Origin of the sequence: Aliivibrio sp. A6 (assembly GCF_028765505.1) — a bacterium.
GTDB classification, from domain to species: domain Bacteria; phylum Pseudomonadota; class Gammaproteobacteria; order Enterobacterales; family Vibrionaceae; genus Aliivibrio; species Aliivibrio finisterrensis_A.
In genome coordinates this window covers 1-57,671 of record NZ_JARACR010000012.1, presented here as the reverse complement: position 1 = coordinate 57,671, position 57,671 = coordinate 1, and the positions used below count along the sequence as shown (strand labels likewise).

General features: G+C 39.7%; 51 protein-coding genes (1 of these 51 running past the window's edge). 37 read left to right on the top strand and 14 right to left on the bottom strand.

What is annotated here, in order from left to right; all coding sequences use genetic code 11:
• The 5 genes from sucA to PVK70_RS09090 form a co-directional block, all read left to right on the top strand.
• Positions 1 to 1,499: the 3' portion of a 2-oxoglutarate dehydrogenase E1 component gene (sucA, locus tag PVK70_RS09110; protein ID WP_130048067.1), read on the top strand. 1,318 nt of this gene lie to the left of the window's left edge; only the last 1,499 of its 2,817 coding nucleotides appear in the window; its start codon lies beyond the left edge, outside the window; its stop codon occupies positions 1,497 to 1,499.
• 19 nt (positions 1,500 to 1,518) lie between these two features.
• Positions 1,519 to 2,730, top strand: a complete 1,212-nt coding sequence (odhB, locus tag PVK70_RS09105; protein WP_130048066.1) for a 2-oxoglutarate dehydrogenase complex dihydrolipoyllysine-residue succinyltransferase — start codon at positions 1,519 to 1,521, stop codon at positions 2,728 to 2,730.
• Positions 2,731 to 2,882: 152 nt separating this feature from the next.
• Complete coding sequence (gene sucC / locus PVK70_RS09100; protein ID WP_130048065.1) at positions 2,883 to 4,049, top strand: ADP-forming succinate--CoA ligase subunit beta; 1,167 nt, start codon at positions 2,883 to 2,885, stop codon at positions 4,047 to 4,049.
• A complete protein-coding gene (gene sucD, locus PVK70_RS09095; RefSeq protein WP_130043128.1) occupies positions 4,049 to 4,921 on the top strand; it encodes a succinate--CoA ligase subunit alpha in 873 nt (290 codons plus the stop codon). Before sucC ends, sucD begins: the two co-directional genes overlap by 1 nt.
• Before the next feature lie 320 nt (positions 4,922 to 5,241).
• On the top strand, positions 5,242 to 6,852 hold the full coding sequence (locus PVK70_RS09090; RefSeq protein ID WP_130048064.1) for a methyl-accepting chemotaxis protein: 1,611 nt from the start codon (positions 5,242 to 5,244) through the stop codon (positions 6,850 to 6,852).
• Between the two features lie 52 nt (positions 6,853 to 6,904).
• On the opposite strand, the gene znuB is transcribed toward PVK70_RS09090, so the two are convergent.
• Positions 6,905 to 7,690, bottom strand: a complete 786-nt coding sequence (znuB, locus tag PVK70_RS09085) for a zinc ABC transporter permease subunit ZnuB (protein WP_130048063.1) — start codon at positions 7,688 to 7,690, stop codon at positions 6,905 to 6,907.
• Entirely contained in the window at positions 7,687 to 8,457 is a 771-nt protein-coding gene (gene znuC, locus PVK70_RS09080; protein WP_130048062.1) for a zinc ABC transporter ATP-binding protein ZnuC, read from the bottom strand. Before znuC ends, znuB begins: the two co-directional genes overlap by 4 nt.
• Positions 8,458 to 8,545: 88 nt before the next feature.
• Here znuC and znuA point away from each other — a divergent pair, with 88 nt between their 5' ends.
• The 6 genes from znuA to PVK70_RS09050 all read left to right on the top strand — a co-directional run bounded on the left by znuA (position 8,546) and on the right by PVK70_RS09050 (position 17,703).
• Positions 8,546 to 9,439: a zinc ABC transporter substrate-binding protein ZnuA gene (gene znuA, locus PVK70_RS09075; RefSeq protein WP_130048061.1), complete on the top strand. Its 894-nt coding sequence runs from the start codon at positions 8,546 to 8,548 to the stop codon at positions 9,437 to 9,439.
• Positions 9,436 to 10,776 carry a murein DD-endopeptidase MepM gene (gene mepM / locus PVK70_RS09070; RefSeq protein ID WP_130048098.1) on the top strand — a complete coding sequence of 447 codons (1,341 nt, stop codon included), beginning with the start codon at positions 9,436 to 9,438 and terminating at the stop codon, positions 10,774 to 10,776. Before znuA ends, mepM begins: the two co-directional genes overlap by 4 nt.
• A 170-nt stretch (positions 10,777 to 10,946) precedes the next feature.
• Positions 10,947 to 14,351, top strand: coding sequence for a helix-turn-helix domain-containing protein (locus PVK70_RS09065; RefSeq protein ID WP_130048060.1), 3,405 nt, complete (start codon positions 10,947 to 10,949; stop codon positions 14,349 to 14,351).
• Between the two features lie 607 nt (positions 14,352 to 14,958).
• Positions 14,959 to 15,186 (top strand): FeoA family protein, encoded by a 228-nt coding sequence (locus tag PVK70_RS09060; protein ID WP_045101569.1) that lies wholly within the window; start codon positions 14,959 to 14,961, stop codon positions 15,184 to 15,186.
• Position 15,187: 1 nt separating this feature from the next.
• Positions 15,188 to 17,464, top strand: coding sequence for a Fe(2+) transporter permease subunit FeoB (gene feoB / locus PVK70_RS09055; RefSeq protein WP_130048059.1), 2,277 nt, complete (start codon positions 15,188 to 15,190; stop codon positions 17,462 to 17,464).
• Entirely contained in the window at positions 17,461 to 17,703 is a 243-nt protein-coding gene (locus PVK70_RS09050) for a FeoC-like transcriptional regulator (RefSeq protein ID WP_130048058.1), read from the top strand. The genes feoB and PVK70_RS09050 overlap by 4 nt, the downstream gene beginning before the upstream one ends.
• Positions 17,704 to 17,868: 165 nt before the next feature.
• Here PVK70_RS09050 and pta read toward each other — a convergent pair whose 3' ends face one another.
• Complete coding sequence (gene pta, locus PVK70_RS09045) at positions 17,869 to 20,034, bottom strand: phosphate acetyltransferase (protein WP_130048057.1); 2,166 nt, start codon at positions 20,032 to 20,034, stop codon at positions 17,869 to 17,871.
• A 101-nt stretch (positions 20,035 to 20,135) separates the two neighbouring features.
• On the bottom strand, positions 20,136 to 21,332 hold the full coding sequence (locus tag PVK70_RS09040) for an acetate kinase (RefSeq protein WP_130048056.1): 1,197 nt from the start codon (positions 21,330 to 21,332) through the stop codon (positions 20,136 to 20,138).
• Between the two features lie 320 nt (positions 21,333 to 21,652).
• Here PVK70_RS09040 and yfbV point away from each other — a divergent pair, with 320 nt between their 5' ends.
• Positions 21,653 to 22,102 carry a terminus macrodomain insulation protein YfbV gene (gene yfbV, locus PVK70_RS09035; RefSeq protein WP_130048055.1) on the top strand — a complete coding sequence of 150 codons (450 nt, stop codon included), beginning with the start codon at positions 21,653 to 21,655 and terminating at the stop codon, positions 22,100 to 22,102.
• Positions 22,103 to 22,355: 253 nt separating this feature from the next.
• Positions 22,356 to 24,224 (top strand): methyl-accepting chemotaxis protein, encoded by a 1,869-nt coding sequence (locus PVK70_RS09030; RefSeq protein ID WP_130048054.1) that lies wholly within the window; start codon positions 22,356 to 22,358, stop codon positions 24,222 to 24,224.
• Between the two features lie 104 nt (positions 24,225 to 24,328).
• Here PVK70_RS09030 and argS read toward each other — a convergent pair whose 3' ends face one another.
• Positions 24,329 to 26,062, bottom strand: a complete 1,734-nt coding sequence (gene argS, locus PVK70_RS09025; protein WP_130043140.1) for an arginine--tRNA ligase — start codon at positions 26,060 to 26,062, stop codon at positions 24,329 to 24,331.
• A 207-nt stretch (positions 26,063 to 26,269) separates the two neighbouring features.
• Here argS and PVK70_RS09020 point away from each other — a divergent pair, with 207 nt between their 5' ends.
• A complete protein-coding gene (locus PVK70_RS09020; RefSeq protein ID WP_130043141.1) occupies positions 26,270 to 26,866 on the top strand; it encodes a VOC family protein in 597 nt (198 codons plus the stop codon).
• A gap of 90 nt (positions 26,867 to 26,956) precedes the next feature.
• On the opposite strand, the gene PVK70_RS09015 is transcribed toward PVK70_RS09020, so the two are convergent.
• From PVK70_RS09015 to PVK70_RS09005, 3 genes are all read right to left on the bottom strand, one after another.
• Entirely contained in the window at positions 26,957 to 28,189 is a 1,233-nt protein-coding gene (locus PVK70_RS09015) for an NAD(P)/FAD-dependent oxidoreductase (RefSeq protein ID WP_130048053.1), read from the bottom strand.
• A 108-nt stretch (positions 28,190 to 28,297) separates the two neighbouring features.
• Positions 28,298 to 29,365, bottom strand: a complete 1,068-nt coding sequence (locus PVK70_RS09010) for a methyltransferase (protein WP_130043143.1) — start codon at positions 29,363 to 29,365, stop codon at positions 28,298 to 28,300.
• 105 nt (positions 29,366 to 29,470) lie between these two features.
• Positions 29,471 to 30,046, bottom strand: a complete 576-nt coding sequence (locus tag PVK70_RS09005) for a hypothetical protein (RefSeq protein ID WP_130048052.1) — start codon at positions 30,044 to 30,046, stop codon at positions 29,471 to 29,473.
• A 138-nt stretch (positions 30,047 to 30,184) separates the two neighbouring features.
• Here PVK70_RS09005 and PVK70_RS09000 point away from each other — a divergent pair, with 138 nt between their 5' ends.
• The 17 genes from PVK70_RS09000 to PVK70_RS08920 are packed head-to-tail and all read left to right on the top strand — an operon-like array spanning position 30,185 to position 45,435.
• Positions 30,185 to 30,904: a beta-ketoacyl synthase chain length factor gene (locus PVK70_RS09000; protein WP_165367158.1), complete on the top strand. Its 720-nt coding sequence runs from the start codon at positions 30,185 to 30,187 to the stop codon at positions 30,902 to 30,904.
• A gap of 3 nt (positions 30,905 to 30,907) precedes the next feature.
• A complete protein-coding gene (locus tag PVK70_RS08995) occupies positions 30,908 to 31,678 on the top strand; it encodes a lysophospholipid acyltransferase family protein (protein ID WP_130043146.1) in 771 nt (256 codons plus the stop codon).
• A gap of 35 nt (positions 31,679 to 31,713) precedes the next feature.
• Positions 31,714 to 31,971 (top strand): phosphopantetheine-binding protein, encoded by a 258-nt coding sequence (locus PVK70_RS08990; RefSeq protein ID WP_242504782.1) that lies wholly within the window; start codon positions 31,714 to 31,716, stop codon positions 31,969 to 31,971.
• An 11-nt stretch (positions 31,972 to 31,982) separates the two neighbouring features.
• Positions 31,983 to 32,234, top strand: a complete 252-nt coding sequence (locus PVK70_RS08985) for an acyl carrier protein (RefSeq protein ID WP_130043148.1) — start codon at positions 31,983 to 31,985, stop codon at positions 32,232 to 32,234.
• Positions 32,234 to 32,794, top strand: a complete 561-nt coding sequence (locus tag PVK70_RS08980; protein WP_130048050.1) for a hypothetical protein — start codon at positions 32,234 to 32,236, stop codon at positions 32,792 to 32,794. The genes PVK70_RS08985 and PVK70_RS08980 overlap by 1 nt, the downstream gene beginning before the upstream one ends.
• A complete protein-coding gene (locus PVK70_RS08975; protein ID WP_165367157.1) occupies positions 32,770 to 34,158 on the top strand; it encodes an AMP-binding protein in 1,389 nt (462 codons plus the stop codon). Before PVK70_RS08980 ends, PVK70_RS08975 begins: the two co-directional genes overlap by 25 nt.
• 11 nt (positions 34,159 to 34,169) lie before the next feature.
• Positions 34,170 to 34,544: a 3-hydroxyacyl-ACP dehydratase FabZ family protein gene (locus PVK70_RS08970; protein ID WP_130048048.1), complete on the top strand. Its 375-nt coding sequence runs from the start codon at positions 34,170 to 34,172 to the stop codon at positions 34,542 to 34,544.
• Position 34,545: 1 nt separating this feature from the next.
• The gene (locus PVK70_RS08965; protein ID WP_130048047.1) at positions 34,546 to 36,237 is read left to right on the top strand and encodes a glycosyltransferase family 2 protein; all 1,692 of its coding nucleotides are present in this window, start codon (positions 34,546 to 34,548) and stop codon (positions 36,235 to 36,237) included.
• A complete protein-coding gene (locus tag PVK70_RS08960) occupies positions 36,227 to 37,762 on the top strand; it encodes an HAL/PAL/TAL family ammonia-lyase (protein ID WP_130048046.1) in 1,536 nt (511 codons plus the stop codon). The genes PVK70_RS08965 and PVK70_RS08960 overlap by 11 nt, the downstream gene beginning before the upstream one ends.
• Positions 37,762 to 38,214 (top strand): acyl-CoA thioesterase, encoded by a 453-nt coding sequence (locus PVK70_RS08955; RefSeq protein WP_130048045.1) that lies wholly within the window; start codon positions 37,762 to 37,764, stop codon positions 38,212 to 38,214. The genes PVK70_RS08960 and PVK70_RS08955 overlap by 1 nt, the downstream gene beginning before the upstream one ends.
• Positions 38,207 to 38,827 (top strand): LolA family protein, encoded by a 621-nt coding sequence (locus PVK70_RS08950; protein ID WP_130048044.1) that lies wholly within the window; start codon positions 38,207 to 38,209, stop codon positions 38,825 to 38,827. Before PVK70_RS08955 ends, PVK70_RS08950 begins: the two co-directional genes overlap by 8 nt.
• A gap of 13 nt (positions 38,828 to 38,840) precedes the next feature.
• Positions 38,841 to 41,177 carry an MMPL family transporter gene (locus PVK70_RS08945; protein WP_130048043.1) on the top strand — a complete coding sequence of 779 codons (2,337 nt, stop codon included), beginning with the start codon at positions 38,841 to 38,843 and terminating at the stop codon, positions 41,175 to 41,177.
• On the top strand, positions 41,177 to 41,806 hold the full coding sequence (locus PVK70_RS08940; RefSeq protein ID WP_242504781.1) for a DUF3261 domain-containing protein: 630 nt from the start codon (positions 41,177 to 41,179) through the stop codon (positions 41,804 to 41,806). Before PVK70_RS08945 ends, PVK70_RS08940 begins: the two co-directional genes overlap by 1 nt.
• Before the next feature lie 5 nt (positions 41,807 to 41,811).
• Complete coding sequence (locus PVK70_RS08935; protein ID WP_130048042.1) at positions 41,812 to 43,002, top strand: beta-ketoacyl-[acyl-carrier-protein] synthase family protein; 1,191 nt, start codon at positions 41,812 to 41,814, stop codon at positions 43,000 to 43,002.
• Positions 42,999 to 43,469 (top strand): hotdog family protein, encoded by a 471-nt coding sequence (locus tag PVK70_RS08930; protein WP_130048041.1) that lies wholly within the window; start codon positions 42,999 to 43,001, stop codon positions 43,467 to 43,469. The genes PVK70_RS08935 and PVK70_RS08930 overlap by 4 nt, the downstream gene beginning before the upstream one ends.
• An 8-nt stretch (positions 43,470 to 43,477) precedes the next feature.
• A complete protein-coding gene (fabG, locus tag PVK70_RS08925; RefSeq protein ID WP_130048040.1) occupies positions 43,478 to 44,203 on the top strand; it encodes a 3-oxoacyl-ACP reductase FabG in 726 nt (241 codons plus the stop codon).
• The gene (locus tag PVK70_RS08920) at positions 44,200 to 45,435 is read left to right on the top strand and encodes a beta-ketoacyl-ACP synthase (protein WP_130048039.1); all 1,236 of its coding nucleotides are present in this window, start codon (positions 44,200 to 44,202) and stop codon (positions 45,433 to 45,435) included. Before fabG ends, PVK70_RS08920 begins: the two co-directional genes overlap by 4 nt.
• A gap of 95 nt (positions 45,436 to 45,530) precedes the next feature.
• Here PVK70_RS08920 and PVK70_RS08915 read toward each other — a convergent pair whose 3' ends face one another.
• Together PVK70_RS08915 and rplY are read right to left on the bottom strand one after the other, a co-directional pair.
• A complete protein-coding gene (locus PVK70_RS08915) occupies positions 45,531 to 45,977 on the bottom strand; it encodes an META domain-containing protein (protein ID WP_130048038.1) in 447 nt (148 codons plus the stop codon).
• A 302-nt stretch (positions 45,978 to 46,279) separates the two neighbouring features.
• Entirely contained in the window at positions 46,280 to 46,558 is a 279-nt protein-coding gene (rplY, locus tag PVK70_RS08910; protein ID WP_130048037.1) for a 50S ribosomal protein L25, read from the bottom strand.
• A gap of 222 nt (positions 46,559 to 46,780) precedes the next feature.
• Between rplY and PVK70_RS08905 the strand changes: the two genes are divergently transcribed.
• Positions 46,781 to 47,206, top strand: coding sequence for a cytochrome c (locus PVK70_RS08905; protein WP_242504780.1), 426 nt, complete (start codon positions 46,781 to 46,783; stop codon positions 47,204 to 47,206).
• A 33-nt stretch (positions 47,207 to 47,239) separates the two neighbouring features.
• Here the strand turns inward: PVK70_RS08905 and PVK70_RS08900 are convergent, their stop codons facing one another.
• Entirely contained in the window at positions 47,240 to 48,964 is a 1,725-nt protein-coding gene (locus tag PVK70_RS08900) for a DEAD/DEAH box helicase (protein ID WP_130048036.1), read from the bottom strand.
• Between the two features lie 109 nt (positions 48,965 to 49,073).
• Here PVK70_RS08900 and PVK70_RS08895 point away from each other — a divergent pair, with 109 nt between their 5' ends.
• Together PVK70_RS08895 and PVK70_RS08890 are read left to right on the top strand one after the other, a co-directional pair.
• Positions 49,074 to 50,300, top strand: a complete 1,227-nt coding sequence (locus PVK70_RS08895) for an alpha/beta hydrolase (protein WP_130048096.1) — start codon at positions 49,074 to 49,076, stop codon at positions 50,298 to 50,300.
• Between the two features lie 42 nt (positions 50,301 to 50,342).
• Positions 50,343 to 51,887, top strand: a complete 1,545-nt coding sequence (locus tag PVK70_RS08890; protein WP_130048035.1) for a phospholipase D family protein — start codon at positions 50,343 to 50,345, stop codon at positions 51,885 to 51,887.
• 86 nt (positions 51,888 to 51,973) lie between these two features.
• Here PVK70_RS08890 and PVK70_RS08885 read toward each other — a convergent pair whose 3' ends face one another.
• The 3 genes from PVK70_RS08885 to PVK70_RS08875 all read right to left on the bottom strand — a co-directional run bounded on the left by PVK70_RS08885 (position 51,974) and on the right by PVK70_RS08875 (position 54,402).
• Complete coding sequence (locus PVK70_RS08885; RefSeq protein WP_130048034.1) at positions 51,974 to 52,648, bottom strand: hypothetical protein; 675 nt, start codon at positions 52,646 to 52,648, stop codon at positions 51,974 to 51,976.
• Between the two features lie 50 nt (positions 52,649 to 52,698).
• On the bottom strand, positions 52,699 to 53,325 hold the full coding sequence (locus tag PVK70_RS08880; protein ID WP_130048033.1) for a hypothetical protein: 627 nt from the start codon (positions 53,323 to 53,325) through the stop codon (positions 52,699 to 52,701).
• Positions 53,326 to 53,739: 414 nt separating this feature from the next.
• Positions 53,740 to 54,402, bottom strand: a complete 663-nt coding sequence (locus PVK70_RS08875) for a CatA-like O-acetyltransferase (RefSeq protein WP_130048032.1) — start codon at positions 54,400 to 54,402, stop codon at positions 53,740 to 53,742.
• Between the two features lie 167 nt (positions 54,403 to 54,569).
• Here PVK70_RS08875 and PVK70_RS08870 point away from each other — a divergent pair, with 167 nt between their 5' ends.
• The 3 genes from PVK70_RS08870 (at position 54,570) to PVK70_RS08860 (ending at position 57,270) form a co-directional block, all read left to right on the top strand.
• Positions 54,570 to 55,073 (top strand): YcxB family protein, encoded by a 504-nt coding sequence (locus PVK70_RS08870; protein ID WP_130048031.1) that lies wholly within the window; start codon positions 54,570 to 54,572, stop codon positions 55,071 to 55,073.
• A 315-nt stretch (positions 55,074 to 55,388) separates the two neighbouring features.
• Positions 55,389 to 56,483: a Fic family protein gene (locus PVK70_RS08865; RefSeq protein WP_130048030.1), complete on the top strand. Its 1,095-nt coding sequence runs from the start codon at positions 55,389 to 55,391 to the stop codon at positions 56,481 to 56,483.
• Between the two features lie 91 nt (positions 56,484 to 56,574).
• Complete coding sequence (locus PVK70_RS08860) at positions 56,575 to 57,270, top strand: hypothetical protein (RefSeq protein WP_130048029.1); 696 nt, start codon at positions 56,575 to 56,577, stop codon at positions 57,268 to 57,270.
• Positions 57,271 to 57,671 lie beyond the last annotated feature (401 nt).

Sequence of the window (57,671 nt, the reverse complement as noted above, 5' to 3'; positions counted from 1 at the left end):
CTCTTGATTATCGTAATGAGTTTAAACGTGATGTGGTAATTGATTTAGTGTGTTATCGCCGTCACGGTCACAACGAAGCTGATGAGCCAAATGCTACACAGCCTTTGATGTACCAAAAAATCAAAAAGCATCCAACACCTCGTAAGATTTACGCAGATATGTTGGTTGCACGCCAAGAACTTGAGTTAGAAACGACCACACAATTGATCAATGAGTATCGCGATGCGCTTGATCATGGTGAAGTGGTAGTGAAAGAGTGGCGACCAATGCAGCTACATAATGTGGATTGGACACCTTTCATCGGTCATGACTGGAATATGGAATGGGCGAGTGAATTCGATAAAACGCGTCTAGTTGAGCTTGGTCAACGTGTTTGCCAATACCCAGAAAGTCACAAATTACACAGCCGTGTCAATAAAATGTGTAATGACCGTATTTCGATGGTTTCTGGTGAGAAATCTATAGATTGGGGCATGGCTGAAACATTAGCTTATGCAACTCTGGTCGATGAAGGTAAACGCATTCGTATTACTGGTCAAGATTCTGGTCGTGGTACATTCTTCCATCGTCATGCTGTTCTTCATAATCAATCAGATGCGAGTACTTACGTACCGTTAGCTAATATTCATGATAAGCAAGGCCCATTTGAAGTACATGATTCAGTACTTTCAGAAGCCGCAGTACTTGCTTTTGAATATGGTTATGCAACCGCTGAACCAGGTGGCTTAACTATTTGGGAAGCCCAGTTTGGTGACTTTGCTAACTGTGCACAAGTGGTTATTGACCAATTTATCTCATCAGGAGAGCAAAAGTGGGGCAGAATGTGTGGCCTTACTATGTTGTTACCTCATGGTTACGAAGGTCAAGGGCCTGAGCACTCATCAGCTCGACTTGAGCGTTTCTTACAAATGTGTGCTGAGCAAAATATGCAAGTAGTGGTTCCATCAACACCAGCTCAGGTATACCACATGTTACGACGTCAAGTTGTTCGTCCAATGCGTCGTCCACTGATTGTAATGTCGCCAAAATCACTATTGCGCCATCCTTTATGTACATCATCACTTGAAGAGCTTGCAGAGGGTAACTTCCAGTCAGCAATTCCAGAGGTTGATGCTTTGGACCCTGCGCAAGTGAAACGCGTCGTATTCTGTTCAGGTAAGGTGTATTTTGACTTGTTAGAGCAACGTCGCCTAAATGAACAAACGGATGTCGCTATTGTACGTATTGAACAGCTTTACCCATTCCCTAAAGAAGACGTAGAAGCTGCAATTGCACAATATACCAATGTAGAAGATTATGTTTGGTGTCAAGAAGAACCGCAAAACCAAGGCGCTTGGTACTCAAGTCAACATAACTTCCGCTCGGCGTTACCTGATAGTGCCATTTTACATTATGCAGGACGTCCAGCGTCTGCCTCTCCGGCAGTAGGCTATATGTCGGTGCACGTGAAACAACAAAAAGCGTTAGTTGAAGACGCTCTGACCCTAGATAAGAACTAGAAAGTATAGGAAAACGGATATGACAATCGAAATTCTGGTTCCAGATTTACCTGAATCTGTAGCAGACGCTACTGTAGCAACATGGCATAAACAACCTGGTGATGCAGTTGAGCGTGACGAAATACTTGTAGACATTGAAACAGATAAAGTGGTTCTTGAAGTACCAGCGCCTGAAGCTGGTGTGTTAGAAGCGATTTTAGAAGATGATGGTGCTACGGTTCTTTCTAAGCAATTAATTGCACGCCTTAAGCCAGGTGCTGTGGTTGGGGAGCCAACAAAGGACGTAGCAACGGATACTGAATCATCACCAGATAAGCGCCATACGGCTTCTTTATCAGAAGAAAGTAATGATGCGCTAAGTCCAGCGGTTCGCCGTCTACTTGGTGAGCATGATATTGCGCCATCTGATGTGAAGGGTACGGGTGTTGGTGGTCGCATTACACGTGAAGACGTTGATGCACATATTGCCGCATTGAAAGCAACACCAAAAGCCGAAAAAGCAGCGGAAGCGCCTGCAGAAGCATTAGCACACCGTAGCCAAAAACGCGTACCTATGACACGTCTTCGTAAGACAGTAGCAAGACGTCTACTTGAAGCGAAGAACAACACAGCAATGCTAACAACGTTTAATGAAGTAAACATGAAGCCAATCATGGAACTTCGTAAGCAGTATCAAGAGCAGTTTGAAAAGCGTCACGGTACACGTTTAGGCTTCATGTCTTTCTATGTGAAAGCCGTAACTGAAGCGCTTAAGCGTTACCCGGAAGTAAATGCGTCAATTGATGGTGATGATATTGTTTATCATAACTACTTTGATATTAGCATGGCGGTTTCGACACCACGTGGCCTAGTAACTCCAGTACTAAAAGACTGTGATGCACTTGGTTTTGCTGATATTGAAAAAGGCATTAAAGAGCTTGCAATCAAAGGCCGTGATGGAAAATTAGCGGTTGAAGATTTAATGGGGGGTAACTTTACTATCACTAATGGTGGTGTGTTCGGTTCATTAATGTCTACTCCAATTATTAACCCGCCACAAGCTGCAATTTTAGGTATGCATAAAATCCAAGACCGCCCAATGGCTGTTGATGGAAAGGTAGAAATTCTACCAATGATGTACTTAGCATTGTCTTACGATCACCGTTTAATTGATGGTCGTGAATCAGTAGGTTTCTTGGTAACAATCAAAGAATTACTGGAAGACCCTGCTCGTTTATTACTGGATGTTTAGTCATAACATTTAGTTATAAACAAAGGCTGCCATGCTCACGGTAGCCTCTTATTCAACTTCATTATTGGATAAAAAATAGAAAGATGCCTTAGAGCGTCTTAGGACATTAAAAATTCCCAGCAAAGGGAATAACATAAAATGGATAGAACATAATGAACTTACATGAATATCAAGCAAAGCAACTCTTTGCAGAATATGGCCTTCCTGTACCTGAGGGTTATGCTTGCGATACACCTCAAGAGGCTTTTGAAGCTGCAGGCCGTATTAGTACCACTAAAAAAGTAGTTAAGTGTCAAGTACACGCTGGTGGCCGTGGTAAAGCGGGCGGTGTTGAACTGCACGATACCAAAGAGGGCGTAAAAGAGTTCGCTCAAAAGTGGCTAGGTAAAAATCTAGTAACTTTCCAAACGGATGCTAACGGACAACCAGTAACGAAAGTTTTGGTTGAAGAAGCATCAAACATTGCAAACGAATTATATTTAGGTGCGGTTGTTGACCGTGCTACGCGTCGTATCGTTTTCATGGCATCTACTGAAGGTGGTGTGGATATCGAGAAGATTGCTGAAGAAACGCCAGAGTTAATTCACCAAGCAGCGATTGATCCATTAGTAGGTCCTCAAGCTTTCCAAGGTCGTGAATTAGCATTTAAGCTTGGTCTTGAAGGCGATCAAATTAAGCAATTTGTTAAGATCTTTTTAGGTCTAGGCAATATGTTCGCTGAGTACGACTTAGCGCTACTGGAAATTAACCCTCTTGTTGTGACAGCAGAAGGCAATCTTTTGTGCCTAGATGGTAAAATTAACATTGATTCAAATGCTATGTACCGTCAACCAAAGCTGCGTGAAATGCACGATCCATCTCAAGAAGATGAGCGCGAAGCACATGCTGCACAGTGGGAGCTAAACTACGTTGCTCTAGATGGCAGCATTGGCTGTATGGTTAACGGTGCTGGTCTTGCTATGGGCACAATGGACATCGTAAACCTACACGGTGGTCAACCTGCTAACTTCCTTGATGTTGGCGGCGGTGCAACAAAAGAACGTGTAACAGAAGCGTTCAAAATTATTCTATCAGACAGCAATGTTAAAGCGGTTCTAGTAAATATCTTTGGTGGTATTGTACGTTGTGACCTAATTGCAGATGGCATCATTGGTGCTGTTGAAGAAGTGGGTGTAGAAGTTCCTGTTGTTGTTCGCCTTGAAGGTAACAATGCACCACTAGGTTCACAAAAACTGGCTGAAAGTGGCCTTAATATCATTGCAGCGACGTCATTAACTGAAGCCGCTGAAAAAGTTGTTGCTGCTGCGGAGGGCAAATAATGTCTGTACTAATTAATAAAGATACAAAAGTTATCTGCCAAGGATTCACAGGTGGTCAAGGTACGTTCCATTCAGAGCAAGCACTTGAGTACGGAACAAAAATGGTTGGTGGTGTATCACCAGGTAAAGGCGGTCAAGTTCACCTTGGTCTTCCTGTATTTAACACCGTTCGTGATGCTGTAGAAGCAACTGGCGCAACGGCTTCTGTTATTTATGTACCGGCTCCTTTCTGTAAAGACGCAATTCTTGAAGCAATCGATGCGGGCATTAAGCTTATCGTAACGATTACAGAAGGCATTCCAACCCTTGATCTTCTTGACGTTAAAGTTCGTCTAGATGCTGAAGGTGTAGTAATGATTGGTCCTAACTGTCCGGGTGTTATCACTCCTGACGAATGTAAGATTGGTATCATGCCTGGACACATTCATAAGAAAGGTAAAGTTGGTATTGTATCTCGTTCAGGTACGCTGACTTATGAAGCAGTTAAGCAAACAACAGATGAAGGCTTTGGCCAATCAACGTGTGTTGGTATCGGTGGTGACCCAATCCCTGGTTCAAACTTCATTGATATCTTAAAACTGTTCCAAGAAGATCCAGAAACTGAAGCAATTGTAATGATTGGTGAGATCGGTGGAACAGCGGAAGAAGAAGCAGCTGAGTTTATTAAGCACAATGTTACAAAACCAGTTGTATCTTACATTGCGGGTGTTACTGCTCCTCCTGGTAAGCGTATGGGTCATGCCGGTGCAATTATTTCTGGAGGTAAAGGTACAGCTGAAGATAAGTTTGCAGCGTTAGAAGAAGCGGGTGTTAAAACAGTAAAAAGTCTTGCTGATATCGGTAAAGCACTGCGCGAAGTGACTGGTTGGTAATAAGTTAAACCAATACATGAATAACTCAAAAGCCATTTATATAAATATGAATGGTTTTTTTGTATTTGTTACTTGCCGAAACATTTACTTACAAATATAGTAAGTGAAACAAGTATAAACAATAATCAATCCTCTGATAAGATTCGGCGCTTTTCTTTCTCAGGACACACCCCGTACCTATCTAAATAAGTATATGATTTGTTAAATAATCAAGCCACTTATTCAGAGCCGTATAACAAAACTCAAAGAATGAATAGCATTTAATATCAAGTTCACTATTGGTATAAATTATTATTAGTTATTTAAATTTGAGAACACATATGCACCTTAATTCTACAACTAAGTATGTCATTATTTATCTGATTTTTTCTGCTGCAATGTTTGGGTCTATTATTATGGGCGCATACAACGTTAGGTATACGTTAGAAACAAATAACGTAATACGATTAGAAAACTTACTCACAAATGCTAAAAATACAATTGCAACTTTAGAGCAAAAAGTGATATCAGGTGAGTTGGATGAAAGTAAAGCAAAGAGACTAGCCAGTGAATTAATGCAAAGTTATGCGTACTCAGATAATGAATATATTTGGATGACGGATGAAAACCTAGTCTTTTTAGCTGCGCCTTTAGATCCTCAAATTATCGGTCAGTCGTTTGAAAGCATTGTCAGTCATGAGGCAAAAAGTCATATTCTTAGCAACCTTACTGTCGCAGGGCAGGTTATTACCTACTCTTGGTTTACCACACGAGAGAGTATAACTACAGAAGTAAAATCTATAGCAGTTAAAACCAAGCATTGGAATTGGTATTTAGGCAGTGGTGTTCAAGAGAAAAAAGTAAATGATACTTTCAAAGCTTTTCTTCTTGAAGGCTTAGTCATAGGCTTCATTGTTAATTTATTTATTGGTTTTGTTATGTTTTTTTCAGTACGAAAATATAATAAAACATTGGGTAATGATCCTGAGGTTATTTTAAATGTTATTGATCGTATTTCTCGTGGTGATTTAACACACATCAATGCAACAAGTGATCGTCATATTGGGATTTATGGGCGTATTCTTGAAATGGCGCAAAACATCAAAGAACTTGTGACAGATATAAATAAGCTAACCCTTGAGTTAAGTGAATCATCTCATCATTTATCTTCGTCTGCTCATACAATGAACATCAGTATGAAAGCTCAAATGGATCAATTAGGGCAAGCGGCTGTAGCGACAGACCAAATTGTAGTTAGTGTTGATGAAGTAACTAAAAGTGCGATTCAGGCTTCTGATTCAGCATTAGAAGTTAATCAGACTTCAAGCCATTGCATTAATACTATTGGGGATATGAATAGTGATATGCAAACATTAGCGGTTAATATTCAAGATGTTTCACTAGTAATTGCGAATCTACAAGTTAAAACCGAGAACATAGGTAGTATATTAGATGTGATCCGTAGTATTGCAGATCAAACTAATTTGCTAGCCTTAAACGCGGCGATTGAAGCAGCAAGAGCTGGGGAAAGTGGAAGAGGTTTTGCCGTTGTTGCAGATGAAGTGAGATTGCTTGCGAGCCGAACTCAAGACAGTACTTCGCAAATATCGACGATGATTGCAGAATTGCAAGATGAAGCGGTAAAATCAGTAACCTTGATGCAAAGTAACTCAGATGATGCACATCAAATTGCAGAGAAAACGGTGGATACCCAACACACAGTCAGTTCTATTTTTGAGTCTGTTGCGATTATTCAAACAATGAACAGCCAAATTTCAGCATCGGCAGAAGAGCAACTAACGGCAACATCGAGTGTAAACCAATTAATTTCAGACATTAATATTGTTGCAAAAGGAAACGCATCAGATGTTGATGCGACAGAAAAAGAGTCGGAGCGCTTAGGTGAAATGGCTGATAATTTAACGACAATAGTGAATCGATTTAAACTCTAAGAAAATTAAAAAAAAGCAATACGAACCATATCGTATTGCTTTTTTTATGATGTTAGCTATGCGCTTTCTTTAATTGACTTAGCATAAATATAGCGGCCCCAGAAACGACAATAGAAGGACCTGCAGGGGTATCATAATGCCAAGATAATGCTAAACCTACCATTACTGCGATACAACCAAAAATAGAAGCAAGTACTACCATTTGCTCTGGAGAGCGTGAAAATCGGCGAGCAGTTGCAGCTGGAATGATAAGTAAAGACGTAATAATTAACGCGCCGACAAACTTCATCGAAATCGCAATTACTAAACCAACCATTAACATTAAAACTAAACGCATTAATTCCACATTAACGCCTTCGACCTGAGCTAATTCTTCGCTGATTGTTGATGAAAGTAATGGACGCCATACTAAAAGTATTAAGCCAAGAACAATAAACACACCAGTATAAATATAGATTAAATCATCGTAAGTGACCGCCAGCAGATCCCCGAACAAATAAGACATTAAGTCGACTCGAACATTATCTAAAAAACTAACAGCGACTAGTCCTAATGAAAGCGAGCTATGAGCCAATATTCCAAGTAATGTATCGGTTGCCACTAAACGTTGTTTTTGTAAGGTAACCAATAACAAAGCAATAGCAACACAACAAACGACTAAAGCTAGGTTTAAATTAATATCAAATAAAAAACCAAGAGATAAACCAAGTAGAGAGGCGTGAGCTAACGTATCACCAAAATAAGCCATTTTTCGCCATACAACGAAAGAGCCTAAAGGGCCAGCAAGTAATGCAATACCTAAGCCTGCTAACAGTGCAGGAAGTAAAAATTCAATCATGAAGAGGCCTTTTTATTCTTACTGCAGCACGAGCCATCAGCAGGTTCACCGGATAGATTATGATCATGGTGGTGGTTATGATGATAAAACGCCAATTGTTGATCTCGTTGTTGACCAAATAATGCAATGTATTTGGGGTGCTTAGAGATGGATTCTGGAGCACCAGAGCAGCAGATGTGATGCTGAAGACAAATAACTTCATCTGTTTTTGCCATAACCAGATGCAAATCGTGTGACACCATAAATACAGCACAATTAAAGCGGTGACGAATAGATTCAATTAAAGCGTACAGGCTAATTTGCCCTTGAACATCAACACCTTGAGCTGGTTCATCAAGAACAAGAAGATCAGGGCGTTGTAATAATGCTCTTGCTAATAATACCCGTTGAGATTCACCACCTGACAGCTTATGCATGTTTGAATTGAGTAGATGTTCAGCCTCGACTAATTTTAAGGCATCAAGATGCTCTTGTTGGCTGTATTTTCCTGCTAATTTTAAGAAACCATTAACCGTTAAAGGTAAGGAATCATTTAAATGCAGTTTTTGAGGAACGTAACCAATACGAAGTTTTTTATTTCGATTTATTGTTCCACTGGTTGGTTTCTGCAAGCCAAGAATGGTTTTTACTAACGTAGACTTTCCTGCACCATTAGGGCCTATAAGAGTGATGATCTTGTTTGGCTCGATAGTTAAAGAAACGTTATCGATCACATGGCGCCCATCGAAGACCACACAAACATCTTGTAAATTGAGTAAAGAAGTCATTTTTAAATAAGAGTCGTTTGCAATTAGTAAGTGTTATAATGTAACATTTTAGAAATCCAATCGCTATCACATTTTTTAAGAGAAGCAAATGAGAAGAAATATTCAATTAACCTTGCTGTGTATGTTTACCTTTTTGAGCGGAACAGCACAAGCCATGACAGTATTATCGTCAGTAAAGCCAATTAATCTCATTGTTCAGGAATTAACAAATGGCATTTCTGACACTTCTTATCTTGTACCAAGTGGGGCATCTCCACACGATTATGCTTTGCGTCCATCGGATATTAGAAAGGTAAAGCAAGCTGATGTTGTTATTTGGTATGGAAATGACTTAGAACCTTTTTTAAGTAAAATCATTGCAGATAAAAAAAATGTCATCACGATCAGTGAATTTCCTTCAGTTGATTTTTATCATTTTGATGAGCATGGGGAAGAGGGACACTCTCATGAAGATGGTCACCATCATAGTACCGATCCACATTTTTGGTTAGGTCCAAAGGAATCGTTAGGTGTAGCAAAAGAGATAACTCAACAACTGATCAAAATTGATCCATTGAATAAAGATCAATATGAGTCTAACCTTACAGCCTTTGAAAATAAGTTAACACAGGCTGTGGAGACTATTTCAAATCAATTAAAACCAGTGCAAGACAAAGGTTACTTTGTTTTTCATGATGCATATGGTTATTTTGAACGTTATTTTGGAATGAATAACTTGGGGCACTTTACGGTGAGTCCGGATAGAAAACCGGGTGCAAAATCTTTGATTAAAATAAAAAAATCGCTTTTAAATCAACAAGCAGTATGTGTATTTTCTGAACCTCAGTTTGAGCCAGCAATAGTGACAACTATTACCAGAGGAACAGAAGTTAATAAGGGAGAACTTGATCCTCTAGCCATACAGCAATCAGATGAAGTAGGAGCATATTTTATATTTCTATCAACTATCAGTAATGAGTTATCACGTTGTTTAAGTCAATAAAATATAAAGAAGCAGTTACAGCAAGATTAGGCACGCTATCCAAAAGGCATAAATTCGCGTTATTGTCGTTATCATTGTTTACTTGTGCCATTTTGATCTGGGAGCCTACACATAATAGACACAGCACCTCTTCAGAACCCATTAGAGGTCAGGTTAAGTTATCTAGTGAAAATTTACAGACATTAGCTGATCAAAACAGTGAGCCCGTAGGGACTATTTTTGAGCCTGATGATCCTGATTTCAATGCACCAAAAGATGAACTAGATCAGCAAATAGATGCTCAAGATATTGTTCATTCACACACTGTTGCGTCTGGGGAAACTCTAGGAGAGATCTTTAATCAATATGCACTGCCTATATCTGATATGTATGCATTACTTGCTGTAAATAAATCGGCAGCAAACATGCGTGTTGGTGTTGATTTAGAGTGGCAGCAAGATGAAAATGGCAAACTTATAGAGTTGCAGATCCATCGAAATATTAAAGACACCGATGTGTATTCTTGGAACGATGGTAAATACAGCTTTACTCAAAAGGAAGAGAAAGGAGAGATCAAACCTGTTTTTCTTTCTGGTCGAGTAACCAGTAACTTTTATAACTCTGCGCGTTCAGCAGGGCTTACTCCTGGGCAAATTCAAACATTAGCAAAACAGCTACAATGGAAGTTTGATTTTGGTAAAGAAGCTCGAAAAGGGGATAAATTTGCGGTTGAAATTAATAAAGAGTTTATTGATGGTAAAGCCGTGTCCTCTGGTGATGTAGAAGCTGTCTTGTATCAAAATGGTTCTCGAGAAATTACACTGATTAAACACACCGATGGGAATTATTATGATGTGCAAGGGCGCAGCTTAAACCGTGCTTTAGAACGCTATCCCACACATCAGCGTTTTAGAATTAGTTCATCATTTAATCCGTATCGTAAACACCCAGTGACAGGGCGAATTTCTCCACATAATGGTACTGACTTTGCCGCCCCTGTAGGTACATCAGTGTATGCCAGCGGAGACGGTGTTGTAGTAAGAGCGCTACATCATCCATTGGCTGGTAATTATGTTGTTATTAAACATGGGCGCGAATACATGACGCGTTATCTTCACCTAAGTAAAATATTAGTGAAGAAAGGGCAAAAAGTATCCATGGGTGACAAAATTGCATTGAGTGGTAATACTGGTCGCTCGACTGGGCCACATTTGCATTATGAACTGATTAAAAATGGTCGTGCAGTGAACTCCATGAAAGTCCCGCTGCCTCAAGCATCACCAGTAAAAGAGTCTGAGAGAGCGAAATTTAAGCAACAGGCTAGATTGACGATTGATGCTTTGCGAGATCAAGTTTAAGTAATCATATTAACCTGTATAGCCCTTTCTATTTAAAAGAATAGAAAGGGCTTTTTTTACTCTGTAGTAATAAACTCTACGAATTAATGAATCATCTTAGTATTCATTGCTATATAGAAAGAGTTTTCCTATCATGTTGATACTTTTTCTTTATACCTCAAGGCGAGTAGATGCTTTTATTCAGAATACTTATTTTAAGTATTTTCCTTTATTTCTCTACTTACTCTTTATCTCGTTCAGATAATACTATTTTTTACCCAATGCCAATTCATAGTGATGGCCAGTATATTACAGCTCAGCAACTGTTCCTTCGTGATGATGGAGCATTATGGATGTACGATGTATATGGTCAGCTTCATCTATTTGATGGACAAAATATGTTTACGTTAGGGGAAAAATCAGACAAGACATTACCTCGGCGCATTTCATTTTTTGAGCAAAAATTTTGGTTCATTAAAGAGAATAAAATACAGTCATGGTCTGAAAATAGTGGTTTTACAAGCGAAGCTGTTTTATCTCAAGACTTTAATTTTCGAACCTTAAACCAAGAAGATGGAGCCTTTTGGGGGAGCGACGCAGATCGTTTCTTTATCTATGAACCAGAGACTCAGAAAGTTTATACATCAGAGATTAACAATTCAAACAGCAGTGTAATTTTTGATGCAATAGAAATTACAGGAGCCATTCAAATTGATAAAAGATGGTTAGTTTCTACTTCTGCAGGAATATTTGAGTTTAGCCTGCTTACAGAGAGCTTTACTCCGTTGCTTTTAGGGCAATATATTGATGCTATATTTTATTCTCAAGAGAAAAAACAGATAATTTTAGGTGCTCATAACAGCGTTTGGATAACAGAATTAAAAGACGAGTCATTAGAGGTCATTAAAAAAGTACCTACAGAGTTATCACTATTGTCTTTTGCAGAAACAACTAATAATTGGTGGTTTGGAACTGAGCAAGGCTTGTATAAGTGGAATATTAACAATGAGCATTTAAAGTACTTTAAAGCGGTAGTCCGTGATGATTATTCACTAGAGGGAAATAAAATATATGCGCTTGTTGCAGATAAAAATAATGGGCTTTGGATAGCCACAGATAATGGTGTGAGCTATTACTCTGAGAGTACACAGTTGTTCCCGCGAGTTCGATATAAAGAAGCAAATAGCCAATTAGAGATTAATGAGATCACATCTATATTGCAGAGTGACAATAATGAGGCTTGGATTGGCTCATTCTCGGGTCTATATTTATTAAATAGTCAAAGTCCTCAATTACCTATTGATCAAATTATGTCTAAGCCTATCAATGCCATTTCTTCAGATGACATGAATATTTGGGTTGCGACAAAATCTGGTGTTTATCAGGTAGATCGTAAAACCAAAGCGATAACAAGACCTTCCTCACTTAAAAGTGTTAACCATCGGAACATTAGTCACATACTTAAAGATTCCACAGGCATGCTATGGTTTTCTAGTGAAAACGGTTTATATAAGTTTAATACAAAAACCAAGCAGTTAATTAACTTGGGTTTTTCTTGGGTTGTTGAACAAAAATACTTAACTCATATAACTCACCTTTATGAGAATAAAAGCGGTGTAATATCTGTGGGTACAAATGTAGGGCTTTATCATTATGATAATGGGGCACTTATCTTTGATTACGCCTATATAAGAGCCGGTAGTATTATTGATATGTCGGATACTGAGTATGATAACACTTGGATTGTCAGTAACTATGGCTTGCAAATAAGAGATAAAAAAGGACTACGAGAAGATGTGACACTTTCGGCCGAATATACGACGCCACATTGCGTAATGCCAACAAGTAATGGGGTTTGGTTGTCCTCAAGTAAAGGGCTGACTTTATACACACATCAAGGGCGAATAATTAAACATTTCGGGAGTCAGATAGGGTTAATTGATAATGAATTGCTTCCCGATTTATGCTCTATATCTACAGATGGAAGCATGATGTTTGCTAGTAAAGATGGCGTAATATTTACGAACGAACTAGCTTTACTTGAGTATCAGATTGCGAAACCAAAGGTAGTACTTGGGAAGATTAACGTTGATCATAGAACGGTCAGCTACGGGGCTGATAAAGAGCTAACATCACCTCTTCCTTATGGTTCTAATATTTCATTTCTTTTTGGGATACTTCCTGAATTTCAAAATACGTCGCTTTCTTATCAATTAGTCGGAGGGACTGATGAGGAGTGGCAAGATTTCGATGGTAATTCACTTATTTTTGATTCATTAAACTCAGGTAAATATACATTACGTATCAAGCCTCGTAATAATGGGCAGAGAAGCAGTAATGTTACTGAGTTTCAATTCTATGTTGAAGTCCCTTGGTTTTTTGCTCCTTGGTTTGTCGTATTAGTGTTTTCTTTATTAGTATTCACTGTTATTGGTATTTATTCTTGGCGTTCTAAAGAGATAAAGAAGAGTAATGAGAGATTGAAGAAAAGCGTAGAAATTAAAACTCAGCAGTTGAGTAATCAAGGCAAAGTTCTGGTTTCTAGTAACCGCCAACTACAGAAGTTACTTACTGTAAGGCAGCATGTTATTTCTGAAATTTCAGAGCAAGCTCAGCTACCAATTAAAGACATTCAAGCCGATCTCCAGAAAAAGGGCTCATTAATAAATCTTGCTTTAGCTAATCAGTGTGAATACAGCTTAACCCTATTAAAGCAGCTTTCTCATATAGAACCGCTAGATTTACGGCAGAAAAATACGCGAACTAATCAAGTGCTGTCTTTATTACTAAGAGCAGTATCTAAAGGATGGAAAGAGGAGTTCCAAACTAAAGATGTCGATCTTGAGCTAGAGGATAATTCAAAATCTTGTTCAATATACGTTCAGCCGCTATTGATCGATGCCATTTTTAATAATGTACTTTTAAGCTTATTAAAGAGAAGCGAATGTGGGGAGAAAGTTAATATTCGTATTGAATCTGATGATGTACGAGTAACGATTTACTTTATTAGTGTCGGACAATGTATCCCAGAACATGAACTTGATGAATTAAAGAGGGTTGATTTAACTCAAGCAATTGAAATGTTTAATCAAGCAGTAGGTTTAGTATCGGTTAAACAACTTACTGTACAGAATGGCGGTCATTTTGAAATTGTAAAAAACACCGACAAAGATAATGAAATATTATTATCGTGGCCAATAGCGCTAGATATATTAGCTGATAAAAAACTTAATGAAAGTGTCGATACAAAGAGTAATGAGTTAAAGAGTGTTAACCAAGAATGGTTAATTAGTGTCTATACAGTTGTGGAAGAGAATTACTCTAACCCTGCATTTGGAACCAGGTTAGTTGCAAAAGCATTATTTATCTCAGAGCGAAACTTTCAACGTAAATTTAAACAGCTCACTCAGCGCTCGTTTATGGAATATCTGATTGAAGTTAAGTTAGAAAAAGCCTGTGAGTTATTAATTGCAGGGAATAAAGTTGCGGATGCAGCATTTGATTCTGGTTTTAATGACCCTTCGTATTTTAGTAAGCGATTTAAGCGACATTATGGTTTATCCCCTACACAATTCGTTAGTGAGAATGAGGAGTGATGTAAACTCATATTAGATAGCCTATTAATGCTATAGATTAGATTTTTCGACTTATAGCTTAAAAATATGAATTGAAAGTAAGGTGCTGATAATTTATAGGTTATGAATTTAAAGAAGAGAAAAAAAAGATCGCGACGTAGCCGGGGGGACTACGTCGCGGGCACCAATGGTGCCTTCGCTTGCTGCCGAGGTAATAAGATAAATCTCATTACCTCTATTAGAATAAAAGTTTGAGAAGTTTCCCTCTCGATGTAGAAACTATACGTTGGCTTTCTTTTTTTACATATCAAAATAACGACAATCTACAGGTACAAATCCGCCATCAATTTAAATTAATTGTAAGTTATTGAATTTTAATAATTTTTATTTGGTGGCGTTTTTGTTGCTATCCTTGCATTATTTTGACGTTGTTTTTTACTTGAGGATTTTGACATAATTGACGTTGCCTTGGAAGCGGTATCACAAAAGATATTTTCCGCATAAAAGTTTAAATTTATAGGATTTTTGTCAATTTACTGACAAAAATTGATTTAGCGCAAGAAAAATGTAAGCGTAAGTTATAGAATGAAACGAAATAATAATGATTCTCACTATCGTGGAGCTTGAGATGAAACTAACGCAATTAGATAGCGGAAAAAAAGCCGTAGTAACAGATATGTCTTTATTACCAACAGATACAAGAAAGAAGTTAATGGTAATGGGAATGCTACCGCATACGGAAATCTCTATTTTGCGTAAAGCTCCAATGGGTGACCCATTACAAATTAGCGTAAGAGGCACTTCTCTCGCTATTCGTAAAAATTTAGCAGAACAGATCACAGTTAAGGAATTATAAGATGCAGTATCAAGTACTAACTGTAGGTAACCCAAACAGTGGTAAAACAACCTTATTTAATGGCCTAACTGGTGCTAAGCAACAAGTTGGTAACTGGGCTGGTGTAACTGTCGAAAAGAAAACCGGTAAATATACGTGTTCTGGTGATGAGTTTTTATTAACGGATTTACCTGGTATCTACGCACTAGACAGTGGTAATGATGTAAATAGCCTTGATGAAACCATCGCCTCAAGAGCGGTTTTAACACATGATGCTGACGTGATTATTAATGTGGTGGATGCCTCTTGTTTAGAACGTAGTTTATACATGACATTACAGTTGCGTGAATTGGGTCGCCCAATGATCGTTGTACTGAATAAAATGGATGTATTAAAGCGTCAACGACAAGTTCTTGATATTAAAGGTTTAGAGAAAAAACTAGGCTGCCCAGTACTTGCACTTTCTGCAAACAACAATGGCCAAGTTCATAAGTTTAAAGAAAAACTTCATAAATCTATTGCCCAAGGCATCAAAATGGCTCCGCTTGAGCTGACATACGGCGAGCAAGTTGAGGCGGCAATAGAAGAAGCTTCATCATTATTTACAAGCGATTACGCATCAAGTCGTTCACTGGCTATTCGTGCACTAGAAAATGACGCGTTAGTATTGAATGCATTAGAAGCAGAAAAAAGAAATGCAGTGGCTAATATCGTTAATGTATTAACGACGAAAGTCGAAGCTGATTTTCATATTGCGGATTGTCGATACACATTTTTACATCAATTATGTCAGCAATTACGTCGTCAAGAAGGTGGTTTAAGCCACAGTGTTAGTGAGAAAATTGACCGTGTAATTTTGAATAAATGGATCGGTATTCCTTTCTTTTTCTTGGTCATGTACCTGATGTTTATGTTCTCTATTAACATTGGTAGTGCATTTATTGATTTCTTTGATATTGGTGTTGGTGCATTACTCGTTGATGGTAGCCATTATTTATTAGATGGCCATTTGCCTGTTTGGTTAGTTACACTTATCGCTGATGGTGTTGGTGGTGGTATTCAAACCGTCGCGACATTTATTCCTGTGATCGGTTGTTTATACTTATTCCTATCTCTACTTGAAAGCTCGGGTTATATGGCTCGCGCTGCTTTTGTACTTGATAAAGTAATGCAGAAGATTGGTTTACCAGGTAAAGCGTTTGTTCCTTTGGTTCTAGGTTTTGGTTGTAACGTTCCTGCTATTATGGCGACTCGTACGTTAGAGCAAGAGCGTGAACGTAAACTGGCGGCATCAATGGCTCCATTTATGTCATGTGGCGCACGTCTTCCTGTTTATGCTTTGTTTGCTGCAGCTTTCTTCCCAGAAAATGGTCAGAACGTAGTATTTGGTTTGTATTTCTTAGGTATTTTAGCGGCTGTTTTCACAGGCTTACTATTGAAGCACACAATCTATCCAGGCCGTAGTGATACGTTCATCATGGAAATTCCAGATTATGAATTTCCAACAATACGTAACATCATGATTAAAACATGGCAGAAACTGAAGCGCTTTGTTCTTGGTGCAGGTAAAACGATTGTTGTTGTTGTAACTATTTTAAGCTTCTTTAACTCATTGGGTATGGACGGTTCATTTGGTAACGAAGACAGTGAAAACTCTGTATTATCAAAAGCCGCTCAAATCGTAACTCCAGTATTAGCGCCAATTGGTATTCAAGAAGATAACTGGCCAGCAACCGTGGGTATTATTACCGGTATTTTTGCAAAAGAAGCCGTAGTCGGTACATTAAACAGCTTATATTCAGATCCAGCTGATGAAGGTGCTGAGTTTGATTTAATGGCAAGTCTTGAAGAGGCGGTGATGTCTATTCCTGACAACCTATCAGGTTTAAGCTATTCAGATCCATTAGGTGTTGAAGTGGGTGACTTAACAGACTCTAGTGCTGTTGCAGAAGCCCAAGGTGTTGCTGATTCAATCTTTGGTAATTTACAAGCTCACTTTGTGACAAGTGCAAGTGCGATGGCTTACTTAATCTTTATTCTTCTTTACACTCCATGCGTGGCTGCAATGGGTGCGTATATGCGTGAGTTTGGTCGTCAGTACTCTTACTTTATTGCGGGCTGGACAATGCTATTAGCTTACGTATCAGCAACGCTGTATTACCAAATTGCGAATTTCTCTAATGCACCAATGACAAGCAGCATGTGGATTGCAATTTCGCTAATCGCAATGGCAGTGACTTATCTTGCCTTGAAACACAAGAGTAAAGAAGTAGAGCAACAAGAGGCAGCCTTAGTATGATATTAACAGAGCTTAAACAGTACATTGATGAACAAGGTCGAGTTGAACGCATTACTTTAGCTAAGAAGTTCAGTATGAGTGAAGATGGTGTCGATGCAATGCTTGAGCTCTGGGTGAAGAAAGGGAAGTTAACTCGTGAGCTTATTGGGTGTGACAAGACTCAGTGTTGCCAAGAGGCAGAGCGTGTCTGGTATCGCCCAGTGTATCAAAACGAGTTAATGACTACTTACATACGATAGTCGCCTAGCTTTATTAGCGTAACAAATAAAAGCGAGAGCCAATTGGTTCTCGTTTTTTTGTTTTTAAAACCTAGTCCCTGCTTTATAAGCACAAAAAAAGACACGCAACTTTCATCGCGTGCCTTTCTATTTTCGTTAACTAAACTCTATTGCTAGAGCATAAAATTAGTTAATTACTTTTTCTTCAGCTTGCTCTGCTTGAGAAGCTTGGATAGCCGTTAGAGCTACTGTGTAAACGATATCGTCTACTAGAGCGCCACGAGACAAGTCATTTACTGGCTTGCGCATACCTTGAAGCATTGGACCGATAGATACTAGGTCAGCAGAACGTTGAACGGCTTTGTATGTTGTGTTACCAGTGTTTAGGTCTGGGAATACAAATACAGTCGCTTTACCCGCAACAGGAGAGTTAGGTGCTTTAGAAGCAGCTACGTTTTCCATGATTGCAGCATCGTACTGAAGAGGACCGTCGATCATTAGATCAGGACGTTTTGCTTGAGCTAGTTTTGTTGCTTCACGTACTTTATCAACGTCTGCGCCTTTACCAGATTCACCAGTAGAGTAAGAGATCATTGCAACGCGAGGGTCGATACCAAATGCCGCTGCAGAGTCAGCAGATTGGATAGCGATTTCAGCAAGTTGCTCAGCTGTTGGATCAGGGTTGATCGCACAGTCACCGTATACAAGAACTTGATCAGGCAGAAGCATGAAGAAGATTGAAGATACGATAGAAGCATCTGGTGCTGTTTTGATGATTTGGAACGGAGGAACGATAGTGTTTGCTGTGGTATGAACCGCACCAGACACAAGACCGTCAACTTCACCCGCTTCAAGCATCATAGTACCAAGGAATACTGAATCTTGTAGTTTCTCACGAGCCACAACTTCAGTCATGCCTTTCGCGCCACGTAGCTCAACTAAACGAGCAACGTAGTTTTCACGTACAGCTTCAGAATCGATGATCTCAACGCCAGCACCAAGTTCAACACCTTGTTGCGCTGCAACACGACGGATTTCTTCTGGGTTACCAAGAAGAACACAAGTCGCGATACCACGCTCAGCACAGATAGCCGCAGCTTTAACTGTACGAGGCTCATCACCTTCAGGAAGAACGATACGCTTAGCCGCTTTACGAGCAAATTCAGTTAACTGGTAACGGAATGCTGGTGGGCTTAGACGACGGATGCCTTCAGTACCTTCAGATAGTGAATCAATCCAAGGGCCATCAATGTGGCTAGCAACGTGTTCGTTAACAAACTCAATACGCTCTTTATCATCTGCAGGAACTTCAAGGCTGAAGCTTTGTAGATTTAGAGAAGTCTGCCAAGTGTTACCTTGCGCTGTGAAGATTGGAAGACCAGACTCTAGAGCAGGCTTACAAAGTTCAGCAATTGATTGAGGGATCTCGTAACCACCAGTCAGTAAGATCGCACCGATTTCTACGCCGTTCATTGCAGCAAGACATGCAGCAACGATAACGTCAGGACGGTCAGCAGAAGTTACTAATAGAGAACCGGGTTTGAAGTGCTCAATCATGTGCGGTAGAGAACGTGCACAGAAAGTGATGCTCTTAATACGACGAGTCGCGATGTCACCTTCGTTGATGATTTCAGCATTAAGGTGTTTAGCCATATCGATAGCACGCGTAGCGATTAGATCGATTTTCCAAGGCACACAACCAAGAACACGAATAGGACTAGAATTGAAGATTTGCATTACTTCAAGGTTAGTCTTAGTCGTAGCATCTGCATCATCAAAGATTTCAGATAGGTCAGGGCGAGTACGGCCCGCTTCATCAACAGGTGCATTTAGCTTGTTGATGATAACGCCAGCAATTTGTTTGTTCTTAGTGCCGCCGAAGTTAGAACATGCTACTTCGATACGCTCTTTAAGTTGAGAAGGATTATCTGTACCAGGAGTAGCTACAAACACAATCTCAGCGCCCAGAGTTTTTGCGATTTCACCATTTAATTGGTTAGCAAATGGGTGTTTACGAGTAGGAACAAGACCTTCGATAAGTGTCACATCAGTATCTTCACTGATAGACTTATAACGAGCAACGATCTCTTCTAGAAGAACGTCAGATTGTTCGTTACGTAGTAGTTCTTCTGCGCGAGAAACGGTAGTTGGTTCTGCTGCTTTAATATCGCTGCTGCTAGTCACGATTGAAGTAGTTAGATCAGGTTGATCACCACCGTGACGAGGTTGAGAGATAGGTTTGTAAAAAGAAACGCTTACGCCTTTACGTTCCATAGAACGTAAAACACCCAAACTTGCGCTAGTTAGACCAACACCAGCACTGATTGGAACAAGCATAATAGTACGAGACATGGAAGATTCCTCTACACTATTGGGGCAAGAGACCTTATTGAAAAAATAAAGCCATAGAAAGAAAAAAGGCTAACCTAATGGCTAGCCTTTTAGGAGATATATTATAGACCAGTTAATTTAGCTGTGTCTTCTGCGATTACTAGCTCTTCGTTAGTAGAGATAACCATTGCAGGAATGCGGCTGTTTGCTGTAGTGATAGTACCTTCACCACCGAAACGCGCTTTAAGGTTTGCTTCACCATCAACTTCGATACCGAAGATACCTAGACGGTTAAGAACCATTTCACGGATTGGAGCAGAGTTTTCACCGATGCCGCCAGTGAAAGTGATTGCGTCTAGACGACCTTCTAGAGTTGCTGTGTAACCTGCAACGTATTTAGCTAGACGGTGACAGAATACGTCCATCGCACGAGTTGCTTCTTCTTTCTCGCCGTAGTTGTCTTCAACGAAACGACAGTCAGAAGTCACTTGAGTTAGACCTTGTAGGCCAGACTCTTTAGTTAGCATGTTGTTGATTTGCTCAACAGAGTAACCTAGTGCGTCATGTAGGTGGAAAACGATCGCAGGATCGATATCACCACAACGAGTACCCATTACTAGACCTTCAAGAGGAGTAAGACCCATAGAAGTATCTACAGATTGACCGTTCTTGATTGCACATACAGATGCGCCGTTACCTAGGTGACAGTTGATGATGTTAACTTCTTCAACTGGCTTGTTTAATAGACCAGCAACTTCACGAGTGATGAATAGGTGAGAAGTACCGTGCATGCCGTAACGACGGATGCCGTGGTCTGTGTATAGGTTGTATGGAAGAGCGTATAGGAAAGACTCTTCAGGCATAGTTTGGTGGAAAGCTGTATCAAATACAGCAACGTTTTGAAGGCCTGGGAAGTTAGCTTTAGCTGCTTCGATACCGATGATGTGAGCTGGGTTATGAAGAGGTGCAAAAGTTGCAGCGTCTTGAATACCTTTAAGTACTTCGTCAGTGATAAGTGCTGACTTAGTGAATTGCTCACCACCGTGTACGATACGGTGACCGATAGCGCCAAGGTTAGCTTTAAGCTCTGGCTTAGATGCAAGGATAGTTTCTACCATAAATGATAGAGCTTCTACGTGTGCAGCGCCTGCACCTAGTTGAGCTTCGTGCTTGCCATCAAGTTTCCACTTCATACGAGCTTCAGGAAGACCAAGACATTCAGCAAGACCAGTTAAGTGCTCTGCACCAGATTCTGCGTCAACAACCGCAAATTTAAGAGAAGAACTACCGCAGTTTAAAACTAAAACCAGCTTAGACATGTATAAATACCTATTTATTCATCAGTAATTAAAGTTATGTCGTAAATGACATAACAATGACAAATACAGTTAATTCAGAAGATTATTACCGCATTTGCATAAAAAAGTTGGCTATCCTTAGAAAGAGCATTACAGCAGTCCTTGCCGATTTATCCTATTTTAGCTTATAGTAGAACTACAGCAAAAAAATAAATCAGCGCATAGGATAACGATTGTGCGCTAAGATAACAAAAATATTTTAAGATAATATTAATTCTAATCAAGTTTATTCTGTATATTTTTGAATAATTAAACTTTTGTTTAGAATATAAGGGGGCAATATGAGTGAAAACGGTTTTCTATTCCGATTTCGAGACGGCCAGACCTATATGGACGCTTGGCCTGAGCGAAAAGAGTTAGCTCCAATGTTCCCAGAACATCGTGTAATTAAAGCAACTAAGTTTGCCGTAAAGGTAATGCCAGCAGTTGCTGTAATTAGCGTACTAACCCAGATGGCTTTCAATAATACAGCTGGGTTGGCACAAGCGATTATCATTGCGTTATTTGCATTGAGTATGCCATTACAAGGCTTTTGGTGGTTAGGTAATCGAGCGAATACAAAATTACCACCAGCGCTCGCGAGTTGGTACCGAGAGTTATATCAAAAGATTATAGAATCAGGGGCTGCATTAGAGCCAATGAAGAGCCAACCACGTTATAAAGAATTAGCTAATATTTTAAATAAAGCGTTTAAACAGTTAGATCGAAGTGAATTTGAACGTTGGTTTTAATGTAATATTAGTATAAATTGCTCGCCGCAATCCCTTTAAAAGATAAAAATGAGAGCCGAACGTTTAAGAGTAGCCTTAGACGTTCGGCTTTCTTGTCCGTGATGATTGACAAGTTGTCAGTCATTTTTAACGCTTAAATGATACTCAATAATGAAGTTTATTAAGGATAAGTTTGATTTCATCGATGGTGTTTTCACAATAAGCATAAAGTGTATTTTGTTTTTTTTAACAAAACATATTTATAGTTGTATATATGAAAAATTATTCATTAAAGAAAAAAATTCTTTTTATTACCCTTTTGTCGCTAGTTTCTGTTGTTTTCCTTCTTTCTTGGCAGAGTTACTCCGAGCAAAAAAAACATGTGTATGAAACAGCATTACAGCAACTAAATCGCCTTTCTGATTTGCACTCAACAAAAATTGACGAGTGGATGAACTTTAGAATAAGCATTGTAAATGGTTTAGCTAATCACAAAAATGATAGCGAAGATTTGCTGTATTTGGCACAAAGTTCAGGTGGATTTTTAATCAGTTATTATACTTATTATGATGGCCGCTTACTTACGTCAGATCCAACTCTTGACGTAACAGGTTTAGATCTACGTGATGCCGATTGGTATATGGATGCTCAAAAGCAAAGCTCAATTTTAGTCACTTCGCCTTATCTAGAGCCAATCTTAAAAGATACAGTAGTGACAATAGCAAAAGCTACTGATGATGCAGTAGTGGCATCGGATTTATCAATTGCTACTCTCATTAAGCAAGTATCAGAAATGGCTTTGCCTGATAATGGGGAAGCGTTACTTATTGATAAAGACGGTAAGATCATTGCTTACAAAGATAAAGAGTTAGTTCAACAGTCAATATCAAAAGTGAGTGCTCAACTAAATATCCAGCAGGTAGAGCAAGCATCTAAAAATAAACAACTTACTCAAGTGATCTTCGATTCACAAAACAAAGAAAAACTGGTCTGGGCAATGACGATCCCAGATCTTAATTGGACGTTATTACTTGCGATTGATAAAGAAACATTAGACGCGCCATTAAAAGCACAATTAACCAGTCAGTTATTGAGTGCAGGTATTGTTTTATTACTTAGTATTCTTATCATGGTTTATGTGATGAATTTGATGTTTGCTCCATTATTACGAATTACGCATGCATTAGGTGCTATTGCTAATGGTAATGGTGATTTAACACAGCGCTTAAAAATCGAATCTCATGATGAAATTGGTGAATTGGCAAACAGCTTTAATGTATTTACAGATAGTCAACACGCTCTGATCCGTCATATCAATCAACAAAGTGTGGATTTAGAAAAAGACGCATCACAGGGTGTGGAAAACAGCCAATTAACAATGAAGAGTTTAGAAAGTCAGCAAGAAAATCTGATTTCTGTAGCAACAGCGATGAATCAAATGTCCGGAGCAGCGAGTGATATCGCGATGAATGCTGCTCAAACGGCAACTGCCGCTCAGCAATCAACGAAAAATTCTGAAGATGGATTAACGTTAGCTAGTTCGACCCGTCACTCTGTTCAACAATTGGCGCTTGAAGTATCAAATACGACAGACGTTATTAGTGAGTTAAATAGCCATGTAAATTCTATTTCTGGGATTTTGGTAACGATTCAAGCTATTGCAGAACAAACGAATCTATTGGCATTGAATGCGGCGATTGAAGCGGCTCGTGCTGGTGAGCAAGGTCGAGGTTTTGCCGTTGTTGCTGATGAGGTTCGTGTATTATCGAAACGAACACAAGATTCAACGCAAGAGATTTATTCAATGATTGAAACATTGCAAAAATCGACAAGTAAAGTAGTTGAGGCAATGGAGTCAAATAAACAAACGGTGGAAGGAACAGTGAGTGATATTGATCATCTCGCTGACAGTTTGAATGAAAGTAACCAAGCTATTGCATTAATTTCAGATATGGCTACTCAAATTGCGACAGCTGCAGAAGAGCAAAGCCAAGTGATTCTTGAAATGAATGATAATACGATGACGATAAAAGAGACCAGTGAAGATATCATGTTATCGGCTCAGAGCAGCCTAGGCCAAGCTCAAGAGCTAAAAATGCATGCTGATTCATTGAATGAGCAAGTATCTCAATTTAAGATTTAACGATAAGACCCAGCAAGAGTTTACGTACTCTTGCTGTTTATATTAATAAAAAAATGCCGCTAACTCACGTTAGCGGCATTTTTTATTCGGCTATATTATTGATATTACATACGCTCTAGCGTTTCAATACCCAATAAGTCTAGGCCTTGTTTGATCGTTTTAGCTGTTAATGCAGCTAGTTTCAGGCGGCTTTGTTTAACAGCTTCATCTTCGTTGTTAAGAATAGGGCACGCTTCGTAGAAACTAGAGAATTGACCAGCAAGTTCAAATAGGTAAGCACACATTAAGTGAGGTTGGCCTTCACTTGCTACTGCTTGAACCGCTTCTTCAAATTGCATTAACTTAGCAACTAATGCTTTTTCTTTCTCGTCAGTGATCTTAACTTCACCCGTTAACTCATCCATAGACAAGCCAGCTTTGCTGAAGATAGAAGCAACACGAGTGTATGCATATTGCATGTAAGGCGCTGTGTTGCCCTCAAATGCAAGCATGTTGTCCCAATCGAAGATGTAGTCCGTAGTACGGTGCTTAGAAAGATCAGAGTACTTAACTGCAGCCATTGCAACGGTTGTAGCAATTTTAGCTTTTTCTTCAGCTGATAGATCTTTGTTTTTCTCTTCGATTAGTTTTGTTGCACGCTCTTCTGCTTCATCAAGAAGATCAGCCAGACGAACCGTACCGCCTGCACGAGTTTTAAATGGACGACCATCTTTACCTAGCATCATACCAAACGCGTGGTGCTCTAGAGACACGCTCTCAGGAACATAACCCGCTTTACGAACGATAGTCCACGCTTGCATTAGGTGTTGGTGTTGACGTGAATCGATGAAGTAAAGAACACGATCAGCATTCAGCTCTTCGAAACGGTATTTAGCACAAGCGATGTCAGTAGTTGTGTACAGGAAGCCGCCGTCACGTTTTTGAACGATAACGCCCATAGGCTCGCCATCTTTGTTCTTGTATTCATCAAGGTAAACGACTTGAGCACCATCACTCTCAACAGCTAAACCTTGCTTTTGAAGATCAGCAACGATTGGAGCAAGCATGCTGTTATACATACTTTCACCCATTACGTTATCACGAGTCAGTGACACGTTTAGACGATCATAGTTGCGTTGGTTTTGAACCATAGTTACGTCAACAAGCTTCTTCCACATTTCTGCACAGAACTCGTCACCACCTTGAAGTTTAACAACGTAACCACGTGCAGTTACTGCAAACTCTTCATCTTCGTCGTATAGTTTTTTAGATTCACGGTAGAAACCTTCAAGATCAGACAGTTCCATAGAAACTTCGCCTTTCTCTTTTTGGATGCGCTCAAGGTTTGCGATAAGCATACCAAATTGAGTACCCCAGTCACCGATGTGGTTAGCACGAGTAACATTGTGACCTAAAAACTCAAGAGTACGAACAACAGCATCACCGATGATAGTTGAACGTAAGTGACCCACGTGCATTTCTTTTGCAACGTTTGGTGCAGAGTAATCTGCAACGATGTTTTGTTGTTCTTCTTTAGCAACACCTAGGCGTTCATCAGCCAATGCCGCTTCTGCTTGTTGTGCTAGAAATTCTTCTGATAAGAAAATATTGATAAAGCCAGGGCCTGCAATTTCAGTTTTGCTAGCGATGCCATCAAGATCCAAAACATCCAGTACTTTCTGAGCAAATTCTCGTGGGTTTGTACCTAGTCGCTTAGCTACGCCCATTACGCCGTTAGCTTGGTAGTCACCAAATTGTGCTTTTGCAGATTGACGAACTGCTGCAGGGCTGCCTGCTGGCGCGCCGGCTGCTTCTAAGGCTTGAGAAACTTTGTCGTTAATAAGTGATTGAATATTCAAAGAGGTTATCCTTCATATCGCTGTTAAACAGGAATGCTGTTGCATGGAAAGCAAAATAGTGGGTAATAATAGCAATAAAACACGGGATATTTAATAGTTTCTGTTATTTTTTATTGCAACTTAGGGGCTATTTTTCGAAAGGTTCTAAACATCAAGTAAAGAGGTTGATACAATTCAGTTTCTCTTTTTTACCGTTAGGTTGCCTTCATGTCATCACTATTATTAAAACAACAACAATTAGAGCCTCAGCAATTGATTAATTCCTTGCCTTCTTTCATGGAGAGGATTCAAGAATTATTGGATGTATTAGAGATCGATTTAACTCAATATCAAGCGGATCATATTGCGTTACGAATTAATGATCGCGAGGTTGCAGAAGCCGCTCATCAAGCGTGGTTACATCAAGCTGAAGAATGGTCAAATAACGAGATCAATGGTCGCCCAATTATTGCTCTAGGCTTTAATCAACCTTTAGAGGTTAGTGGTTGGTCTATTGAATGTTTAGAGTTGCCATATCCGGGCGAAAAAAGTTACCCACAACAAGGTTGGGAGCATGTGGAATGGGTTATTCCATGCAATGTTAATTCTCAAGAGGCGTTTTTGGAATATGTATTTAAGACATTTCCACTGCTAGAAGAGAAATGGGATAACTTGGCGTCTTTAGGCGTAAAAGTAAAACAGAGCTGCCCATCAGGGGATGCAGAGCGAATTGCAAATTATACCGTTGCTTTTAAATATCAAGGTGTGTGTATAAAGCTTCATCCACATAGCCTCAAAGCGGTTATCGAGAGTGAACAGGCATAAATAGGCTTGATACCTAAAAAACATAAAAGGCACCCAATCTAGAATTTGGATGCCTTTTTTGATGGTGGAGTGAGTATTGAATTATTTAATTCATGGCTTACATAACTCAGCGATCACTTTCAAACGTCGTTCAGGCTCAGCCACAAAAGGATTCTCTTCATCCCATGCATAACCTGCCAAAATAGCACTGATCATTTGTTTGATTTTAGGGTTTGAATCTTCATGGAAGATAACGTTTTGGAATGTCCCTTCGTACCAACCTTCCACATAACAACGGAAGGTGTTTACGCCCTTCATTAGCTTATCTGAGTAATCAATGTGCCAATTAACCTCTTCTTGATTGAATTGTTTAATCAATAACTCGGCAGCTAACTCAGCCGATTTCATCGCAATAGTGACGCCAGAAGAAAACACAGGATCAAGAAACTCACCAGCATTACCTAAAAGAGCAAAGTTGCGCCCACAAAGTGTCGTCACATTGGCAGAATATCCCATGATCTCGCCACTTGGGTTTGGGTATTTGGCATGAGCAAGCAACTGTTGCAGATTACGGTCTTCTATTGCAAGCTGCTTTAATGCTTCGATGTTATCTTGAGAATAGTGTTCAAAAAACTCAGGCTCACCGACAACACCAAAAGAACAGGTACCATTGCTGAATGGAATTAACCAATACCACACTTGAGTGTTGGTTGGATGAACCGAGATAAGGATCTTATTTCGGTCATAGTTAATGTCAGTAATATTGTCAGTGATATGAGTAAAAATTGCTTTTCGTGGTGGAAGGCAAGAAGGTTCTTCTAATTCTAAAATTTTTGGAAGCACACGACCAAACCCACTCGCATCTAAGATAAAATCAGCTTCAATTTGATAAGGGTTACCATCAGTATCTAAAACAGAAAGCAGGGCTTTAGCTTGAGATACGTTAACATCAGTAATTTCGTGTTGGTAACGGATTTCAACCCCTTGTTCTTGGGCACTGTCTGCCAATACTTTATCAAAGTTTCCACGTTGAACTTGATAAGTTGTTCCTGCGCCAGAAGAGAATTTTTCGGTAAAATCAAATGAAGTAAACGTACCATCAAAATGGAAAGCGGCCCCATCTTTATACTGGAAATTTGCTTTTTCCACGGCTTCAAGCATACCTGCTTTTTTGATTGATTCCATGCAAGCAGGTAAAAGACTTTCACCAATAGAAAAACGAGGGAATGTTGATTTTTCTAAAACAATGCAATCAATATTGTGTTGTTTTAATAACGCAGCAGCAATAGACCCTGATGGCCCAGCACCAATGATGGCAACTTGGGTTGATTGTGGTGATAGCACAAGCGCTCCTAATGAAGATACAAAATCGTCACTTTAGTTAATAAGATAAGCTAAAGCGACGACAAAACATTTCTAATAATTATAGATATATCAGGTTAAGAAGTGTAATTATTTAGCACGAAGTTCAAGTAACGTATGGCCTAAACCAATGTTATCTGTTTGCTCAGCAACAGCGAATCCAGCCTCTTCAATAATTTCTAAGAAATCACTGCAACGATAAAAACGACTGTTACCATTTGCTAAACACGTAAAGTACAGTGAGGTTGCATTTAGGCTATACGATGCCGCATCGTATTTTTGAGCATCCCAAAATAGCTCAAGAATATACACTTTGGCGTCTGTAGACATTGCAGCACGAACGCGTTTTAAAATGCTTAAAATCTCCATAGGAGAGAAGCAGTCTAAGAATTGGCTCATCCACCACACATCAGCACCTTGGGGTAATGGTAGGCTCTTATCGAGCATATTCGTCGGGTGACCATTTATGCGATCAGCAAAGCCTCGTTGTTCTGCATTTTTTAATGCCATTTCGATTTGTTGTGGAAGGTCGATAATCGTGACTTCAACATCATTGTCGTAATTACAGCACTGCAGTGCCCACTTACCCGTGTTACCACCAATATCAAAAAGACGTTTTGGTTTTTGACTTAATACTTTTTCTAATAAAATAGGGAATGAACGGTCTGAATAGAAATGATCAAATTTGAACCAGCTCTCTTTTGCTTTCTCAGGCAAGCGAGATAAGCCTTCATAAATAGTTGGCCAGTCACCAAGTTCTTTTAGGCCAGCAGGCGTACCTTCTTGAATCGCTTCAGTAAGGTGCATCATTGCGGCGTAACATACATCAGCAGTAAAATCTAAGTTCGCATTGGTCATACCGTCGTGTAATAAAAAGTGACCTAAGTTGGCAAGGACATAATTAGGCTCATTCCATGTAACGATATGTGCACTCAGCGCCATATCTAGAAGTACTTTAACGCCATATTCTGAAACGCCAGTCTCTTGAGATAACTGCACAGCGTTTAAGCCTTGATCGTTTGCTTTATCTAGCGCGGCAAGAATACCAAGATCTCTGAGGGTACGAGCGGTATGAAAAACGATAGGGGCAAAAGAGAGTTTCTGTGCTTCTGTTTTTGCTTCTAGTGCATTAAAAGGGTCATTTTTATATTGAGTCACGAAATTAGCCATAGTATTAGAAGATGAAAATGATCATATCAGTGGTGCTGAGTGAAACTTTGTTCAAAAGCAAGAAACCACTGATATTTATTAAAGTTCAATAGATTAGTCGATAATATTGGAGACTTTATTGTTCTTAAATTCAACTTTAAAAGTGTTGAACCTATTTTTCCAATATAGCCATTCATTGCCATTTAAGTCAGGAGTTTTATGCTCAGGTGGGAAGCCAATCGCATATTTAACCCCCTCCTTGGTCATGCCTTTTGTGACAATTCCTTTTTTAATGCCTTGTTGATCTACTGTGCTGAGTTTTTTAATTTTTGAGCTATTACATTCAGTACCAAAATAGTTGCTGAGATATTTAGCAAAGTCGGGTGAAGAGCGGTGTTTATCAAAAGCATACTGTTTATCTGTACCATCAATTGCAAACGTTAATCGTTTATTTTGAACGTTAACGATATTAACTTTTGTACAAACAGGGATCAAACCATCTTGCTGATAGTTAACAGAATATAGTTTCATTCTTTTTTCATCAGGATGTAAATTTACCAAGGTATAAACGGGTTTATTGGTTTGAAATAAGTCTTCACCTGTTATCTTATCAGTAAGAGGCATAACACTTGCACAGCCTGATAAAATAAGAGCCCCAGCGGAGAGTATAAATGGTTTGTAAAATGGCATCGTCAATCCCTTTTGTATATTTTTATATTAATTTACCGTATGACTCGTCATTTTTGTATTTGCGCCAAGTCACTGAATTCATATATCCTATACGAGTAGGGTAATAAATTGTAATATTTTTACGACTAGATGGACATCATGGCATACGCAAATTTTAATATTATTGATTGGCACGCAATTTCTGCTGGAATAGACACAAAAACAGCGTGGCAGGAATGGCAGGAAACTAATTTCATCTGGCCTGAGGGAGAGAAAGCCCCTGTCGATAAAATCCCCGCGATGGCTCGAAGAAGAATGAGCTCATTAAGTAAGTTGGCGGTTCAAACTGCACTTACTTTAGTTCAAGAACAAGAGGTTGATTATTTAATCTTTGCTAGCCGTCACGGAGAATTAACAAGAACCTGCGCTTTACTAGAAGACATTTTAAAAGGTGAAGATGCCTCTCCAATGGCGTTTTCTCAATCAGTTCATAATACGGCTGCTGGTTTGTTCACTATTACAGCCAAAAAGGCCATCCCAGTAACTTCGATTGCAGCAGGCGAAAATACATTTCATTCAGCATTAATAGAAGCCGCTGCGTATTTGAGTGATAACTCGAATCACCGTGTTTTAGTGATTGACTTTGATGAGCCACTTCCTTCACATTATCAAGAATTTGAACAACAAGAATATCAGGGTTACGCTTTTGGTCTTATATTGAGCGGTGGCGATGATTTTACTCTTCAATGGAACAAGAAACCTTCAATTAAGCCAGATGTAATGCCTCATGGCTTGCAATGTATTTCTAAGTTAGTAGGATCACACTCTCAATGGATGATAGAGAGTTCTTCAACACAATGGACATGGACGCATAAATAACAAATGACTTTGATTTTACGTATTGATAAATGTTGGCGAATTGTCGCGACTGGATTCTGTTTTTCCTTATTCGGAATTGGTGCACTTTGCTTAACGTTTATTGTTTTTCCGTTATTAACGTTTACGGCGAAAAATACCAAACAACGTGAAATCAGAGTGCAAGCTATCATACAAAGAAGTTTTCTTCTCTTTTGTAAAACAATGCATTATAGCCGTGCGATTAAATATCAATTCGATGGTGCTGAACTCTTACAGGGCGATAAAAATTGTCTGATTGTCGCAAATCATCCCAGTTTGATCGATTATGTTTTAATTGCTTCACAATTGAAGCAGTGTGATTGTATTGTTAAAGCAGCATTATGGCATAATCCCTTTATCCGCGGGATTGTCAGAGCCGCGGGTTATATTCCAAACAGAGAACCTGAGGCTTTTTTAGAAGAGTGCTCAGAGAAATTAAATTCTGGAAATGTATTATTGGTTTTTCCAGAAGGCACTCGAACAACACCAGGTATCACCTCTAAGCTTCAGCGTGGGGCTGCCCAAATAGCGGTGCGTAGTGAAAGTGATTTACGCATTGTTCATGTGACAGTTACGCCAAGTTTTTTAACCAAAGAAGCAAAGTGGTATCAAGTACCCGATGTTCGTCCTTTTTTTCATGTTGAAGTGAAAGAAAAGGTTGCTATAGCCCCTTTTATCGATGGCGCTGATTCACCTTCTTCAGCGGCTCGAAACGTAAATCGATTTTTAGATACAGCTTTGTATCCTCAAAAATAAATTTAATACATCAAAAGAAAATAAGTAGGTCATTGATGGAAGCATTACACAACGAAATTAAATTATTAATTATTGAAGCACTGAATTTAGAAGATATCTCAGTAGATGATATTGAAACTGATGCACCATTGTTCGGTGATGGTTTAGGGTTAGATTCAATTGATGCTCTAGAATTAGGTTTAGCTATTAAGAAAAAATACAGCTTAGTATTGGATGCTGACGATACTCAAACTCGTGAACATTTTGCGTCAGTAGCAAACTTAGCTGCATACATTACTGCAAATAAAGCGTAAGAGAGTAAGTCATGACAGAGGTAAATAGAGAGCAAGTATTAGAGCAAGTGACTGCGGCATTGGTTGAATTATTTGAAATCGATGAAGCGGATATCACGCCTGAAGCTCAGCTATACACAGATCTAGATTTAGACAGTATTGATGCCGTTGATTTAGTTGTCCATTTACAAAAAGTAACAGGCAAAAAAATCAAGCCAGAAGAGTTTAAAGAAGTTCGCACCGTTGATGACGTGGTTAACTCTGTAGCAGCGCTTCTAAAATAATGCGTTGGCTGACGGTACTGTCAGCCATTGCACTGCTTGCTTATCCGCTAGCGGTTTACTACGGTCTTCACTTTGGTGGAATTACGACAGTAGCAGGCGTGCTAGCGGTGTTGTTTCTGGTGCGAATGGTTGGTGGAAAACAAGTTCCAATAAAAGAGCTAAAATACATTGCCATGACAAGTGGTGGAGCTGGAATCATTCTTGCTGGATTAGGCTGGTTATTTCGATCGGAAGGATGGTTTACGTTTTACCCTGTGATCGTTAATGTCGTCATGTTTACCGTCTTTTTTTGGACGTTATTTCAGCCTCAAAGTATGATTGAACGCTTTGCTCGCCTTCAAGAACCTGAACTTCCACCAAGTGGCGTGGCCTACACGAGAACCGTAACTAAAGTGTGGTGTGTTTTTTTTGTAATTAACGGTTCGATTTCACTCTCTACTTGTTTTTTAGAGATGAAAGTATGGATGTTGTATAACGGTTTTGTTAGCTATTTATTGATAGGGACTTTATTTGTCACTGAATGGCTAGTGCGTCAATGGATAAAGAGAAAAGAAGCATGAGCTACACAGCACTTTCCGATCTTACCAACCAAGAAAATCTAACCCATCATGTGTGTTTCGATGAGCAGCACACATACGTGAGTTATCAGCAGTTTCAACATGATGTGCAACGAGTGTGTGGCTATTTATCTCATCAGTCAGAAGTAAAATGGGCATTGTGCTTTGACGACAGTTATCAGTTTGCTGTCTCTTTTCTTGCTTTGGCTCATGCAGGCAAACACATTATTTTACCCGGTAATCATCAACCAGCGGCATTAACTGAATTATCTGAACATTTTGATGCGCTGTTGCATGATGACATTATTCAAGTCATGCCATGCAAACATCATCGTCATTATCAAACTATTTCCGATAATGTCATGAGTGTATTATCTCCGTTAGAACTCGGCAATATTCGTCTAACTTTGTTTACTTCTGGCTCGACAGATACTCCAAAACCAATCGAAAAAACATTGCAGTTATTGAGTAATGAAATTGAGCAATTGGAACAATTATGGGGTGATAAACTAGACGCGACTGAGATTTACAGCACCGTTTCTCATCAACATATTTATGGTTTGTTATTTCGGGTATTATGGCCATTGTGCGCAGGTCGTGCGTTCAGTCGAACAAATTTCATTTATCCAGAGCAAATTTTATCTCATCAACCTGAGCATAAAAAAACACTCATTTGCAGTCCTGCGCTATTAAAACGTCTTGCTGATCATGAAGGTTACAATCACTACCAAATGGTTTTTTCTTCAGGTGGTCCTTTAGCTATTGAGGGAGCAGATCAGAGCGAAGCAAAACTCTCTTTGCGTCCATTTGAAGTGTACGGCAGCACAGAAACGGGTGGGGTCGGTTATCGTCAACAAATAGAACCAACATCCCTCTGGACATTCTTTCCTTCTCATAAAGCTCGTTTGAATATTGAGCATTGCCTAGAACTATTATCACCTTTCATTGATGAGTCACAGTGGTATCCGACCAGTGATTACTGTGATTTGTTGGATAATGGGCAATTCATGCTAAAAGGGCGAGTGGATAGAGTCATCAAAATTGAAGAAAAACGATTATCACTTACTGAAGTTGAAAAGCGTTTAATGCAATTAGAATGGATTGATGAAGCGGCCGTGATCCCAATGGAAGAAGCCAAACGCACCGTATTAGGGGCTGTTATTGTTCTTTCAGACACTGGGAATAAATTAATACAACAAGGCTCTAAAGGTAAGTTTTGGTTAAAATTACGCTCTGAATTAAGAGAGTGGCTAGAGCCAGTAGGCATTCCACGTCGCTTTAGAGCAGTAGAAGAGATCCCATTAAATAGTCAAGGTAAGCGTCAAATGCACGACTTACAGCAACTATTTAATGATGTTAATGATTAAAAGAAGTACTCATGACAAAACGTAAACCGACCATTATATCTACGAAAATAGACACAGAAGATCAAAATCAACCAAGCGTTGTTATTACAATGCATGTCGATGACGATATTTTGGATTTTACAGGGCACTTTCCTGGTCATCCATTATTACCTGGAGTTACTCAGGTCGATTGGGCAATTTATTATGGTCAGATGTACCTACAAGCAACTTCTGTTTTTCAAGGCATGGAAGTTTTAAAATTTCAAGAACCGATTTTGCCAAATACCGAAGTTGAATTAGAACTTCGTTGGGTAAAAGACAAAGAGAAGCTCTATTTTGCTTTTAGTTCTAAACAAGGTGAGAGTATGAGTAAACACTCTTCTGGCCGAATTTTATTAGGACAATAATATGACAACATTCCGTCCTTGTTTCCTTATTCCTTGCTATAACCATGGTAAAACAGTCCCTGCAGTGGTGGAATCACTAATGAGCTTTGGTTATCCAATGCTGATTGTTGATGATGGCAGTAATAGAGAAACAAAACAGATATTAGCGGATGTCACTGCCAATAATAATCAAATAACGTTAATAACGTTAGCTGACAACCAAGGCAAAGGTGGCGCCGTCATTGCAGGGATTGAAGCCGCATATCAGCGAAGCTTTAGCCATGCGATTCAAATTGATGCTGACGGTCAGCATGATTTAGAGGCTTTACCTAAACTGATTAAAGAGTCACAAACCCACCCAACCGCTTTGATTTCAGGTCAGCCAATCTATGACGAGAGTGTGCCTAAATCACGTTTATACGGCCGCTATGTTACGCATGTTTGGGTTTGGATAGAGACACTATCATTTGCCATTAAAGACAGCATGTGTGGCTTTCGCTCTTACCCAATAGGCCCAACTATAGGTGTGTTAGAGCGAGTGGTTATTGGTCGTCGAATGGATTTCGATACCGAAATCATGGTTCGCATGTACTGGAATGAAACTGACGTTCGTTTTGTTAATACCCGTGTTATTTACCCAGAAGATGGCATCTCTCATTTTGATGCATTATGGGATAACGTAAAAATCAGCTGGATGCATACAAAACTTGTTTTTGGTATGTTGCCACGTATTCCATCGCTGCTTCGTCGTCAACCAATTCAAGACGATCACTGGTCCTCACACGCCGAGCGCGGTACGATTTTGGGCATTCAATTTTTGCTTTGGATTTACTCAACGTTTGGTCGTGGCGTATTTTCGGTATTGCTAAAACCTGTGATGGCGTATTACTACTTACGTGGAGGTTCAGTAAAACAAGCGTCTGATGATTTTATTCAACAAGTAAATGCGTACGCTCGAATTAAAGGCATCACACAGCCTGAAAAACTCAGCCCTTATCGTCACCTAGTGTCATTTGGTGAAACTATGCTCGATAAGCTAGCTGCATGGCGTGGTGATTTTTCTGAACGAAACTTAACCGTGCATGGTATTGAGCATTATGAAGCGTTATTTAAACGTGAAAAAGGCATTGTTATGCTCGGCTCACATTTGGGTAATCTAGAGTTATGCCGAGCATTAAGTCGTCGTCATAAAGAATTAAAAATTAATGCGTTAGTATTTACCGATCATGCTGAGCGTTTTAATACCGTGATGAGAACCGTGAATCCTCAATCAGATATCAATTTAATTCAGGTTAGTAAAATGGGGCCAGATACTGCCATTTTATTGCAGCAGAAAATTGATGCTGGTGAGTGGATTGTGATTGTGGGAGACAGAACCTCAGTCACTAAAGAAGATCGCGTTATCTGGGCGGATTTCTTAGGTAAACCAGCGCCGTTCCCGCAGGGGCCATTTATGCTGGCGTCTATTTTAAAACAACCGGTTTATTTAATGTTTGGGCTACGTGACGATACACAAAAAGAACCACGTTTTGATGTGTATTTTGAACCGTTCTCAGAACAAATTATTTTACCTCGTGGACAGCGAGAAGAGGCTTTGCAAGAAGTCGTACAAAATTATGCCCAGCGTTTGGAGCATTTCACATTAAAGGCACCATCACAGTGGTATAACTTTTTTAATTTTTGGCAGTTAACTGGAAAGAAAGATGACAACTAATTCAATTACATTTGGTAAGGGACGTCTGACGATTGAAGACGTTGTTGAGATTGCAAATGGTGCAAACGCACAATTAAATAACGCCGACGAATTCACTGCTAAAATTGATCGTGGTGTGGAGTTCCTTGAGCGACTTCTAAAAGAAGAAGGCGTTATCTATGGTGTAACAACGGGGTATGGTGATTCTTGTACGGTTGCGATCCCTATGGATTTAGTGGATGAGTTGCCATTACATTTAACACGTTTTCACGGCTGTGGTTTAGGTGAAAACTTAGATGAGCAACAATCTCGTGCGGTATTAGCCACGCGTTTGTGTTCTTTATCTCAAGGCGTTTCAGGCGTCACTCACGATTTGTTAAACCAAATTGTCACCTTAATTAACCACGGAATTTCACCGCGCATTCCTCAAGAAGGTTCAGTGGGCGCAAGTGGTGACTTAACACCGCTATCTTACCTTGCTGCAGCATTAATTGGTGAGCGTGAAGTTATCTATAAAGGTGAGATTCGCGCAACAGCTGATGTGTTTAAAGAGCTAAACATCACACCGATTAAACTGAAACCAAAAGAAGGTTTAGCGTTAATGAACGGTACGTCAGTAATGACGGCATTGGCGTGTTTAGCGTATAAACGTGCAGAATACTTAGCGCAAATGGCAACGAAGATCACCGCAATGGTATCTGTTGGCATGCAGGGCAATGACTTCCATTTTGATGAAGCCTTATTTGCTGTAAAACCGCATCCAGGCCAGCAACAAATAGCATCATGGTTACGTTCTGATTTACACAATGAAACGCCACCAAGAAACAGTGATCGTCTACAAGACCGTTACTCTCTACGTTGTGCGCCACACGTTATTGGTGTTCTGCAAGATAGCCTACCGTTCTTACGTCAAATGATTGAGAACGAACTGAACAGCGCTAACGATAACCCAATTATTGATGGTGATAATGAGCGTGTTCTTCATGGCGGTCACTTCTACGGTGGTCACATTGCCATGGCGATGGATATGCTAAAAACAGCGGTTGCTAACATCGCTGATTTGTTAGATCGCCAAATGGCACAGTTAATGGATTATAAGTTTAATAACGGTTTACCATTCAACCTAACCGGCGCAACGGGCGCTCGTAAACCAATTAACCATGGCTTTAAAGCGGTACAAATTGGTATCTCAGCATGGACAGCAGAAGCACTTAAAGGCACGATGCCAGCAAGTGTATTCTCACGTTCAACAGAGTGCCATAACCAAGATAAAGTGAGCATGGGTACTATTGCTTCACGTGATTGTTTACGTGTACTTCAATTGACAGAGCAAGTTACGTCAGCTTCTCTATTAGCGGCGACTCAAGCGTTAGTATTACGCGAGAGACAAGGCGAGTTAAGTGATGATGAGCTAAGTGTTGAGCTAAAAACTATGCGTGATGCTGTGTTGTCAGAGTTTACCTTTGTAGATGAAGATCGTCCGTTAGAGCAAGACTTACGCAACTTCATTAATAAAATTCAACAACAACATTGGACACTATACTAATGTCAAACTCTGTAGTTAATGCTGAAGAGAATACTCACGTATTAAGTGCAGAAGTGTTGATCACCACCGCCTTTCAGGATGCCGATCCTATGGGCGTGGTGTATCACGGTAATTATTTTCGTTTCTTCGAAAAAGCACGCCATGAAATGCTTGAGAAGATAGGGTATAGCTACCGAGATATGATGGCGTCAGGCTATGTTTGGCCCATCATTGACACTCGTGTGAAATATGTAAAATCCATTCCTTATGATCACACCATTCGCGTGGTGGCAACATTAACCGAATGGGAAAATCGCATGCGTGTAGATTACGTCATTTATGATGCCGACTCAGGCGTTAGAATGACAAAAGCACACACCATGCAAGTTGCGGTTTCAATTGAAACTGAAGAGATGTGTTTTGTCTCACCTCGTATATTTACGGATAAAGTAGAGGCTTACCAACATGGTTAATCATAAACAGCGTTTTACATTATGGATTGCTTCGTTCTTTTTATTGTTTAGCCTGAATAGCTTTGCTTTTGATATTGATGATCTGCAGCAACAACTTGCGCAATCGACATTGGTTCGCGGTGAGTTTAAGCAGGTTCGTACCATGCAGATGTTTAGTCAGCCTTTATCAACATCAGGCACATTTTTGCTGGACCATGAAAAGGGACTACTGTGGCAGCAAACCAAGCCATTCCCAATTAATCTAACATTAACTCAAAATAAACTTCGCCAATCAATCAATGGTGAAGTACAAGTAATGAATGATTCTGAGAACCCGATGGCGTTCTATTTTACGCGTCTATTTTTGTCTCTGTTTAAAGGCGATACTGACGCGATAGAAGAGAATTTCACATTACAGCTTTCAGGAGAGAAAGACGTTTGGACGCTATTGCTTATACCAACAACTTCGCCAATTGATAGTATATTTAAGTCAATTAAGATTGAAGGTGGGCAATACCTGAACCGAGTTGTATTAACTGAAGTTCGTGGTGACGTCACTGAAATGGTGTTTACTCAGCAATCCACTCAACCAAGCTCTTTAACAGAAAAAGAGTTAGCTGCATTTACCTTTTAACGGTATTTAATTAATGATAATGAAACCGCGCTTACTGGCATTAATTTGGTCATTGGTATTATTGATAATCTTGGGTGTGTTTGGTTATCAAACCAGCACCAAAGGCGCATTACCGATTGAAACGAACATCTTAGCGTTACTGCCTGATAATCAACAAGATCCCGTTGCTCAGCAAGCCTTTGATAATATTGCGAATACCATGAGTGATAAAGTGGTGTTTGTCGTGCATCAAAAGCAGAGTAATGATAAAGAGTTGATTACAGCGGTGGATTATCTCAGCCAAGCATTAACTGAATTACCAATGTTTGATTCAGTGACGGCAACCGTGAGCAAAGATCAGCAACAGGCGTGGGGTCAATACTACTTTCCCGCACGAGCGCAATTGCTAAGCGAGAAACAGAAACAGCAATTAACGGATAAACCAGAGCAGCAAGTCCAACATGTGTTGCATGCGTTATATAACCCTTTTTCTGGTGTTACAGGCGCTGAGTTAGAAAGCGACCCCTTTTTACTGTTTCGAGATTATTTATCAGGCTTGGTTCAAAGCTCAGGTAATATCCAAATTGAGAATGGTTACTTAACAGCCACGGTGGATCAACAGAAATACATCGTGATCACCGCCGATCTTGCCGGATCATCCTATCAGCTCTCTTTACAGCAGCAATTGCCTGATTTACTGACAGTAGAGCACAAGATAGAAACCCAGTTTGACGTTGATATTCAACATACTGGCGTTATCTTTTATGCCGCTCATGGCACAGAGAGTGCAAAAGGGGAGATCAGTACTATAGGTTTGGGGTCATTAATTGGTATTTTTGTACTGGTTTTGGTGGTCTATCGCAGTACGCTGCCATTAGCGTTAGCATTATTATCCATAACTACAGGCTTATTCTGCGCCTATGTATTAACCATTAGCTTATTTGGATCTATTCATCTATTCAGTTTAGTCTTTGGTGCCAGCTTAATTGGTGTCTCGATAGATTATGCGTTTCATTTTTTAACTGATCGCTTAAATGCAGGGGCAAAGTGGAATTCTGTCGAAGGTATAAAACAACTTTTCCCAGCAATCACGCTTGGTTTAATTACCAGTTTAATTGGCTACCTTGGAATGTTGATTGCGCCGTTCCCTGGCTTACAGCAATTATCGTTCTTTTCTGCGATTGGTTTAACTGCCGCTTATTTTACCGTTGTCTGTTGGTATCCTGTATTAGCCAGTAAGCCGAGCAAGTACCATGTTATTCCAGCTCAACGAGCGCTAAGTCAATGGCTATTGGTATGGCAACAACCGTTGATCCGCTTAGTACTGCCATTCAGCCTTTTAATCGCGTCAGTATTTGGAGTAACACAGGCGAAATACGATGATGATATTCGCCAACTTCAAGCTCTACCTCAAGCATTACAGCAGCAAGAAAGAGAGATAAAAGCCATTACCGGTGTTGGTGGATCTCAACAATTGTTGTTGGTCAGAGCACAGACAGAAGATGCGTTATTACAAAAGTTAGAGCGAGTATCAGATAAGCTTGAGCAAAGTGGTGATTTTGGTGGGTTCCAATCCATTAGCCGTTATGTGCCATCACAAAAAACACAACAAGAGAATTATCAGCTCGTTAGTGATCTATATGAACAGCAAACAGATGCTTATCAAAAAGTGATACAGCAAAAGCAAGCACTGTCAGCATTACAGCCATATCAAGCGCTAACGATTGAAGGGTTTTTAGCATCACCCATCTCAGAAACCGTAGGCTTTTTGTGGCTTGGTCATATTGACGATGTGTTCGCTTCGGTGATCACCTTTAATCAAGAAGTAGACAGTGCCACATTGAGTGAGTTTGCTAAAAATAACGACGCGACCTATCTCAATAAAGCCGAAGAAATTTCCACTTTATTTGCTCAATACCGACAGCGAATTACCGAGCTGTTATTAATGGCATATGCGGCGATATTTTTATTGCTGTTACCTCGTTATAAAGTCAAACAAGCCTTCTTAATTGTACTACCGCCATTTATTGCTGGGTGTGCAGGTCTTGCCGTAACTGTATTAACAGGGGTGCCATTAAATTTGTTTAATCTACTGGCCTTGATGTTGATTTTAGGAATAGGGATTGATTACACCCTGTTTTTTGCCGAGCAGAACAAACAAGTAGATAATTCCCATAGAGAAAGTACCTTATTAGCGATTTCATTATCGGCATTAACTACGATTCTTTCTTTTGGGTTATTGGCATTAAGTGAAACCCAAGCCATTCACAGTTTTGGTATTACTGTATTAACGGGTATCATTGTCGCGTGGTTGCTAGCGCCATTAAGTCAACTTACACAGCCTTATACTCATAATAAAGGAGATAAATAATGAAGAATTCACCGTTTGTACTCCGCTATTTTAGTGCCTTTATTCTGTCACTTACATTAATGGGGTGTGCATCAAAACCGATTAAACAGCCTAATCAAGTTGAGGTCGCTCAAGGCGCTTTTGTTACCTTACCTCAACCTGATGAGTATGGCAGTGACTTATCCTTGAGTCAGTTGATTTCGGTTGAGTTCCAAGGAAACAAGCAACAGCTTCCAGTCCAATTGCAGCTAATGGGGAATGATTTGGTTCTTGCCGGTTTTGCTTCATGGGGCTCTCGTCTATTGAGTTTAGATTATGATGGTTTAACCTTAGATACCTATGTGATGGCAGGGCTTGCGGATACACTGCCACCTCCAGAGCAAGTATTGTTTAATGTGATGATTACCTTGTGGCCATTAGAAGCGTGGCAGTCACCACTTAATAGTATTGATTGGACATTAACTGAAAGCGGCAATCATCGAGTATTACGTGATGATGTAGGTAACGTTGTACTTGATGCGACTTATGACTCTATCAGCAACAAATTTAGTGGAGATATTATTTTAAACAGTCCGAACTTGGGCTATGTGATCACCATTAAAACTTTTTCACATTCACAAGAAACACAAACTCAAAAAAATAATGGATAAATAAAATGAGTGACTTTCCTGTCTATATTCATGCCTGTGGTTCGCATTCTGCATTAGGCAAAGAGATAGCTGATATCCATCAGACTCTTCAAGGAACTAAAGCGCCATCAATGAGAGTTGAAGATGGTTGGCTAAATGATGGAAAATCGACCGTTGTTGGAAAAGCGGAAGGTGAGCTGCCTACCGTTCCATCACGTTTAGCCGCATTTGATACTCGGAATAATCAATTAGTGCTCTCAGCATTACAGCAAATTGAAGATCAAATTCAGCAAGCAAAAGAAAAGTACGGTGCTGATCGTATTGCTGTGGTGGTGGGGACAAGTACTTCTGGGATCTCCGATGGTGAAGTGGCGCTAAGTGCTAAGCTAAACACGAGCGAGTTTTCTGATGGCTATCATTACCACAAGCAAGAATTAGGTAATCCTGCGGAATTTATCGCAGAGTATTTAGAACTTACAGGCCCAACGTATGCAATCTCAACTGCGTGTTCTTCTAGCGGTCGTGTGTTTTTATCAGCAAAACGATTATTAAAATCAGGCTTTGTTGATGCGGTTATTGTTGGCGGCACAGATACTTTGTGTAAATTAACACTGAACGGTTTTAATAGCCTTGAAGCCTTATCAAATGAGCACTGTTTGCCATTTAGTCCTAATCGCAAAGGAATTAATATCGGTGAAGCAAGTGCATATATGTTATTGAGTGCAGAGCAAAAAGACTCCGATGATCCCATTGCTTTATTAGGCGCTGGGGATAGCTCTGATGCACATCATATATCAGCACCTCATCCAGAAGGAAAAGGCGCAATAGAAGCGATGGAAAAGGCATTAAAAGATGCAGGACTTAATGCGTCGGAGATTGGTTATATTAATGCTCACGGTACCGCGACACCGTTGAACGATGCAATGGAATCAAAAGCCGCCTATGCAGTCTTTGGTTCGCAAACACCAATCAGTTCAACTAAGCCATTAACCGGGCACACGCTTGGTGCGGCAGGTATCATTGAGGCTTCAATTTGCTGGCATATATTAAAATTTAATTTACCGTTACCAACGCAAATTAATGACGGTGAAAAAGATGCCGAGCTAGCTGAGATTAATTTGGTTCAAAACGACACGTTAGAAAAGAAAGCGATCATCAGCAACTCTTTTGCTTTTGGTGGCAACAATATTAGTTTAATTTTTGGGTATCATTCATGAGCCGTATTCCAGATTTAATCGACCTTTTGCCTCATGATATGCCATTAGCTTTAGTTGATGAGTTGATTGATGTTCAGGAGTTGTCTATTCATTGTCGAGTAACTATCAGTGATAAGAATATTTTCTTTAATCATGAAACAAAAACACTTCCGGCATGGGTAGGCATTGAGTTCATGGCACAAAGTGTTGCTGGTTGGTCAGGCTATCACGCATGGAAAAGTGGCAATAAGTCACCTATAGGCTTTTTGCTTGGCAGCCGTAAATACCAGGCGGAGTGCAGTGAATTTCAACAAGGCGACACACTCGACATTTTTGCAGAGCAAGTACTTGAGAATAATGGCATGGCGGTATTCAGTTGTTATATTGAATCAAATGGTCAGCAAGTGGCTTCGAGCCAGCTTAATATATTTGTACCAACAGAAGAAAAATTAGAAGAGCTTCTCGCTCCTAAGCAAGACAAGCAGTAGAGGGAATCATGACAAGACAAGTATTAGTGACCGGAGCCAGTAAAGGTATTGGTCGCGCAATTTCAGAGCAGTTAGCCAAAGATGGTTTCTTTGTTGTTGTGCATTACATGAGTGATAAAGCTGGCGCAGAACAAACACTAGCAACGATTGAAGAAAACGGTGGCTCAGGGCGCCTAATTCAATTTGATATTAGTGACCGCGCACAATGTAAAGCAACGCTTGAAAACGATATTGAGGCCCATGGCGCTTATTATGGCGTAGTGAGTAACGCAGGAATCACTCGTGATACGGCATTCCCAGCAATGACAGAAGAAGAGTGGGATGGGGTAATCCATACCAATCTTGATAGCTTCTACAACGTATTACATCCATGCGTTATGCCAATGGTCCAAAAGCGTAAAGGCGGTCGCATTGTTACGCTTGCCTCCGTATCAGGTATTGTTGGTAACCGTGGTCAAACTAACTACAGTGCCGCAAAAGCAGGCGTGATTGGTGCCACTAAATCTCTTGCGTTAGAGTTAGCAAAACGAAAAATTACCGTTAACTGTGTCGCACCCGGTTTGATTGATACCGGCATGGTTGATGAACATGTAAAAGAACATGCATTACCACAAGTACCATTGCGCCGTATGGGTGATCCAGAAGAAGTTGCAGGGCTTGTTAGTTACCTAATGTCAGATGTTGCGGGTTATGTGACTCGCCAAGTTATTTCTATTAATGGTGGTTTAGTATGAGTCGTCGTGTAGTTGTTACAGGCATGTCTGGCGTAACAGCCTTAGGCAGTGATTGGAACACCGTAGGCGAAAACCTTCGTAAGTGTGAAAATGCCACTCAATACATGCCAAGCTTTGAGGTTTATGATGGCCTAAATACCAAACTCGCTGCTCCGATTGATGACTTTTCGTTACCAAAGCATTACACCCGTAAAAAGATCCGCTCAATGGGTCGAGTATCATTACTATCAACTGTCGCTTCAGAGCAAGCGCTAGAGCAAAGTGGCTTAATTGGTAATGATGTACTCACTAATGGTGAAACAGGTATTGCTTTTGGTTCATCAACAGGCTCAACCAATGCAGTAGGTGCATTTGGTGTCATGCTGAATGAAAAGTCAACCAAAGCCATTACAGCAACAACCTATGTGCAAATGATGCCACATACCGCAGCAGTAAACGTCGGTTTATTCTTTGGTTTGCGTGGCCGAGTTATTCCAACAAGCAGTGCGTGTACCTCAGGCAGCCAAGCGATTGGTTACGCGTATGAAGCCATTAAACATGGTTACCAAACCGCAATGGTTGCAGGTGGTGCTGAAGAATTATGTCCAACAGAATCGGCAGTATTTGATACTTTGTTTGCAACAAGCTTAAAAAATAATGAGCCTAAAACGTCACCAAGCCCATACGATCAAGACCGAGATGGCCTAGTTATTGGTGAAGGTGCAGGTGCGCTAGTGCTTGAAGAATACGAACACGCTAAAGCGCGTGGTGCAACCATCTATGCTGAGTTAGTTGGCTTTGCAAGTAACTGTGATGCTGCTCATGTGACACAACCACAAATGGAAACCATGCAATTGTGTATGGAAATGTCATTAAAAGACGCGAACTTATCGCCAGAGAAAATTGGTTACGTATCAGCTCATGGTACAGCGACTGAGCGTGGTGATATTGCAGAGAGTACCGCAACAGAGAACGTATTTGGTTCATCGATGCCAATCAGCTCATTGAAGTCTTACTTTGGTCATACATTAGGGGCTTGTGGTGCAATTGAAGCGTGGTTATCGATAGAGATGATGCGTAATAATTGGTTTAGCCCAACCTTAAACTTAAACAATGTCGATGAGCGTTGTGGCAAGCTTGATTACATCACAGGCACAGGCCGTGAAATTGATTGTGATTACATCATGAGTAACAACTTTGCGTTTGGTGGTATTAATACATCGCTAATTTTTAAGCGTTGGACAGACGTTTAGAAATAACAGATAAGAAAAAACCGGTGAGGGGAATTCACCGGTTTTTTTATATCTTCAGATTGGTTAGATTGAAGATCAACAGCTAGATAGCTGGATTAGTTAACCCAATCACGCAATGTGAAAGTTAACTCATGGTCTTGACCTTTAAGGATCAAGTTTTCTTTAGTAAGCGTAATGTCGCTCCATGTAGATAGCGTGCTAGACATAACTTGTTCAGTTGTCATCACATCACCCATACACATTTTCATTGTCATTCCCATTTTCTCAATACGGAATTGACCTTCTTCATTTAGCTCAGCTTGGCCAAAGAAGTTGTTACAACCAGCATTACCGTTTGCCGTCATTTTCTCGCCAATTTCAAGACGAGGTGCTTCCATTTTTTCAGGAGTAGCAACGTCTTTACCGTCAACTTGAGTCAGCTGCCAGTTGTGGTGCTGAAGCATATCAGCAGATACTTGAGCATCAGTCATTGCGTTGTCGCCATTGCTTGCGCATGCAGCCATTAATACAGGTAAAGATACAGCCACTAATAACTTTTTCATTTTAACTCCTAACAGGTTTATGAATTTTTGCTTTTTTAATACACAGAAGTATAGAAGAGAATAACCGAATATTGTCAGTAAAACGTAAAAAACACTGTCCAATTACTGCCGTCTTATAAATAAGAATGAGAAATGAGAAGGGGATCTTAGTTTTTAATCAGAAGAAAATAGAAGGTTACGTAATTCCTATACGTTAGATAGATTAAAGCCCCGATACTGGTAATATCAGGGCTTTAAAGGGGTTGTTATTTCAATTGGTAAGAGAGAAATAACATAATGCAAAAGAGTAAAACAGACTCGAATTAGATGCGGATGAAGTCCATGTGCTCAACTTTAGGCTTAAACGCGTGACGTTGAACGTCTTGCGGCTTAACCTTAACAGTAGCGCCATTGATTACTAGCTCAATTGCTTCGTAAAACTCAGGCTTATCCATTTGGTTGATGATATCACTGTGGATTAGTTCGATTGATACTGGAGCTTCTGTGCCACCGTAAACGATTGCAGGGAATTTACCAGCGTGACGAAGGCGGCGGCTCGCACCCTTACCTTGTTCAGTACGTACTACTGCTTCAAATTTCATAGTCTTTACTCTCAAAATAGTAAAATAAAAAAATGCCATTAAGCTTAGCGACCTAACTTAACAGACTTTTCGTTTCGAAAAACGAGCGCGAATAGTACCATCCCATTATTTATCTAACAACCTATTTTCGTGTGTTTTTGATAGGTTTTTGTTAATGTAAAAGTTATCGTGGAATTCAACGATGAATACGTATAACAATAAAATAGCAGCATGGAGGCAGAGATGAAAAAAATAGGATTAATCACGTTACTTTCTTTATCAGCGGTTGCAGCGGATTACGCCCAAGAAATAGAAGCACGACAAGATAACTTCCAGTATCTGGATGCAACGGTTGATTTATTAGATGATGCGTTTGATAAAGAGGTGCTAGATTGGAATGAAATCATGCCACTTGCCCAAAGTGCTCACTTAACGGTTGAAGAGCAAAAGACGTTGTTTCCAGAAGGCAGTGCAGATAACAGCCGAGCACGCACTAAAATTTGGGCCCAAAAAGCCGAATTTGAAGGTAAGTTCGATACCTTATCTCAGCAATTTATCTTAATTAGTGAAGCCGCAGTAGAGCAAGATGACGTTGCAGCACGAGCTGCCCTTGATAAAGCGTTCGCTCAGTGCCGCTCTTGCCATATGAATTATCGCTCTTTGTGGTAATCGAGCTTTAAATTGAATGACGGAATAAACAGATTATTCTTCAAAGATCTTATCGCGGATAGACCAAAACTTACCTTGTTTACGCGCAATCACAAAGCTCGGTGGACGAAAACGGTGTTGATTATTCGCGATTTTTATTGCCGTTGTTTCTTCAAATGGACGGTGTCTATCGACCAAATGAGGGCGCACAAAGTTATTCAAAAATAATTGCTTCTGTTTTTTAGTCGCCATTTGCCACACTTCATGCAGCTCAGAATCATCGTCACCTAAATAAGTCACTTTGATTTGGGGTTTATCGAACTGATTTTTCCCAGCGGTAAGGGTTAAATCAATGCAATTTAGGATCCGAGCATCTTTTAATTTTAGTGCTTCTTTTAGCTTTTTATCGGGATCAACCAAGATCGCATCACATTCATGACAAACACGGGCAGCGATATCGTTATCAGCACCGCACTCATTACAATATTTGGCTCTAAAACGATAACCACACTCTTCGCGAGTGCCATCATCATCTTCAAAATAGCCTTGGCAGCGACGCCCAAAATGCTCAAGCAAAAAGCCATTGCTGTCTAGCTTACCCCAAAAGTTATTATTAAAGCCGCAAGCAGGGCAGGGAATGGTAATGATTTCACTGTTACTGTCAGGTTTAGGATCGCCCACTTCAGGCTGGTATAAATCAAAACAGTTACCGGCATAATCCAAAATTGTACATTCAGTTTTGCCTTCCGCTAAACGTAACCCACGACCAATGATTTGTTGGTATAAACTGACCGATTCTGTTGGACGTAAAATAGCAATTAAATCAACATGAGGGGCATCAAAGCCGGTCGTTAATACCGAGACATTAACTAAAAATTTGGTTTGCTGTTTTTTGAAGCGTTGAATAATGGCATCACGTTCGACAACTTTGGTATCGCCAATCACCAATTCAGATTGTTCTGGTGGCAGTAACGACAATACTTCTTGGGCATGACGCACCGTGGCAGCAAAGATCATCACGCCTTTTTTGTCTTTGGCATACTCCACTATTTGCTGAACAATTTGCGGGGTGGCTCGTTTGGACTCTTCAATCACTAAATCCAATTCAGACTCTTTGTATTTACCGGTAGACGCAGGTTTTAATTGCGAGAAGTCATAGCTTAATACTGGCGCATCTAATAACTTTGCAGGAGTTAAAAAGCCTTCATCCAATAAGTACTGAATAGGCAATTCAAAAATGCAATCACGGAAAAAACGAGGCGTATCAGTTTTGACCTGTCCGCGAGTGTGGTATTGGTAAATCCAACCAATCCCTAAACGGTAAGGCGTCGCGGTTAAACCAAGAACTTTGATACCTGCATTTTGAGTTTGTAAGTGCTCAATCACTTTACGGTAACTGGTGTCTTTGTTATCTGGCACACGGTGACACTCATCAATAACCAATAACGAAAATTGATCTTTAAATGAATCAAGGTTTCGGACAACAGATTGCACCGAGGCAAACACCACTTTCTTATCGTTTTCTTTACGGCCTAATCCTGCTGAAAATATAGAGGCCTCTTCGCCATAGCCTTCGTATTTTTCATGGTTTTGTTCAACAAGCTCTTTCACGTGAGCAAGTACCAACACACGACCTTTTGCAATTCGTGCTAATTCAGCTATCACCAAGCTTTTTCCGGCCCCCGTCGGCAATACTAACACCGCAGGCGTTGTGTGTTTTCGGAAATAATGGATAACCGCTTTAACAGAATCTTGTTGGTAAGGTCGTAATGTATACATGGATATATAAACAGTAGTTAAGGCAAAAAAGTATCATATCAGAATATATAAGATTACTCTTTGTTTTCTTGCTAAGATGAATATAGTCACTTTAAGGATTAATATGACAATGAGGCGATTAGTTACGGTGTTATTACTTAGCTCAATCTTATTGGGGTGCAGTAATTTTAAAAAACTCTCTAATGAGATGAAAGCGATTGATTCATTAACTCATGAGTATAGGCTTACCCTGAGTGAGCCCGTGTCTGATTCAGCCGTCGTTATCGAGCAAATTAAGGACATTAATAAAAGCGAAGTTGATGGTTATGATGGGATCATACAGAGCGATAGCATTCAGTTACAAATGTCGAATGATGTTCATTATTTACTGATATTTGAAGACAAAAATAACGATTTAACCCTCCAACGTGATGAGGCATTCAGCGTCATTAATCTTCGTGACTATAAAAATAAGACAGACATAGACGTTACATTAACCGTTAATGAAAAAGAGATCCCAAAAGCATTTGTCGATCGCTCATTATCCTCTTTATTAAATATAGAATTAGATCTTGTTGATATAGGCGCAGTTGTCAGTTTAACCGACCCGCCTTTTGAGAAGAAAAACGCAGAACTGGGTATGTGGCAGCCACTGACCTTTTTACTCGAAAATAATACCGGGCTCTACTTTCTATCCGAATATGACCCCAACAAAATCCCGATCTTATTTGTTCATGGTATTAACTCAACCGCGTTAGATTTTTCATCATTAATTGAAAAAGTAGACAAATCTAAATATCAAATATGGGCCTTTAACTATCCTTCAGGCTTATCTCTATCTTTAAACTCCAAAGGTTTGAATAATCTATTACACACAGTGGCTACTGAATACAAAATTAAACAAATGCATGTTGTAGCCCATAGCATGGGTGGGTTAATTGTCACTAACAGTTCGCGGCAATGTAGCATTGGCGATCTATGTCATTTCATAAACAGCATTACGACCATTTCTTCGCCGTTCGGTGGGGTAGAGTCAGCGAAACAAGGTATTGAATACTCGCCAGTAGTAATGCCTGCATGGGTTGATTTAAATCCTAATGGCAAATTTATTGCAGACTTATTTGCAGATAACGATAACATTCATACGCCTCACTTCTTAGCATTTGGCTATAACTCGGGTGATTTATTTAATACTGACAGCAATGATGGTGTGATTGATTTATCAAGCCAGCTATCGCGCCAAGCTCAACTGCATGCAGAGCAAATTCGTGGTTATGATGAAAACCATCTCAGCATTTTAGATAACGATGAGTTGTTTGATGACTTATCTGATTTTTGGCTTAAAACAGAACAATAATGAATTATTGGTTATTCAATATTAACAAAGGAAGTTTATTCAATGTCAGTGCTTAAACGCATTCATACCACTCTATTTTTTGTCGCTATTCTTTCAGGCTGTGGCTCACTTCCTAATGAAGTTGAACACATGAACGAACCTGTACTTGTGCCATTAACCAGTTCGCTATCGGAGTTAAATGATGCTTATCAACCTAAGCAATCAGCCTCAGAAACCAGTGCTGTGTTGCTGCAAGATTCTGGTTGGGATGCATTAGCGCAACGCTTAGCATTAATCGAAACAGCAGAGCACAGTATTGATATTCAATATTATATTTGGAACTCAGACGCCTCGGGTCATTACCTTGCCAGTCGTCTATTAGCCGCAGCAGATCGTGGTGTTAAAGTGCGTGTCATGTTGGATGACATCAACTTAAATGAACGTGAAGATCTGCTTGTGGCATTAAACGCGCATCCTCACGTTGATATCCGCGTATTTAACCCTATCCCAACTCGTCGTGGTGTTACTAAGTGGGTGAACTTCTTAGGCGATTTCTCACGCCTAAATCGTCGTATGCACAACAAATCATTCACCGTTGATGGCGTGTTCTCTGTGGTGGGTGGACGCAATATTGGTGACGAGTATTTTGATCTTTCTAACGAGATTAATTTTCGTGACCGTGATGTGCTAGTCAGAGGTTCTGTTGTTCATGATATTCAAATCAGTTTTGCAGAGTATTGGGACAGTACTTGGTCTTATCCTGTCGATTTATTAGCAAAAGAAGTTTCATCAGAACCAGTCTCTCAGCAACCTGTGTTAGATGAGATTGATGCACCCGTTTATAAAAACTACCCAGCCTTACCTGAGGGCAATAAAACAGCCCATCAATACCTAACTGATCTAATGGATAAAATGACTTGGGTTAACGCTAAGTTCGTATTTGATCGCCCTGTACCGCTGGATAAAGATAACACCAGTGAGCCAAAATCAACGGCGAAAGCGCTCGCGAAATTAGCCAGTGAATCAGACAAAGAGATCTTATTAGAATCGGCTTACCTTATATTTGATGATAACCAACTCGAAGGGTGGCAAGAATTGGTTAGTAAGGGCGTTGAGATAAAAGCGTTAACTAACTCAATGGCATCGAACGATTTAACCACCAATCATTCAGGTTACGCAGGCCGTCGTAAAGATATGCTTGAACATGGTATTCAGCTATATGAATTAAAACCAGAAGCTGGATTATGTGAAGAATCGACTAGAGATATCTCTAAGTGCGCACCAATATTGCCTTATGGACTTCACGCTAAGTCAGCCGTTTTTGATGACAAAATCGCAAGTATCGGCTCTTTTAACTTCAATTTACGCTCAACGTACCTGAATACAGAGTCGATTTTAATCATTGAAAATCAAGAAATCGCACAGCAACTCACGCAAGATATCGAACACGCCATGGATGAAGAAAACAGTTGGCATCTAAAACTGCAAGAGGGCGATGTTCGTTGGTATTCAGGCGATAAAAGTTGGGAAGATGAACCAGAAACCGGTCGATGGGAGCGTTTTGAATCTCAATTTTTGCAGTTGTTACCAATAGAAAAATACTTGTGATGTAGTTTTGGAATAGGGAACTTGTGGTAATTTTTTGTGATATTACCACAAATCCTAATGTTCGATATTTACATCATAAATAGATGTTAGAATGACATTCGTCCACCGACAGTCCAGCTATATTCAGTTTCTGTCATACCATAATAAGTATCATGAGGGGCGAAAGCAGAGATTTTGGCATACGGATAGATGTGCCATACAGGACGCATTGTTCCGATTGAGAATTCCAACTCACTTGCTTGTCCTTGGTTGAAATCAAGCATATCCGATCTGTCTTCTGCATAATGGAATTCATACTTACTCGTAATATAAGTATGTTGAAAGTATTTGGCCGCAGAAACATACCCTGAATATTTATTGGCGTTATCGACAGTAATCCACGTAAAGCCATTACGGACAATCTCAGTTGTCACGCCTATTTTTGTTGAGTATCCATCAAAAAATCGAGCTGCTGAGAGATCTATAAAGTGTGTTTTTGTTTTTACACCATCAATGCCAGCTATTTCAGACATTAACCAATCATCTTTTAAGCCGTACTCATAATAAGAAGATAACTTCCAATTTGAATTAACAAATTGATGATAGCCGATACCTAAGCCAACCCAATTATCGTTATCCCCACCTATGTATAAATACGTGTTTTTAGTTACTGCGGCGGTAACGCCAACCTCTACGACATCCTTTTCAATTGATAAATCAATTCCAGCAATAGCTGAACCGCAGAGCATCATTGCACTGCAAGTCATTGAAATGGTTTTCATGTTATAACCTAGAAAGGTGCTCCTAGTACGTAACTAGGAGCGAGGGAGGATTAGTTTAAGCGAGAGCGGATCGAATCACGGATAGAGTTACGATCCATATTTCGGTCAGTATTTTCCATTAGAGGTCGTAACCCACCTTGAACCGTATCACGGCCAATGATGATTGATTCACCATCAATAACAATACCAAAATCACCTTCATAGTCACCTTGGCGAATAATATTTACATAATGCTCATTGCCATCTTTGTCTTGAATCATCATAGACTGACCATGCCAATTCACACTCGTGATTGTGAACACATTGCCGTTAGCATCAGTAATGGTGTTACCAGAAATGGTGTAGCTTGCTTCAGGACCATTATCAATTGGTGGCATTTCAGGACCACCCCATACAGGAGGTAATCTATCTGGAGTGCTCGTTCCAGTATCTATTCCCCAATCAGGTGTGTTATCGATATCAGGAACCGATGGTACCGGAAGTCCGAATTCTGGATCAGCTATTCCCCAATCAGGTGTATCACCAACATCTAAACCCCACTCTGGAGAGTTATCAATATCAGGAATAACAGGGTTACCTGGGTTCGTTTGTCCTGAGCCATTAGAGCCACCAGAAGAAGAACAACCAGACAGCAATAAAGCACCTGATACTACAACGGCTAAAAGAGATTTATTCATAATGTATCACCTAAAGTCTTATCAAAATTTACTGACGCTTAAATGGGTCAGTGTAGAAAATATCACCCTTTCCATTGGCGCAATGACAGAGACCTTGTGGGTACATCAACAACTTAGTACCACTGAACAAAAATCAAAACCACGCTATTTGCAAATCCATGCGAGTTATTTGTTGAGAGAGATTATGGGAAATTTAGGGTAGGAGATCTAATTACGATTACTTTTAACTCTTATAAGCCTCACTTATTACTTAGTGTTTTATTACGTTAATACATAATTAATCAAGAGTGTTTTTTTAAAGAGTGGGGGAAAACATTAATATCAATAACATTAGGGGGGTAAACGCAAGTAAGCTAATGAAAAGTTGGCGTTCTGACGAGCGCAATACCGCTCGTCTTAGTTTGAATATGGATTTTATTTCGTTTGCTCAAGCTGTGATGGATTATCAAACATCGCTTGTAATGTTTGTATAAATTGCCCCACGTGTAAGCCATCCATTAAACCATGGTGCACCTCAATAGATAGCGGCATACGCCATTGAACACCGTGTTGAACCAATTTCCCAAATGCCATTTTTGGCACGCTGTCTGGGAAATTAACGTCTCTCGCATGAGTCATACTAGTGAAATCTACCCATGGCAATACCGTTAAATGAATCGTGTTCTGCTTCATTTCTTGGCCAATGAACTGCTCTACAATAAAAGGCGTATTTTTAATCCGAGCTTCAGCGTTGGTGGCACTGGTGGTAAAGTCAGAAAACGTAGGTTCATGGTCTAAATCGCAAAAACGTACCGTATTATCATCGGCGAGTAGCGCCACACTGACACACATAGGCGAGTAAATACGTACTTCTTCACCTATCAGGCGATAGCTCATCGGTTCACATTTATTTAGCGCTTGCTGAGTTAGGTAAAGATAAGCATGAAAGAAGCGATGATTATGCTGCTTACAATATTGGCGCAGCACAGTTACATCGATATTAGAGCAGATGTTATACCAAGGATGACTAAAACCTTGATAAAATTTTAAATGTTGAGCTCGCGCCCATTTGCTGATATCTAGCACTTCATACGCCATTGTGATTTCCCTATAGAGTTCACTGATTTGGGTTGGGCTGATTCTATATACCTAATTGACTTTAAGATATATTTGAATATAGAAAAACCTCAAGAAACGGTACAATACCTAAGTTGCAAGTTAGCAGCGTAGAAACTCATTCACATAAAACCGTAAAGTAGCCCTATATGTCTAAAGATTTTAGTGTCACCACAGAATACATACTCGACAAGACTTTCTTTGCAGAGTGTTATGATCAAACTAGCCAGCCAATTACGTTTCCAAAAGCCTATTTAAAAGGAATTCTCTTTTTTCTTTTTGGTGTGGCGTTATTAAAACTGGAACTATTACCTAATGGTTATATTGGTTGGTTCTTTATTGCGCTGAGTATTATTGAAGCGTTCAGTATTTATTTTAAGAAAACGTGGTGGCTATGGCGACAATCCATCAGCTCACTCTCTGGCAGTAAAGTGGAGTTTAACGTTGACGAAAATGGTGTGAGTTATAAAAGCCTTAAAAACACCAAAAACTCTCGCACTATCGCTTGGAGTGACATCGATCAAGTTGAACAAAGTGATTTAGGGCTTATTTTTTATATTGGTAAACAGCGCCAATACGTCAGTAAATCGTGCCTAAATGAGAAAGAGATCGCCTTCATTGTAGATCAGCACGAAACATCAAAAGCAAAGTAATACCCACTCCTCCGAACAACATAATGTGACTAACCCAAATCGTGCGACACTGTCGCACGATTTCGATTTACAACAAAAATTGACTCAGCCTAAACCAGATCTCCTAATATTCATCCGTATTCAAACCGAACTACTCAGCAAACATATCTCACTATTTTTCAATGATATGCACTTGTGATGCGAATAATACCTCTAATCAAATCATGTTTTGATGTGAATAGGAGGATTAACCGCATCATTAAATGATTTGAATAAGTGTGCTATTCGCATCATACTGTGATTAGATTAAGTGAAATTGGATCAGAGGAAGGCATTATGTGGATATGGCAGCAAGATAAATGGCCTCACTTTTATTGGAATGAACGTGTTATTGAACCGTTATTAAGGTCGGTTAGATTTAACCAAGGGCTTTTATTAGGGAAGATGACGAGTCAAGACCAAGAAAAAACCATGCTTGATACGTTACTTGCCAATATTGTCCACTCAAGCGCGATTGAAGGTGAAACGTTAAATGCGTTTTCGGTGCGTTCTTCTTTAGCGAATAAATTAGGGTTAAGTGAAGAAAGACCTTTTCCAACCACTGAGCAGACCGATGGCCTTGCCGAGATCATGCTTGATGCGGTAGATAATTTGGATACCCCTTTAACGCTCGATCGTATTTTACACTGGCATGATCGTTTATTTCCTCAAGGTTACACCATGTTTAACCCTGTGGTGGGTGGGCAATTGCGTGGTGATGCACCTATGCAAGTTGTATCTGGCCGTATTGATCGTCCTGTGGTCCATTTTGAAGCGCCAAGCCGAGATATTCTTGATGCTGAATTGAGCCAGTTTATTGATTGGTTCAACACATCAAAAAGCGATGCTTCTTTAGATCCTTTATTAAGAGCGGCAATAACGCATTTGTGGTTTGTGACGCTTCATCCGCTTGATGATGGTAATGGAAGAATCACTCGTCTACTTACGGATCTCGCATTAGCGCAAGCAGAACAACAATCGGTTCGATTCTATGCTATGTCAGTGGGTATCTTGGCGAATCGCAAAAGTTATTATGAGATTTTAGAGCAAACTCAAAAAGGGGAGCTAGATATTACCGCTTGGCTACAATGGTTTTTTGAAACTCTTGATAGTACGTTTGCAGAAGTCTTTAATGAAATAGACAGAACGATTTTTAAAACCAACTTTTGGCGCAAGGTTGATCAAACCAAGCTGACAGAAGAGCAAGTTAAAGTGCTTAATAGAATGTTAGATGGAGATTTTGAAGAGGGCATTAACACCTCTCAATACCATAAAGTTGCAAAGGTCAGTAAGCCAACGGCAACTCGGCATTTAGCAATGTTAGTTGAACTTGGTTGTTTGGTTAAAACAGGGGCCGGTGGTCGTAGTACTCGTTATGTTTTGGGGGAGTAACAGCGTTTCACTAAATTGTGACTGTTCTATGTTTTATTATTTATGGTATCTTAAATTTTTACTTATATATAACAGTAATGAGACCAACTGAATGACAGATAGGAATACATTTACGCCAATCTTGGTATTAGGCACTGAGTATCCTATTGCTCACTTAAAAGACCTCAAGATTACACTTTGTATAGAGTTTTCCAATGGGGATTCTCGTGATATTACAATACATACAAGACCTACGAATCATCTCTACTCCAGAGCCGTTTCCAATGAAGATAAACTAAATAAAGCGGTTCTCATTAGTGAAGGATCTTTGTTGCGTAGTTACGTTCATAGAGAAGGCAATTATCAAGCAGTTGTTGATGAGCCATTAAAAATTAAGGAAGAGCGAGTTTTTTGCATTGATAAGTGGCGACAAAGTTACTTGTTTCCAAGTTTTGTTACTCAAGTTCAAGAAAATTATAGTCAAGTATCGGTATTAGCTAATAAAGGTGATGAAAAAACATGTCTAAGTGCGTTACTAACCGTCCCTGAGTATGATGAGCATGTTTATTTAGTTTTCTTTCATTTACATAAAGTAAACAGTAAAGAAGTAAATATGATGATTGAAAGTGCTTTTTTGGTGGAGAAGACGGCTCATAAAGCTCAAAAACTTATTACACCTAAATCAAATGAAGCAAAACCGTTTGTGGTTATTGTAAAAAATATACTTGAGAATCGGAAACCGTTTGAGAGTATCAAGCAATCTAAAAACAAATATAAGCGGAAAAAGAAACAAAAGCAGAAAAAGTAATTGATGCTGTTTTTAAAGATAAAAAAAAGCTCTGACAGTATCAGAGCTTTTTCTCATTTTCATAAATAATTCCGGATTACCTAGTTAACACCATGTCTTGCATGGTCACCGACATACACTTTAACCCGACATTACTCGCTTAAAATGCTGTTTTAGTCAGCGGGAGGAGAGGATATTTCAATCCGACTTAGTCTCTCTCTTACCTTGTAGCTACAATGTACCTACAAAATGATCCTAGATGAACTGATGGATAAATGCAAGTCTTAATATTGACAGTGGTGTATCAAACCAAGCTGACAGAAGAATAAGTAAAAGTGCTTAATAGAATGTTAGATGGAGATTTTGAAGAGGGCATTAATACCTCTCAATACCATAAAGTTGCAAAGGTAAGTAAGCCCAGG

Excerpts from the sequence above, each read along its gene's own strand:
- odhB (WP_130048066.1), top strand. The coding sequence starts at position 1,519 with ATGACAATCGAAATTCTGGTTCCAGATTTACCTGAATCTGTAGCAGAC.
- sucC (WP_130048065.1), top strand. The coding sequence starts at position 2,883 with ATGAACTTACATGAATATCAAGCAAAGCAACTCTTTGCAGAATATGGC.
- sucD (WP_130043128.1), top strand. The coding sequence starts at position 4,049 with ATGTCTGTACTAATTAATAAAGATACAAAAGTTATCTGCCAAGGATTC.
- PVK70_RS09090 (WP_130048064.1), top strand. The coding sequence starts at position 5,242 with ATGCACCTTAATTCTACAACTAAGTATGTCATTATTTATCTGATTTTT.
- znuB (WP_130048063.1), bottom strand. The coding sequence starts at position 7,690 with ATGATTGAATTTTTACTTCCTGCACTGTTAGCAGGCTTAGGTATTGCA.
- znuC (WP_130048062.1), bottom strand. The coding sequence starts at position 8,457 with ATGACTTCTTTACTCAATTTACAAGATGTTTGTGTGGTCTTCGATGGG.
- znuA (WP_130048061.1), top strand. The coding sequence starts at position 8,546 with ATGAGAAGAAATATTCAATTAACCTTGCTGTGTATGTTTACCTTTTTG.
- PVK70_RS09065 (WP_130048060.1), top strand. The coding sequence starts at position 10,947 with ATGCTTTTATTCAGAATACTTATTTTAAGTATTTTCCTTTATTTCTCT.
- PVK70_RS09060 (WP_045101569.1), top strand. The coding sequence starts at position 14,959 with ATGAAACTAACGCAATTAGATAGCGGAAAAAAAGCCGTAGTAACAGAT.
- feoB (WP_130048059.1), top strand. The coding sequence starts at position 15,188 with ATGCAGTATCAAGTACTAACTGTAGGTAACCCAAACAGTGGTAAAACA.
- PVK70_RS09050 (WP_130048058.1), top strand. The coding sequence starts at position 17,461 with ATGATATTAACAGAGCTTAAACAGTACATTGATGAACAAGGTCGAGTT.
- pta (WP_130048057.1), bottom strand. The coding sequence starts at position 20,034 with ATGTCTCGTACTATTATGCTTGTTCCAATCAGTGCTGGTGTTGGTCTA.
- PVK70_RS09040 (WP_130048056.1), bottom strand. The coding sequence starts at position 21,332 with ATGTCTAAGCTGGTTTTAGTTTTAAACTGCGGTAGTTCTTCTCTTAAA.
- yfbV (WP_130048055.1), top strand. The coding sequence starts at position 21,653 with ATGAGTGAAAACGGTTTTCTATTCCGATTTCGAGACGGCCAGACCTAT.
- PVK70_RS09030 (WP_130048054.1), top strand. The coding sequence starts at position 22,356 with ATGAAAAATTATTCATTAAAGAAAAAAATTCTTTTTATTACCCTTTTG.
- PVK70_RS09020 (WP_130043141.1), top strand. The coding sequence starts at position 26,270 with ATGTCATCACTATTATTAAAACAACAACAATTAGAGCCTCAGCAATTG.
- PVK70_RS09005 (WP_130048052.1), bottom strand. The coding sequence starts at position 30,046 with ATGCCATTTTACAAACCATTTATACTCTCCGCTGGGGCTCTTATTTTA.
- PVK70_RS09000 (WP_165367158.1), top strand. The coding sequence starts at position 30,185 with ATGGCATACGCAAATTTTAATATTATTGATTGGCACGCAATTTCTGCT.
- PVK70_RS08995 (WP_130043146.1), top strand. The coding sequence starts at position 30,908 with ATGACTTTGATTTTACGTATTGATAAATGTTGGCGAATTGTCGCGACT.
- PVK70_RS08990 (WP_242504782.1), top strand. The coding sequence starts at position 31,714 with ATGGAAGCATTACACAACGAAATTAAATTATTAATTATTGAAGCACTG.
- PVK70_RS08985 (WP_130043148.1), top strand. The coding sequence starts at position 31,983 with ATGACAGAGGTAAATAGAGAGCAAGTATTAGAGCAAGTGACTGCGGCA.
- PVK70_RS08980 (WP_130048050.1), top strand. The coding sequence starts at position 32,234 with ATGCGTTGGCTGACGGTACTGTCAGCCATTGCACTGCTTGCTTATCCG.
- PVK70_RS08975 (WP_165367157.1), top strand. The coding sequence starts at position 32,770 with ATGGATAAAGAGAAAAGAAGCATGAGCTACACAGCACTTTCCGATCTT.
- PVK70_RS08970 (WP_130048048.1), top strand. The coding sequence starts at position 34,170 with ATGACAAAACGTAAACCGACCATTATATCTACGAAAATAGACACAGAA.
- PVK70_RS08965 (WP_130048047.1), top strand. The coding sequence starts at position 34,546 with ATGACAACATTCCGTCCTTGTTTCCTTATTCCTTGCTATAACCATGGT.
- PVK70_RS08960 (WP_130048046.1), top strand. The coding sequence starts at position 36,227 with ATGACAACTAATTCAATTACATTTGGTAAGGGACGTCTGACGATTGAA.
- PVK70_RS08955 (WP_130048045.1), top strand. The coding sequence starts at position 37,762 with ATGTCAAACTCTGTAGTTAATGCTGAAGAGAATACTCACGTATTAAGT.
- PVK70_RS08950 (WP_130048044.1), top strand. The coding sequence starts at position 38,207 with ATGGTTAATCATAAACAGCGTTTTACATTATGGATTGCTTCGTTCTTT.
- PVK70_RS08945 (WP_130048043.1), top strand. The coding sequence starts at position 38,841 with ATGATAATGAAACCGCGCTTACTGGCATTAATTTGGTCATTGGTATTA.
- PVK70_RS08940 (WP_242504781.1), top strand. The coding sequence starts at position 41,177 with ATGAAGAATTCACCGTTTGTACTCCGCTATTTTAGTGCCTTTATTCTG.
- PVK70_RS08935 (WP_130048042.1), top strand. The coding sequence starts at position 41,812 with ATGAGTGACTTTCCTGTCTATATTCATGCCTGTGGTTCGCATTCTGCA.
- PVK70_RS08930 (WP_130048041.1), top strand. The coding sequence starts at position 42,999 with ATGAGCCGTATTCCAGATTTAATCGACCTTTTGCCTCATGATATGCCA.
- fabG (WP_130048040.1), top strand. The coding sequence starts at position 43,478 with ATGACAAGACAAGTATTAGTGACCGGAGCCAGTAAAGGTATTGGTCGC.
- PVK70_RS08920 (WP_130048039.1), top strand. The coding sequence starts at position 44,200 with ATGAGTCGTCGTGTAGTTGTTACAGGCATGTCTGGCGTAACAGCCTTA.
- PVK70_RS08915 (WP_130048038.1), bottom strand. The coding sequence starts at position 45,977 with ATGAAAAAGTTATTAGTGGCTGTATCTTTACCTGTATTAATGGCTGCA.
- rplY (WP_130048037.1), bottom strand. The coding sequence starts at position 46,558 with ATGAAATTTGAAGCAGTAGTACGTACTGAACAAGGTAAGGGTGCGAGC.
- PVK70_RS08905 (WP_242504780.1), top strand. The coding sequence starts at position 46,781 with ATGAAAAAAATAGGATTAATCACGTTACTTTCTTTATCAGCGGTTGCA.
- PVK70_RS08900 (WP_130048036.1), bottom strand. The coding sequence starts at position 48,964 with ATGTATACATTACGACCTTACCAACAAGATTCTGTTAAAGCGGTTATC.
- PVK70_RS08895 (WP_130048096.1), top strand. The coding sequence starts at position 49,074 with ATGAGGCGATTAGTTACGGTGTTATTACTTAGCTCAATCTTATTGGGG.
- PVK70_RS08890 (WP_130048035.1), top strand. The coding sequence starts at position 50,343 with ATGTCAGTGCTTAAACGCATTCATACCACTCTATTTTTTGTCGCTATT.
- PVK70_RS08885 (WP_130048034.1), bottom strand. The coding sequence starts at position 52,648 with ATGAAAACCATTTCAATGACTTGCAGTGCAATGATGCTCTGCGGTTCA.
- PVK70_RS08880 (WP_130048033.1), bottom strand. The coding sequence starts at position 53,325 with ATGAATAAATCTCTTTTAGCCGTTGTAGTATCAGGTGCTTTATTGCTG.
- PVK70_RS08875 (WP_130048032.1), bottom strand. The coding sequence starts at position 54,402 with ATGGCGTATGAAGTGCTAGATATCAGCAAATGGGCGCGAGCTCAACAT.
- PVK70_RS08870 (WP_130048031.1), top strand. The coding sequence starts at position 54,570 with ATGTCTAAAGATTTTAGTGTCACCACAGAATACATACTCGACAAGACT.
- PVK70_RS08865 (WP_130048030.1), top strand. The coding sequence starts at position 55,389 with ATGTGGATATGGCAGCAAGATAAATGGCCTCACTTTTATTGGAATGAA.
- PVK70_RS08860 (WP_130048029.1), top strand. The coding sequence starts at position 56,575 with ATGACAGATAGGAATACATTTACGCCAATCTTGGTATTAGGCACTGAG.